This window comes from Streptomyces angustmyceticus (assembly GCF_040701845.1).
Lineage (GTDB): Bacteria > Actinomycetota > Actinomycetes > Streptomycetales > Streptomycetaceae > Streptomyces > Streptomyces angustmyceticus_A.
Map to the genome: position 1 here is coordinate 1 of NZ_JBFBHQ010000026.1, position 57,671 is coordinate 57,671.

44 protein-coding genes, 1 pseudogene and 1 riboswitch (1 of these 46 running past the window's edge) are annotated in these 57,671 nt (G+C 73.6%); of the genes and pseudogenes, 23 read left to right on the top strand and 22 right to left on the bottom strand.

What is annotated here, in order from left to right; genetic code table 11:
• Positions 1 to 397: 397 nt before the first annotated feature.
• On the bottom strand, positions 398 to 1,501 hold the full coding sequence (locus AB0411_RS31710; RefSeq protein ID WP_366420718.1) for a citrate synthase 2: 1,104 nt from the start codon (positions 1,499 to 1,501) through the stop codon (positions 398 to 400).
• A 408-nt stretch (positions 1,502 to 1,909) separates the two neighbouring features.
• Here AB0411_RS31710 and pdxH point away from each other — a divergent pair, with 408 nt between their 5' ends.
• Together pdxH and AB0411_RS31720 are read left to right on the top strand one after the other, a co-directional pair.
• Positions 1,910 to 2,599, top strand: a complete 690-nt coding sequence (gene pdxH / locus AB0411_RS31715) for a pyridoxamine 5'-phosphate oxidase (protein WP_366420719.1) — start codon at positions 1,910 to 1,912, stop codon at positions 2,597 to 2,599.
• A gap of 458 nt (positions 2,600 to 3,057) precedes the next feature.
• Entirely contained in the window at positions 3,058 to 4,923 is a 1,866-nt protein-coding gene (locus AB0411_RS31720) for a PAS domain-containing protein (protein ID WP_366420720.1), read from the top strand.
• 67 nt (positions 4,924 to 4,990) lie between these two features.
• Here AB0411_RS31720 and AB0411_RS31725 read toward each other — a convergent pair whose 3' ends face one another.
• Entirely contained in the window at positions 4,991 to 5,758 is a 768-nt protein-coding gene (locus tag AB0411_RS31725; protein WP_366420721.1) for an SIS domain-containing protein, read from the bottom strand.
• A 194-nt stretch (positions 5,759 to 5,952) separates the two neighbouring features.
• Here AB0411_RS31725 and AB0411_RS31730 point away from each other — a divergent pair, with 194 nt between their 5' ends.
• Together AB0411_RS31730 and AB0411_RS31735 are read left to right on the top strand one after the other, a co-directional pair.
• The gene (locus AB0411_RS31730) at positions 5,953 to 6,645 is read left to right on the top strand and encodes a metal-dependent transcriptional regulator (RefSeq protein ID WP_366420722.1); all 693 of its coding nucleotides are present in this window, start codon (positions 5,953 to 5,955) and stop codon (positions 6,643 to 6,645) included.
• Between the two features lie 495 nt (positions 6,646 to 7,140).
• A complete protein-coding gene (locus tag AB0411_RS31735; protein WP_366420723.1) occupies positions 7,141 to 8,016 on the top strand; it encodes an alpha/beta fold hydrolase in 876 nt (291 codons plus the stop codon).
• 114 nt (positions 8,017 to 8,130) lie between these two features.
• On the opposite strand, the gene AB0411_RS31740 is transcribed toward AB0411_RS31735, so the two are convergent.
• From AB0411_RS31740 to AB0411_RS31750, 3 genes are all read right to left on the bottom strand, one after another.
• The gene (locus AB0411_RS31740; RefSeq protein WP_366420724.1) at positions 8,131 to 9,768 is read right to left on the bottom strand and encodes a transporter; all 1,638 of its coding nucleotides are present in this window, start codon (positions 9,766 to 9,768) and stop codon (positions 8,131 to 8,133) included.
• Positions 9,765 to 10,652, bottom strand: coding sequence for an ABC transporter ATP-binding protein (locus AB0411_RS31745; protein WP_366420725.1), 888 nt, complete (start codon positions 10,650 to 10,652; stop codon positions 9,765 to 9,767). The genes AB0411_RS31740 and AB0411_RS31745 overlap by 4 nt, the downstream gene beginning before the upstream one ends.
• A 127-nt stretch (positions 10,653 to 10,779) precedes the next feature.
• On the bottom strand, positions 10,780 to 11,451 hold the full coding sequence (locus tag AB0411_RS31750; protein ID WP_366420726.1) for a bifunctional DNA primase/polymerase: 672 nt from the start codon (positions 11,449 to 11,451) through the stop codon (positions 10,780 to 10,782).
• 449 nt (positions 11,452 to 11,900) lie between these two features.
• On the opposite strand from AB0411_RS31750, the gene AB0411_RS31755 reads away from it, so the two are divergent.
• Positions 11,901 to 13,295 (top strand): transcriptional regulator, encoded by a 1,395-nt coding sequence (locus AB0411_RS31755; protein ID WP_366420727.1) that lies wholly within the window; start codon positions 11,901 to 11,903, stop codon positions 13,293 to 13,295.
• Positions 13,296 to 13,541: 246 nt separating this feature from the next.
• Entirely contained in the window at positions 13,542 to 15,407 is a 1,866-nt protein-coding gene (locus AB0411_RS31760) for a hypothetical protein (protein WP_437044001.1), read from the top strand.
• A gap of 60 nt (positions 15,408 to 15,467) precedes the next feature.
• On the opposite strand, the gene AB0411_RS31765 is transcribed toward AB0411_RS31760, so the two are convergent.
• Positions 15,468 to 16,820: an ABC transporter substrate-binding protein gene (locus AB0411_RS31765; RefSeq protein WP_366420728.1), complete on the bottom strand. Its 1,353-nt coding sequence runs from the start codon at positions 16,818 to 16,820 to the stop codon at positions 15,468 to 15,470.
• Between the two features lie 117 nt (positions 16,821 to 16,937).
• Here AB0411_RS31765 and AB0411_RS31770 point away from each other — a divergent pair, with 117 nt between their 5' ends.
• Both AB0411_RS31770 and purU read left to right on the top strand, forming a co-directional pair.
• A complete protein-coding gene (locus AB0411_RS31770) occupies positions 16,938 to 17,450 on the top strand; it encodes an SCO4402 family protein (protein WP_366420790.1) in 513 nt (170 codons plus the stop codon).
• Between the two features lie 32 nt (positions 17,451 to 17,482).
• Positions 17,483 to 18,373 (top strand): formyltetrahydrofolate deformylase, encoded by an 891-nt coding sequence (gene purU / locus AB0411_RS31775; protein ID WP_366420729.1) that lies wholly within the window; start codon positions 17,483 to 17,485, stop codon positions 18,371 to 18,373.
• Positions 18,374 to 18,558: 185 nt separating this feature from the next.
• On the opposite strand, the gene AB0411_RS31780 is transcribed toward purU, so the two are convergent.
• Together AB0411_RS31780 and AB0411_RS31785 are read right to left on the bottom strand one after the other, a co-directional pair.
• On the bottom strand, positions 18,559 to 19,896 hold the full coding sequence (locus AB0411_RS31780) for a zf-HC2 domain-containing protein (protein ID WP_366420730.1): 1,338 nt from the start codon (positions 19,894 to 19,896) through the stop codon (positions 18,559 to 18,561).
• Positions 19,893 to 20,600, bottom strand: coding sequence for an RNA polymerase sigma factor (locus tag AB0411_RS31785; protein WP_403146803.1), 708 nt, complete (start codon positions 20,598 to 20,600; stop codon positions 19,893 to 19,895). Before AB0411_RS31785 ends, AB0411_RS31780 begins: the two co-directional genes overlap by 4 nt.
• A gap of 471 nt (positions 20,601 to 21,071) precedes the next feature.
• Between AB0411_RS31785 and AB0411_RS31790 the strand changes: the two genes are divergently transcribed.
• Positions 21,072 to 21,446 carry an STAS domain-containing protein gene (locus tag AB0411_RS31790; RefSeq protein ID WP_030087372.1) on the top strand — a complete coding sequence of 125 codons (375 nt, stop codon included), beginning with the start codon at positions 21,072 to 21,074 and terminating at the stop codon, positions 21,444 to 21,446.
• A gap of 112 nt (positions 21,447 to 21,558) precedes the next feature.
• Here the strand turns inward: AB0411_RS31790 and AB0411_RS31795 are convergent, their stop codons facing one another.
• From AB0411_RS31795 to AB0411_RS31820, 6 genes are all read right to left on the bottom strand, one after another.
• Entirely contained in the window at positions 21,559 to 22,800 is a 1,242-nt protein-coding gene (locus AB0411_RS31795; RefSeq protein WP_403146806.1) for a sensor histidine kinase, read from the bottom strand.
• A gap of 116 nt (positions 22,801 to 22,916) precedes the next feature.
• Positions 22,917 to 23,579, bottom strand: a complete 663-nt coding sequence (locus AB0411_RS31800) for a response regulator transcription factor (RefSeq protein ID WP_366420731.1) — start codon at positions 23,577 to 23,579, stop codon at positions 22,917 to 22,919.
• A 335-nt stretch (positions 23,580 to 23,914) separates the two neighbouring features.
• Entirely contained in the window at positions 23,915 to 24,226 is a 312-nt protein-coding gene (locus tag AB0411_RS31805; protein ID WP_366420732.1) for a hypothetical protein, read from the bottom strand.
• Between the two features lie 225 nt (positions 24,227 to 24,451).
• Positions 24,452 to 25,666, bottom strand: a complete 1,215-nt coding sequence (locus tag AB0411_RS31810) for a helix-turn-helix domain-containing protein (protein ID WP_366420733.1) — start codon at positions 25,664 to 25,666, stop codon at positions 24,452 to 24,454.
• Positions 25,667 to 25,727: 61 nt separating this feature from the next.
• Positions 25,728 to 26,771 (bottom strand): hypothetical protein, encoded by a 1,044-nt coding sequence (locus tag AB0411_RS31815; protein WP_366420734.1) that lies wholly within the window; start codon positions 26,769 to 26,771, stop codon positions 25,728 to 25,730.
• A 133-nt stretch (positions 26,772 to 26,904) separates the two neighbouring features.
• Positions 26,905 to 27,375, bottom strand: coding sequence for a hypothetical protein (locus AB0411_RS31820; RefSeq protein WP_366420735.1), 471 nt, complete (start codon positions 27,373 to 27,375; stop codon positions 26,905 to 26,907).
• Positions 27,376 to 27,549: 174 nt separating this feature from the next.
• Between AB0411_RS31820 and AB0411_RS31825 the strand changes: the two genes are divergently transcribed.
• From AB0411_RS31825 to AB0411_RS31835, 3 genes are all read left to right on the top strand, one after another.
• Positions 27,550 to 29,604 (top strand): serine/threonine-protein kinase, encoded by a 2,055-nt coding sequence (locus tag AB0411_RS31825; RefSeq protein ID WP_366420736.1) that lies wholly within the window; start codon positions 27,550 to 27,552, stop codon positions 29,602 to 29,604.
• 128 nt (positions 29,605 to 29,732) lie between these two features.
• Positions 29,733 to 31,445 carry a succinic semialdehyde dehydrogenase gene (locus AB0411_RS31830; protein WP_366420737.1) on the top strand — a complete coding sequence of 571 codons (1,713 nt, stop codon included), beginning with the start codon at positions 29,733 to 29,735 and terminating at the stop codon, positions 31,443 to 31,445.
• Positions 31,446 to 31,465: 20 nt separating this feature from the next.
• The gene (locus AB0411_RS31835) at positions 31,466 to 33,379 is read left to right on the top strand and encodes a GMC oxidoreductase (protein ID WP_437044013.1); all 1,914 of its coding nucleotides are present in this window, start codon (positions 31,466 to 31,468) and stop codon (positions 33,377 to 33,379) included.
• 71 nt (positions 33,380 to 33,450) lie between these two features.
• Here the strand turns inward: AB0411_RS31835 and AB0411_RS31840 are convergent, their stop codons facing one another.
• Positions 33,451 to 34,560 (bottom strand): LAETG motif-containing sortase-dependent surface protein, encoded by a 1,110-nt coding sequence (locus AB0411_RS31840; RefSeq protein WP_366420738.1) that lies wholly within the window; start codon positions 34,558 to 34,560, stop codon positions 33,451 to 33,453.
• Between the two features lie 958 nt (positions 34,561 to 35,518).
• A complete protein-coding gene (locus AB0411_RS31845) occupies positions 35,519 to 35,809 on the bottom strand; it encodes a chorismate mutase (RefSeq protein ID WP_366420739.1) in 291 nt (96 codons plus the stop codon).
• Between the two features lie 252 nt (positions 35,810 to 36,061).
• Between AB0411_RS31845 and guaA the strand changes: the two genes are divergently transcribed.
• Entirely contained in the window at positions 36,062 to 37,648 is a 1,587-nt protein-coding gene (gene guaA, locus AB0411_RS31850; RefSeq protein WP_366420740.1) for a glutamine-hydrolyzing GMP synthase, read from the top strand.
• Positions 37,649 to 37,873: 225 nt separating this feature from the next.
• Positions 37,874 to 38,665, top strand: a pseudogene (locus tag AB0411_RS31855) (class II aldolase/adducin family protein); the annotation flags it as partial.
• A 142-nt stretch (positions 38,666 to 38,807) separates the two neighbouring features.
• Here AB0411_RS31855 and AB0411_RS31860 read toward each other — a convergent pair.
• Positions 38,808 to 39,566, bottom strand: a complete 759-nt coding sequence (locus tag AB0411_RS31860; protein ID WP_366420741.1) for a hypothetical protein — start codon at positions 39,564 to 39,566, stop codon at positions 38,808 to 38,810.
• On the opposite strand from AB0411_RS31860, the gene AB0411_RS31865 reads away from it, so the two are divergent.
• The 3 genes from AB0411_RS31865 to AB0411_RS31875 all read left to right on the top strand — a co-directional run bounded on the left by AB0411_RS31865 (position 39,565) and on the right by AB0411_RS31875 (position 43,143).
• On the top strand, positions 39,565 to 39,723 hold the full coding sequence (locus AB0411_RS31865; protein ID WP_164992969.1) for a hypothetical protein: 159 nt from the start codon (positions 39,565 to 39,567) through the stop codon (positions 39,721 to 39,723). The two genes, AB0411_RS31860 and AB0411_RS31865, sit on opposite strands and share 2 nt — an antisense overlap.
• A 1,100-nt stretch (positions 39,724 to 40,823) precedes the next feature.
• Positions 40,824 to 42,101 (top strand): hypothetical protein, encoded by a 1,278-nt coding sequence (locus AB0411_RS31870; RefSeq protein WP_366420742.1) that lies wholly within the window; start codon positions 40,824 to 40,826, stop codon positions 42,099 to 42,101.
• A 496-nt stretch (positions 42,102 to 42,597) separates the two neighbouring features.
• Positions 42,598 to 43,143 (top strand): TQO small subunit DoxD, encoded by a 546-nt coding sequence (locus tag AB0411_RS31875; protein ID WP_366420743.1) that lies wholly within the window; start codon positions 42,598 to 42,600, stop codon positions 43,141 to 43,143.
• A 403-nt stretch (positions 43,144 to 43,546) separates the two neighbouring features.
• Here the strand turns inward: AB0411_RS31875 and AB0411_RS31880 are convergent, their stop codons facing one another.
• Both AB0411_RS31880 and AB0411_RS31885 read right to left on the bottom strand, forming a co-directional pair.
• Positions 43,547 to 43,777 (bottom strand): hypothetical protein, encoded by a 231-nt coding sequence (locus tag AB0411_RS31880; protein WP_366420744.1) that lies wholly within the window; start codon positions 43,775 to 43,777, stop codon positions 43,547 to 43,549.
• Positions 43,774 to 45,324 (bottom strand): PspC domain-containing protein, encoded by a 1,551-nt coding sequence (locus AB0411_RS31885; protein WP_366420745.1) that lies wholly within the window; start codon positions 45,322 to 45,324, stop codon positions 43,774 to 43,776. The genes AB0411_RS31880 and AB0411_RS31885 overlap by 4 nt, the downstream gene beginning before the upstream one ends.
• 251 nt (positions 45,325 to 45,575) lie before the next feature.
• Here AB0411_RS31885 and AB0411_RS31890 point away from each other — a divergent pair, with 251 nt between their 5' ends.
• The 4 genes from AB0411_RS31890 to AB0411_RS31905 all read left to right on the top strand — a co-directional run bounded on the left by AB0411_RS31890 (position 45,576) and on the right by AB0411_RS31905 (position 51,023).
• Complete coding sequence (locus AB0411_RS31890; protein ID WP_366420746.1) at positions 45,576 to 47,399, top strand: serine/threonine-protein kinase; 1,824 nt, start codon at positions 45,576 to 45,578, stop codon at positions 47,397 to 47,399.
• Positions 47,400 to 47,573: 174 nt separating this feature from the next.
• Complete coding sequence (locus AB0411_RS31895; protein WP_366420747.1) at positions 47,574 to 48,869, top strand: PspC domain-containing protein; 1,296 nt, start codon at positions 47,574 to 47,576, stop codon at positions 48,867 to 48,869.
• 84 nt (positions 48,870 to 48,953) lie between these two features.
• The gene (locus AB0411_RS31900; protein WP_366420748.1) at positions 48,954 to 49,682 is read left to right on the top strand and encodes a response regulator transcription factor; all 729 of its coding nucleotides are present in this window, start codon (positions 48,954 to 48,956) and stop codon (positions 49,680 to 49,682) included.
• Between the two features lie 186 nt (positions 49,683 to 49,868).
• On the top strand, positions 49,869 to 51,023 hold the full coding sequence (locus AB0411_RS31905; RefSeq protein WP_366420749.1) for an alpha/beta hydrolase: 1,155 nt from the start codon (positions 49,869 to 49,871) through the stop codon (positions 51,021 to 51,023).
• Here AB0411_RS31905 and AB0411_RS31910 read toward each other — a convergent pair.
• Entirely contained in the window at positions 51,020 to 52,144 is a 1,125-nt protein-coding gene (locus AB0411_RS31910; RefSeq protein WP_366420750.1) for a C40 family peptidase, read from the bottom strand. The genes AB0411_RS31905 and AB0411_RS31910 overlap by 4 nt on opposite strands.
• Before the next feature lie 336 nt (positions 52,145 to 52,480).
• Between AB0411_RS31910 and AB0411_RS31915 the strand changes: the two genes are divergently transcribed.
• Positions 52,481 to 52,834 carry a hypothetical protein gene (locus AB0411_RS31915; RefSeq protein WP_366420751.1) on the top strand — a complete coding sequence of 118 codons (354 nt, stop codon included), beginning with the start codon at positions 52,481 to 52,483 and terminating at the stop codon, positions 52,832 to 52,834.
• Between the two features lie 175 nt (positions 52,835 to 53,009).
• Here AB0411_RS31915 and AB0411_RS31920 read toward each other — a convergent pair whose 3' ends face one another.
• Complete coding sequence (locus tag AB0411_RS31920; protein ID WP_366420752.1) at positions 53,010 to 54,146, bottom strand: C40 family peptidase; 1,137 nt, start codon at positions 54,144 to 54,146, stop codon at positions 53,010 to 53,012.
• Positions 54,147 to 54,154: 8 nt separating this feature from the next.
• A riboswitch (cyclic di-AMP (ydaO/yuaA leader) is annotated at positions 54,155 to 54,338 on the bottom strand.
• Positions 54,339 to 54,628: 290 nt separating this feature from the next.
• Here AB0411_RS31920 and pcrA point away from each other — a divergent pair.
• A complete protein-coding gene (gene pcrA / locus AB0411_RS31925) occupies positions 54,629 to 57,085 on the top strand; it encodes a DNA helicase PcrA (protein ID WP_366420753.1) in 2,457 nt (818 codons plus the stop codon).
• Between the two features lie 50 nt (positions 57,086 to 57,135).
• Here the strand turns inward: pcrA and AB0411_RS31930 are convergent, their stop codons facing one another.
• On the bottom strand, positions 57,136 to 57,671 hold the end of the coding sequence (locus AB0411_RS31930) for a M23 family metallopeptidase (RefSeq protein ID WP_366420754.1). Its footprint extends 1,294 nt past the window's final position; the window shows 536 of its 1,830 coding nt (coding positions 1,295–1,830); the start codon falls outside the window, past its right edge; it ends in the stop codon at positions 57,136 to 57,138.

A 57,671-nucleotide genomic window follows, 5' to 3' on the forward strand; every position in this document is an offset into this window, starting at 1 on the left:
CAGCGGCACCGCAGCGGACCCGCCCGCCGCAGGCGAAACCCACCGCACCCGGCCCCGCGCAGCGGCACCGCAGCGGACCTGGCCCGCCGCAGGCGAAACCCACCGCACCAGCCCCGCGCAGCGGCACCGCAGCGGACCTGGCCCGCCGCAGGCGAAACCCACCGCACCAGCCCCGCGCAGCGGCACCGCAGCGGACCCGCCCGCCGCAGGCGAAACCCACCGCACCCGGCCCCGCGCAGCGGCACCGCAGCGGACCTGGCCCGCCGCAGGCGCAACCCACCGCACCCGGCCCCGCGCAGCGGCACCGCAGCGGCACCGCGGACCCCGCCCGCCGCAGGCGCAACGGCGAGCAACCCCCACGGCGGGAAAGCCAAAAACGAAGGCAAAGGGGAAGGGCTCAGCGCGACGCAATGTCGGAGTACCCCGCGATGTCCTGCGGGCTCCGCGCCGGGGGGCCCACGTATCGGGCCGACGGCCGGACCAGTCGGCCCGTCCGCTTCTGTTCGAGGATGTGCGCGCTCCATCCCGCCGTGCGGGCGCAGGTGAACATGGAGGTGAACATGTGCGCCGGGACCTCGGCGAAGTCCAGGACGATGGCGGCCCAGAACTCGACGTTGGTGGCGAGTACCCGGTCGGGGCGGCGGCTGCGGAGTTCGTCCAGGGCGGCCTTCTCCAGTGCCTCGGCGACCTCGAAGCGGGGGGCGTTGAGGTCCCGGGCGGTGCGCCGCAGCACCCGTGCCCGCGGGTCCTCGGCACGGTAGACGCGGTGGCCGAAGCCCATCAGCCGTTCGCCCTTGTCGAGGGCCCGCCGGACGTACGCGGTGGCGTCGCCGGACCGTTCGATCTCCTCGATCATGCCGAGGACGCGGGACGGCGCGCCGCCGTGCAGCGGGCCGGACATCGCGCCGACCGCGCCGGACAGCGCGGCCGCCACGTCCGCGCCGGTGGAGGCGATGGACCGGGCGGTGAAGGTGGAGGGGTTCATGCCGTGCTCGGCGGCCGAGGTCCAGTAGGCGTCGACGGCCTTGACGTGCTGGGGGTCGGGCTCCCCGCGCCAGCGCTTCATGAAGCGCTCGACCACGGTCTCCGCCGTGTCGATCTCCTTCTGCGGCACCATCGGCAGGCCCGGCCCGCGCGCCGACTGGGCGACGTACGACAGGGCCATCACCGCGGCCCGGGCGAGGTTGTCACGGGCCGTCGCCTCGTCGATGTCCAGCAGCGGCTGGAGGCCCCAGACGGGCGCGAGCATGGCGAGCGCGGACTGCACATCGACCCGGATGTCGCCGGAGTGCACGGGGATCGGGAACGGCTCGGCGGGCGGCAGACCGGGGTTGAACGCCCCGTCGACCAGCAGCCCCCAGACATTGCCGAAGGACACCTTCCCGACGAGGTCCTCGATGTCGACCCCGCGGTAGCGGAGCGAGCCGCCCTCCTTATCCGGTTCGGCGATCTCCGTCTCGAACGCGATGATTCCCTCGAGTCCGGGTACGAAGTCGGACATCAGGCAGCTCCTCAAGATGGGGACGGCAAACGGTCCGTGACCGGCTGCCGTGCGGTCGAGTCCTAGGTGTGCGGTGCGCGGCCGGTGCGGTTACGCGGCTGCGCCGGGCAGCTCGCGGTCCGTACCGGTCACGCCGGTGATGCCCCGCCAGGGCGTGGGGCACGCGACGGTCTTGCCCCGCGGCGGGTCGGACCACGGGCGGGCCCGTGGGGTGCGCCCTCCAGGCCGGACGGTCACGATAGCTCTCCCCGTGCGGAGCCCACAGTGGGCCGCCTCCTCATTTTGGCGGGTCCCTCACCTGCGGGGAGGCGTGAGACTCCGCACAGGGGGCGATCTGCCGACGGGAGGGTTACGGCAGGTCGACGAGGGGCAGACTTCCGCCCCGCCCGGCTGACCGCGCCGGAGACGATGTTGCAAGATGAGGCCGTGCACCCCGCCGACGCGCCCCATGCCGAGACCCCCGACCCCTCCTCGATGCGTGCGCACTACCGCGCCGAGGGGCTCGTCGAGTCCGACCTCGCCGCCAGCCCCTACGACCAGTTCGCGCGCTGGTTCAAGGACGCGACGGTGGCCGGGCTGCACGAGCCGAACGCCATGGTCGTCTCCACGGCGGACGCCGCCGGCCGGCCGAGCTCGCGGACCGTGCTCCTCAAGGCGTTCGACGACCGCGGCTTCGTGTTCTTCACCAACTACACCAGCCGCAAGGGCCGGGAACTGGCCGAAAATCCGGCCGTCTCGCTGCTGTTCCCGTGGCACCCGCTCGCCCGCCAGGTCGTGGTGAGCGGTACCGCGGAACGCATCGGCCGGGACGAGACCGCCGCCTACTTCCGCACCCGCCCGCACGGCTCCCAGCTCGGAGCCTGGGCCAGCGACCAGTCCGCCCCCGTCGCCTCGCGCGACGAACTGGAGCAGGCCTACGAGGAATTGGCGGCCCGCTACCCGGAGGGCGAGCAGGTGCCGGCGCCGCCGCACTGGGGCGGCTACCGGATCGCCGCCGAGACGATCGAATTCTGGCAGGGCCGCCTCAACCGGCTGCACGACCGGCTGCGGTACGTCCGCGAGAGCGGGGCGTGGCGGGTGGAGCGCCTGGCGCCCTGACGGCGGACGGCACTCGAAGGGCGCGCATCCGGCCCCGGCGGCGGCCCGTCGTGTGCAGAAGCAGATCATGACGGGCGGGGGGCGGATCACGCAGACGACCCGCGGGCTGCTTCCCCCGCGCTCGTGGCGCAGAGGGCCGGTCGGACGAACCGGCAGCCCGCGGGTCGGGTGACTGCTTGGGATTGGCCGGCTGCGCATCTGCAGTATGCGCTGGTCCGGCGCTGCACTTCGGGTGAAGCGACGGGCCGCTAGCCCGCAGCCACCTCACGCGTCCGGTGCGAAATCATCTGCCGAACCACCTCCCTTCTCGTGTGCTCCACACAGTAGGAAGCTGTCCGGCCGCACACAAGGGAATTTCCCGAGAGCAACGATTTCCGCGAATCGGCTGTGTGGTGTGTCACGTTCCAGTTGAATGTTCCCAGGTGGAGCACGTGCGGCCGCGTTCGTGAGGGGTGCCAGTGACTGCTTCGTCAGCTTCTTCTGCGTCGGCGGCGCGCTGCTCCGCCGACGAGACCGAGGACTCCGGTCTGCTCGCCGCGCTCCTGGACGGCATGGACGCCGCCCTCGTCGCCTTCGCCGCGGACGGCACGGTCACCCACTGGAACCACGAGGCCGAACGCATCCTGGGCTGGACCACCACCGAAGCGGTCGGCCGTGCGGGCCTGGCCGGCTGGGCGGTCCGCAAGGAGGACGCGGACGAGATCGACGCCGCCCTCGCGGCCGCCATGCGCTCCCCGGGCCGCCAGGTGCAGGAGTTCGCCCTGCTGACCAAGGACGGCCACCGCGTCCTGGTCCGCACCCAGGCCTCCGCGGTCCGCGGCCCCGGGGGCCGGGTCGCGGGGGTGTACTGCGCCTTCAGCGAGGTGCACACCCAGATGGACCTGGAGCGGTCCATCGCGCTCAGCGAGGCCCTGTTCGAGGACGCGTCGTGGGGCGTGGTGCTGATCGACGCCGACCTGCGGCCCGCCGTCGTCAACGCGCACGCCGCCCGCGCCCTGGGGGTGGGGCGCACCGCCCTGCTGGGCCGTCCCCTGGGCGAGCTGCTGGGGCAGGGCGTCGAGGAGGTGGAGTGCGCCCTGCAGCACGTCCTCGCCGAGGGCGCGCCGCCGGCCGTCGCCGAGCTGTGGGTCACGCTGCGCTCCGAGGAGGCGGAGCTGCCGCGCCGGTGCTGGCGCAGCGGCTTCGTCCGGCTGGCCTCCCCGCTGGCGGAGGAGCCGGTGCCGCTGGGCGTGGCCTGGCTCTTCCAGGACGTCACGGACACCAAGCGCGCCGAGCAGGACGGTTCCCTGCTGCGCTTCCGCGCCCATCAGCTGCACCGGGCCGGCCGGGCGGCCGCGGAGTGCCCCGACCCGGCCGAGGCCGCCGCGGTCCACCTCGACTTCGCCCTCGCGGGCTTCGCCGACCACGGCCTGGTCGACCTCGCCATGCCCCCCGCCCCGAAGCCGTACGGCACGGTTGCCGGGGACGACGTCTATGAGGACGCGTACGGCGGCGAGGCGTACGGCCCCGGTGGTGGGGATGCGTACGGCTCCGGCTACGACGGCCGAGGGGGCGGCGGGTACGGCGTCGGATACGGCGGTGCGGCCGGAGACGAGGAGGCGGTCGGGGACCAGGCCGCGCAGGGTGCCGAGCCGGGCGGGGTGGACGGGGCGGCGTCCGGCGGGCCCGTCGGGGAAGGCGGGGCGGCGTCCGGCGGGGCGGATGGTGCCCGTGCCCCCGACGGCTCCGACGCGCCCGACGGGGCGGGCACGGAGGGTGCGGGCGACGCGGGCGACGCGGCGGACACGACGCATGCCGGGGAGACGGGGGCCACGGGGAGCGCAGGAGACGCGGGGCATGCCGCGGGCGGCGCCGCGCCGTCGGCCGTCGGCCCGGCGGCCTCCGCCTCCGCCCCGGCCGCCCCGTTAGCCCCGTCCGGCGCGGGGGCCGACCGCCGCCGGCAACGGTCCGTGCCGCGGCTGGTGCGGGCGCTGGCCTCGCCGGCCGGCTCCCCGGGGCCCTCGAAGATGTTGCCGGCGACCGGTATCCCCGCGCCGTACGTGCCGGGGCATCCGGCGATCCAGGCGTACGAGCGGCGCGGCTCGGTGCGCAGCAGCGCCGGTCCGGCCTCGCCCGAGGGCTGGGCGGCCGCCCGCAACTGGCCGGACGGCACCGTCCACGGTCTGTGCGTGGTGCTGCGCAGCCGGGGGCGCACGCTCGGCGTCGCGACCTTTCTGCGGGCGCCCGCGCGCCGTCCCTTCGACCGGGCGGACGCGGACTACGCCGAGGAGGTCGCGGCCCGGATCGCCACGGCCCTCGACCTCGCGGGCGCGGCGTCGCTCTGAGCCGGGCCGCCGCTCCGCGGCGGGCGACCGCGCCGCCCCGGACCTCCGCTCCCGGGCCGGCCGCCGCTCACTGCCGGTAGAAGATCCGGTCCGCGTACGCGCTCATCACCCGGGCGTTCCAGTCGTGCCCGCCGTCGACGTTCCCCGAGCGCAGCAGCGGCGGATCGATGCCCCGCTCGGCGAGGGCGCCGGCGGCCGTCGCCACCACGGCCTGCATGATCGCGCTGGTGACGACCGTGGAGGCGGGGGCGAACGGGGCGTCGATGCCCGGCAGCGTCAACTCGGCGTCGCCGACCGGGATCCGGCTGTCCAGCACCAGGTCGCAGTGGTCCTTGAGGAAGCCGCCCGAGGCGTGCCGGGACGTCGTCGCCTCCGCGTACGCCACCGACGTCACCCCGATGACCTTGATGCCGAGGTCGCGGGCGTGCCTCGCCATCTCGACGGGCAGCGCGTTCCGCCCGGAGAGCGAGATGATCACCAGCACATCGCCCGCCTCCAGCGGGCTGGTGTCCAGGACGGCCCCGGCCAGCCCGTCGACCCGCTCCAGGGCGCTGCCGAGGGTCGCGGGCCGGACGTCCACGCCGACCACGCCGGGGACGGACAGCAGATTCATGATCGCCAGGCCGCCGGCGCGGTAGACCGTGTCCTGCGCGGGGAGCGAGGAGTGCCCGGCGCCGAAGGAGAAGACCCGGCCGCCCGCCGCCACGGTGTCCGCGATCAGGTGCCCGGCCGCGGTGATCCGGTCGCCCTCTTCGTCGCGGACCTGCCGCAGCAGGTCGATCGCGGCGTCGAAGAACTTCCCGGCCGGCCGGTCGCTCCGGTCGCTCTGAGCCATGGACGCGGGCCCCTCTCGTCGGATCAGTCGTATCTCGTCGTATCTGATCAGTGGCGCGGATCACGTTGCGGTCTGGACCTGTGCCCTGTCAATACGGCCGTGAGGGTCGCGCGCACCGACGAGGCGGCTCCGTTGTCGGTGGGATGCGTCAGAATTGAGTCCAGGGCCACCGCACCACACATCTAGGGGCACGCATGTCCGGACTGATCGACACCACGGAGATGTATCTCCGCACCATCCTCGAACTGGAAGAGGAGGGTGTGGTCCCCATGCGCGCCCGCATCGCGGAGCGGCTCGAACAGAGCGGCCCGACGGTGAGCCAGACGGTGGCGCGCATGGAGCGAGACGGGCTGCTGACGGTCGCGGGTGACCGGCATCTGGAGCTGACGGAGGAGGGCCGCCGGCTGGCGACCCGGGTGATGCGCAAGCACCGCCTCGCCGAATGCCTGCTCGTCGACGTCATCGGGCTCGAATGGGAGCAGGTGCACGCCGAGGCCTGTCGCTGGGAGCACGTGATGAGCGAGGCGGTCGAGCGCCGCGTCGTGGAACTGCTGCGGCACCCGACGGAGTCGCCGTACGGCAACCCCATCCCGGGGCTGGAGGAGCTCGGCGAGAAGGCCGGGGGCGACCCGTTCCTGGACGCCGGCATGGTGAGCCTGATGGATCTGGACGCCGGGGCCGACGGCAAGACGGCCGTGGTGCGCCGGATCGGCGAGCCGATCCAGGCGGACGCCCAGCTGATGTACACCCTCCGGCGGGCCGGGGTGCAGCCGGGCGCCGTGGTGAGCGTGACGGAGTCGCCGGCCGGGGTGCTGGTCGGCAGCAGCGGCGAGGCCGCCGAGCTGGACTCCGAGATCGCCGCCCATGTGTTTGTCGCCAAGCGCTGAAAGCAGTTTCAGCCGCATTCTTTTCCGCACGTCCGGCGGAATCCTCCCCACGAGCCCGTTGAGCTGCGCCGATGCGCACCTCGGCGGGCTCGGCAAGTTCTTTCCGGTTGAACGGACTTGTGCGAATCCGTGCGATACGGCCGGTCTCGTGTCACCCTGACGCATGGCCATGCATCGGCCTGTCCTGGCCGGGAGGGGGCTCGGATGCATCCATGCCGTACGGAGACGGTCAGGGCCCCGGCGCTGCGAGCAGCCGGGGCCCTGCCTCCCCATGTCCCCCACCCAAGACCCGGAGCCCCGAGCTCCCAGGGTCTTCCCCCACGGGCCCCCTTCCCGGTAGGGCCCGCCTCCCGGCAGATGTCTCCCCGTGGCGGGCGCGGCCAATCCTTGAGTGAGGTCACTCGAACGAGGGGTATTGCGCGCCGTTCCGGCGCGTTCGAATAGGGGTTCGATAGTGTGGAGCTGCTCAAGGGACGATTGGGGGTGCCAGGGCACATGGTGCAGCGCATCGATGTCACAGGAGTCGGCGGCGTAGGCCTCGCCGCCTGGGAATTCACCGACCCGCCCAAGATCGGCGGCGGGCTGGAGGAGAGCGAGCAGCGACCGGGCGTCCTGCTGCTCCACGGCCTCATGGGCCGCGCCTCGCACTGGGCGGCCACCGCGCGCCGCCTGAGCGCGCGCCACCGCCCCGTCGCGCTGGACCAGCGGGGCCACGGCCGCAGCGAGAAGCCCGCCGACGGGCCGTACGACCGCGAGGCGTATGTCGATGACGCCATCGCGGCCGTCGAGCAGCTCGGTCTCGCCCCGGTCGCCCTCGTCGGGCATGCCATGGGCGCCCTGACGGCGTGGCAGTTAGCGGCCCGAAGACCGGATCTGGTCAGTGCGCTGGTCATCTGCGACATGCGGGCCTCGGCGCTCGGGGCGGCCTCGCAGCGCGAGTGGACCGAGTGGTTCCGGTCCTGGCCGGTGCCGTTCGCCACCCTCGCGGACGTCCGCAAGTGGTTCGGTGAGGACGACCCGACCCTGGAGCGGCCCAGACCCGCCCGCGGGGAGTTCTTCGCCGAGGTGATGGCCGAGCGGTCCGACGGCTGGCGCCCCGTCTTCTCCCGCCGGCAGATGCTCACCGCCCGCGAGACCTGGGTCCACGACGCCCATTGGGAAGAACTCGCCCAGGTGTCGTGCCCGTCCCTCGTCGTCCGCGGCCTCGACGCCGAGCTGGGTCGCGCCGAGGCCATGGAGATGGTCCGGGTGCTGCCGCGCGGCGCCTACGCGGAGATCCCCGACGCCGGTCATCTGCTCCCGTGGGAACAGCCCGACGCCTGGTGCGCGGCCATCGAACCGTTCCTCCGCACGGCCACGATGCCCGGCTGATGTGCCCCGAGGCGAGGCCGCAGCCCGTGCTCCCCGGGGTGGGGAGCACGGCGCGTGGCGACCGGCCGCCGTTCCGGCGCGCGGGCGATGCCGCCGCGCGCCGGCTCCGCCGGTTCAGCCCTTGCTGACCGCCGTCAGGATTTCCGGCAGCCGCCCCGCCACCCGGGGCGCCGCCACCCGCAGGCCCAGCTCCGCCACGCCCGCGCCGTAGACCGCGCCCACCGGCAGCAGCACCCACAACAGGTGGTGCAGACCGGCGACGTGCAGCCAGATGGTCAGTCCCAGCAGCGGCGCGCACAGCACGGCGCCCACCGCCACCCCGCCGAAGAGGCTGAACCAGGCGATCGCGCCCTGTCCCGGCGCGACGTTCTTGTTGCCCTCCGAGGGGATCGAGTAGGGGAACAGCGCCGACGACAGTGCCCCGGTCGCCAGCAGCGCACCCAGCACGGCCAGCGAGAGCCCGTAGACCTCCAGGAAGTCCGACCAGGGCCCGATGACGGCGGCGCTGCCGAGGACGACCAGGGTGACGAACGGGACGGCCACCGACGCCAGCGCCAGGGCGCGCGCCCGCAGTTCCTCGTAGGCGTCCCGCGGGGTGGCGATCGTCGAGGCCACCATCCAGAACGCCGAGGTGTCCTGACCGAACTGGTTGTACATCTGCGCCCCGAGCAGTGCGGACGCCGAGAACGACGTATAGATGCTGCCGTTGCCCTGCGCCGCCGAGACGACCGGCACCAGCAGGCCGACGCCGAGCGCGGTCGCCCACGCCATCTTCGACTTGGGGTCGCGCCATGCGTAGCGCAGCGTACGGAGCGCGACCGTGCCGGTCCGCCCGTCCGGCAGCAGGCGCGCGAGCCCGCGTTCCCCCGCGGCGGCCCCGCGCGCACTGTCCTTCTCCACGGCCTGGAGAGTCGAGGAGTCCGGGGCCGTCATCAACGTGGTCAGGGTGCGCTGCCACCACCACAACAGCAGGACCAGCGCCACCGCCGTGAGCGCCAGGCCGGCCAGCGCCCGCCCGTACGCCCCGTGCCCGGCGTCCTCGACGGCGCCGACCGCCGAGGCCGGCGGCACCCAGCGCAGGACCGTGCCCACCGGCTCCAGTACGGACAGGCCGTCCGGCCGGCCCAGCTTCTGGGCGGCGATGTTGACGCCCTGGGCGCCGATGGCGATGAACAGGCCGCTCAGCACGGCGAGATCACGGCCGCGGCGGCTGGTCAGCAGCCGCACCGAGGCGGTCGCGACCGCGCGCGCCAGCGACACGCACACCAGCGTCACCAGGACGACCGCCACCACGCCCACGGCCGCGGCGGCCGCCCCGTGCGCGACCGCGATCACCGAGCCGGTGACCAGCGCGAGGGTGACGAAAGGACCGATGCCGACGAGCGAGGCCACCAGCAGCGACCCGATCAGCGGCCGCGGCCGCAGCGGCAGCATGACCAGCCGGGTCGGGTCGAGGGTCTCGTCGCCGGTGGGGAAGAACAGCGGCAGCGCCGCCCAGCCCAGGGCGAGGATCCCGGTGAGCAGCACGACCAGCGCGCCGGCGTGCGCGGTCCCGCGCAGCGCGATCAGCCCCAGCACCGCGGCCGCGGCGAACAGCAGACCGACGACGACGGACCCGACGTACGCCAGCGCGCGGCCGGTTGACCGGCGCAGGCCGTTGCGCAGCAGTGACAGCTTCAGCCGGACGAAGACACCGGTCAGGGACGGTGCGGCGCCCTGAGGGGCGGCCGCCGGGGCGGCTTCGGTGCTCATCGGGCGCCGCCACCGCCCAGCCAGTCGAGGTCCGCGCCCGCGCCGCGGCCCCGGGCGCCGACGAGTTCGAGGAACGCGTCCTGCAGCGAGGGCGCCGTGCCGCGCACCTCGGCGAGCGGGCCGTCCGCCCGGATCCGCCCGGCCGCTATCACCGCGACCCAGTCGCACAGCGACTCGACCAGCTCCATCACATGGCTGGAGAAGATCACGGTCGCCCCGGAGGCGGTGTAGCGCTCCAGCACGCCGCGGATGGTCTGTGCGGACACCGGGTCGACGCCCTCGAAGGGCTCGTCGAGGAAGAGGACTTCGGGGTTGTGCAGCAGCGCCGCCGCCAGCCCGATCTTCTTGCGCATACCGGTGGAGTAGTCCACCACCAGCTTGTTCCGGGCGCCGGACAGGTCGAGCACGTCCAGCAGCTGCCCGGCCCGCTTGTCGACCTCGCCGCCCGGCAGACCGCGCAACCGCCCCATGTAGCCGAGGAGTTCGCGTCCCGAGAGCCGCTCGAAGAGCCGCAGCCCCTCGGGGAGCACCCCGATGCGGGACTTGACCGACACCGGGTCCCGCCAGACGTCGTGCCCGCCGATCTCGACCAGCCCGGAGTCCGGCCGCAGCAGGCCCGTCACCATGGAGAGGGTGGTGGTCTTGCCGGCGCCGTTGGGGCCGACGAGCCCGATGAAGCGGCCGGCGGGCAGCGTCAGATCGATGCCGTTGACGGCGATCTGGTCGCCGAACCTCTTCCACAGGCCCTGGACGCGTACGGCGGGCGGCCCCGCGAAGGCGTCCTCGCGGGCCGCCGCGGCCGGGCCGCCCGCAGAAGCGGCCGCGCTGTGCGGCGGCGGCGCCGACTCGTCCCGCCGCTCGATGTCTTCCGGCTCGTTCGCCACCGGTGCTGCCCTCCGACGTCCCCGCAGGAGCCGTCCTGACCCCCGTCCGGCCCCACGATACGACCGGGGGACACGGGGCGCCGGGCGGTCGGCGCCCCCAGGGGCAAGGGGAGCGGACGGGTCCGGGTCAGCGTCCCCGTACCGCGACCGCGTCCCGCGCGCAGGCGTACGCGAGCGGGCTGATCAAGTCCTCGGCGTCCGGCAGCCAGCGGTTGCTGGCGGTGGGGCGGCGCGCCCACTGCACCGAGCCGTGCGCCCCCACCCGGGTCGGCGGCGCGGCGATGTACTCCCCCTCGCCGCGGCAGATCAGATCGAGCGCGGCCGGCGCCCAGCCCAGGCTCCGCACCAGCGCCGGGACCTTCACCGAGGCGCCGGGAAGGACGAGGAAGAGCATCCGGCGGCCGGGGGTGCGGGTCACCGGCCCGAGCGGCAGCGCCATCCGCTCCATACGGGCCAGCGCCAGACAGCCCGCGGTCTCGGGGACGTCCAGCGCCTCGAACGACCGGCCCGTCGGCATCAGGATCGAGGCGTGCGGCTGCGTGCTCCACATGCGGCGGACGGTGGTCGCGCTGCCGGTGGCCTGGCCGGCCCAGTCGGGGACGGTGGGGTGCGCGCCGGGCGCTGCGCAGTCACCGGCGTCGCACGAGCAGCGCGGCGTCCGTCCGTCGTGCTCCAGCCATGCGCCCGGGAACACGTCCCAATGCCGTTCCTCCGCGTAACGCACCGCGGTCTCCAACAGCTGCTCGCCGCGCTGCTGGGGGATCTGCGGGGCTCCTGTGACGGTGATGGTCTCTTCCACGCACAGGACAACTCCCGGTGTCACCAAGGGTTACGGCCCGACGGACGCCCCCCGGCGCATCGTTCTCGCACGTGGGGCGCATGGGTGCACCGGTGGGGGCGCGTGTGCGGGCGGGGCCACAGGAGCGGGTAGCCACCTGCGTGACGGGCGGAGAGGCCGCCCGGCGGCAGCCCGCAGTGCACCCGGGGGGAGCCGGGCACGGCGGCGCCGTGATCCGTGCACGGCACCGCGCACCCGCCCTCCTCGGGAACGAGCGCTTCGCACCGAGGATGCTCCGGACAGAGCCCAAAACGCTCACAACCGAGCATCCGCTGCAAAGTGCGTATCACTCCGATCTCTCCTATCGCGCATATCCCGGATCTCTCGGATATCCGGCATATTCACGGGGAATCGATCACGAGGAACGGCGTTCGCCGGTGAACGCGCCGCGGTACACAGGGGGTACAAGCATGGCCGCCAGGCCACTCGTCGCACGGCAGCCCAACGAACGGCTGCAGTCGCTGATCCAGGAAGCCGCCTGTTCCAACGCGGGGCTCGCCCGCCGCGTCAACATGTGCGGCGCGGAGCACGGTCTCGACCTCCGCTACGACAAGACCTCCGTGGCCAGGTGGCTGCGCGGACAGCAGCCGCGGGGCCGGGCGCCGGCCGTCATCGCGGAGGCGCTGGGGCGCAAGCTGGGGCGCACGGTCACCATCGACGAGATCGGGATGGCCGACGGCAAGAACCTCGCGTCCGGGGTGGGGTTGCAGTTCTCGCCGACCGTCCTCGGGGCGATCGAGCAGGTCTGCGAGCTGTGGCGCAGCGATGTCGGGCGGCGCGACTTCCTCAGCGGCTCGACGGTCGCGGCCTCGGCGCTGGTCGAGCCCAGCCGCGACTGGCTGATCACCGGCGCGGACAGCCAGGTCGCCCGGAACGCCGGCGCCCGGGTCGGGATCTCGGACGTCGAGGCGGTGCGCGCGATGACCACGGCGCTCGGCGAACTCGACCACCGCTTCGGCGCCGGGCACGTCCGGCCGGTCGTCGTGCACTACCTCAACAGCGTGGTCTCGGGGCTGCTGGCCGGCTCGTACCGCGAGTCCGTCGGGCGGGAACTCTTCGCCGCCGTCGCGCGGTTGACCGAGCTCGGCGGCTACATGGCCGTCGACACCGGACAGCCCGGCCTCGCCCAGCGCTACTACATCCAGGCGCTGCGGCTGGCCCAGGCGGCCGGGGACCGCGGCTACGGCGGCTATGTCCTGGCCGCGAGCATGAGCCATCTCGCCGCCTCGCTGGGCAACCCCCGGGAGATCGCCCAGCTCGCGCGCGCCGCCCAGGAGGGCGCCCGCGGCCATGTCACCCCGCGTGCGGAGGCGATGTTCTGCGCGGCGGAGGCGCGCGGACACGCCCTGATGGGCGACGGCCGGGCCTTCCAGGCGGTGGCCGGCCGGGCGGTCGCCGCGATGGAGCGCGCCGACGCGACGGCCGAGTCGGGCGACGACCCGGTCTGGATCGCCCACTTCGACCAGGCCTACCTGGCCGACGAACTCGCCCACTGCCACCGGGACCTGGGGCAGCCGGGGCCCGCGGCCCAGCGTGCGCAGGAGGCGCTGGACGGGCACCCGGAGGGCCGGGCGCGGCGGCGGGCCATCGGGCTGCTGCTGCTGGCCGGCTCCCAGGCGCAGCAACGGGAGGTGGAACAGGCCTGCCACACCGGCACCCAGGCGGTGGAGCTGCTGAGCGGGCTGCGTTCGGACCGGGGCGCGGAGTATCTGGAGGACTTCCAGCTGCGCCTGGAGCCCTTCAGGGACGAACCGGTGGTGCGCGAGTTCAGCGCCCGGCTGGACCTGCGGGCCACGGCGGCCTGAGCCGGCCCGCGGAGGTGTGAACTACGCCTCGGGACGGGGCGCGTGGCGGCGGGGCGGGGGCGGTGGGGGGCTTTGTCGCACGGCGTCGGGTTTGTCGTACGGGGCCGGGCGGGCCGCTGGCAGGGCCCGCCCGGTGCGTTGCGGGGGCGGGCGGGGGTGGTGACCAGGCGACGTGGTCGAACGTTGCTGCGACCCGGTAGCGTGCAGCCGACGATTCCGTAGGTCTGCACGTTGGTAGGAGTCACGGTGACGCAGAGCGGACAGGGTCACGACCCGCAGAATTCTGCGGCCGGTCCCGCGCGAGAGGGCATTGTGCTGCCCGCCAACGGTGAGCCGTGGGTGCCCGAGCAGCAGGCCGCGCCGCCGGCCGGCCAGCCGTGGGGCCAGCCCTGGGGCCCCGGCCAGCAGGCCGCCCCCGCCCCCCAGCCGTACGGCGGGGCGCCCGCCCCGCAGCAGGGCTACGGCCAGGGCCAGGGCTACGGCCAGGACCAGGGCTACGCCCCGGAGCAGGCGCCGCACCACCAGACCCAGGCGTCCCAGGCCGGCGTGCCGCAGCAGCCGCAGGGCGGCCAGGGCTTCCCCGCGTCGCCCCAGGGCCCGCCGCCGGCCCCGCCCGTCCCGCCGTCGGCGCCGCAGCAGGCGTCCCCGCAGCAGGGCGCGCCGCTGCCGCCGGCCGAGTCGGCCGCCGAGGCGACGGCGCTGCTGCCGCACGGCGCGGCCGACGGCCAGGGCTCGCCCGGCGCGCTGCCGCCCGAGGGGCAGCAGTACGCCGACGGCCGGCAGTACGGGAACGGCCAGCAGCCCCCGCAGCAGCCGTACGGCCAGCAGGCCCAGCAGCCTCAGCAGGCCCAGCAGCAGTACGGGCAGCAGCCGCAGGACGCGTCCGGCGCGCTGGTGCGGGCCACCCCGCAGACCGGTGCGCCGCTGCCGCCCGCCGCGAGCGACGCGGAGGCCACCGCGCTCATTCCCCCCTTCGGCGCGCAGCCCGGCGGCCCCGGTGCCGCGCCGCTGCCGCCCGAGGCGGCCTCGCGGCCCGAGACGCCCGACGAGTCCACCACCATGCTGCGCGCGATCAAGCCGAACCAGCAGCGGCCGCAGGGCCAGGCCCAGCCGATGCCGCAGCCGCAGTCCGCGCCGATGCCCGGCGCCCAGGGCGCGGGCGACGCCGACGCCACCCAGCTCATCCCGCCGGTCGGTGCCACCGCACCGCCCCCGCCGCCCGGCGCCCCGTACGGCGTGCGTCCCGGCGCGCCCGGCGACCGTCCCACCCCCGCCGAGTTCGACGGCCTGTTCCGCGACGGGCCGGGTGCGCCCGGCCAGGCCGCCGCCCCGGACTCCACCGCGCAGCTGCCGCGCTTCGAGGACCCGGGCCGCCCGCCGTACGGCCGGCAGGCGCCCGGTCAGCCGGGCCAGCAGTTCCCGCCCGGCGGCGGCTACGACCAGCCGGCCCCGTACGACGGCGACGGCGGCGGCCGCCGCCGGCTCGCCCCGGCCGTGATCGTCGGCATCGTCATCGTGGCGCTCGCGGGGGCCGGCCTCGGCCTCGGCTGGGCGCTGAGCGGCGGCAGCAGCGACGACACGGCGAAGAAGCAGGACGCCGGGTCCGGCACCACGAAGGCGGCCAAGAGCCCGGAGGAGCCCAAGCCCTCCGCCGATCCGGCACAGGAGCAGGCCAAGGGCCTGGACGCGCTGCTGGGCGACAGCAACAACAGCCGCGCCTCGGTGATCGGCGCCGTCAACAGCATCAAGACCTGCAGCAACCTCGGCGGCGCGGCCAAGGACCTGCGGGCCGCGGCCGGCCAGCGCAACGACCTGGTGAAGCGGCTGCAGCAGCTGCCCGTCGACAAGATCCCCCAGCACGCCCAGCTGACCGCCGCGCTGACCAAGGCCTGGCAGTCCTCGGCGGCCGCGGACAACCACTACGCGGCCTGGGCCGGCCAGGTCGGCAGCAAGAAGGGCTGCCACAAGGGCAAGGCCCGGCTCAGCAGGCAGACCGCGCAGGGCAACGCGGCCAGCGGCCAGGCCACCACCGCCAAGAGGCAGGCGGCGCAGCTCTGGAACCCGCTCGCCAAGAAGTACGGGCTGACCGAGCGCCGCCCCGAACAGCTCTGAGCAGCCATCGGGGCGGGCGCCACCCGGCCGCCCGCCCCGCCCGCCCGCCGTCCGTGCGGGTCAGCCGTCGTCGGTGCGCCGCCGCTCCAGCGTCTTGGTGACGTTCACGAAGCCGTCCCGGGCGGCGGTCAACTCGCCGTCCCTGACGACCTGGTAGGTCACCATCCCGTTCACGATGCGGGGGAAGTCCTGGACGGCGAGCAGGTCGTCGTCCCGCCAGCGCAGCTTCGGGGTCAGCCCGCCGGTGTCGATGGCCCGGTCGCCGCGGTCCAGCGTCGTCTGCAGGGCGTGCGGGGTGATGTCGTCGACGCCCGCGTCGTCGAGCTGCCCGATCAGGGCGCGCAGCACGGTGTAGGCGATCCAGGTGGTCTGGACGCCCTGGTCGGCCGGGTCGATGCGGTTGTCGTCGAAGGCGAAGTCGTTGATCACCTTGCGCATCGGCTGCCAGCGCGGATCGTGCGCGACCGGGTACCAGCCGGTGATGTCCGCGTCCTCCAGCGGCCCGGCGCTGCCGCCCGTACGGTTCAGCAGCGACTGGCCGACGCTGCCCAGGACGGAGGCGACCCGCACCTTGGGGCTGTCCTCCTGCAGGCGCCGGAACGAGTCGAAGAACGCGTCCGTGTGATCGCCGAGCGAGGCCGTCACACAGGAGCCGGGCGCCTTGCCGCCGTTCGCCGAGGTGCCGTGGACGGCCGGGTCGGCGCCCACGCCGTCCAGCGCGCGGTTCACCGCGGACGAGTAGTCGGTGCCGTCCTCGGGCGCCTTGATGTCCTTGGCCGGGTGCCGACTGCCGCTCTGCAGACCGGAGTTGAGCAGCGACGGCATCTGGTCGCCCTGGATGCTGTCCGGCCGGACCAGCGCCACCCGGCTGCAGTCGCGCGCCAGCTGCCGGCCGTTCCCGGCGAGCAGCGAGGCCTGCCCGCCGTTGACGGGGTAGGACAGCGGGCTCTCGAACTCCTCGTCCGAGGCGCCGTAGCCGCCGATGAAGGGGATGCCCTTGACCTCCAGCGGCGACATGAACGAGCGGCCGAACTGGCTGTACGAGCCAACGACCGCGACGGCGCCCTCGTCCACCGCGCGCTGGGCGCAGTGCGCGGCGGTCACCGAGTCGTTGTGCTCGTTGCAGGTCAGCACCTTCAGGTGATGGCCCCGGATGCCGCCCCGGGAATTGACCCAGCGGGCGTAGGCCTGAGCCATGGCCGGCATACCCGGCATATTGGTCGCCTTGGTGCCGTCGGGGGCCCAGGTCATCACCGTGACCGGGGCCTTGCCCCCGGAGTCCGCCGCTCCGGCGAGCGAGCCGCAGCCCGAGAGCAGGGACGCGAGGACCGCCGTACACACCGCCGCCGAAGCGGCCGGGACCACGGGGGCGGAGGAAAGGGGGCGGGGGAGGGAGCGACGCCGTCCGGTCATGGCACAGCAGCCTTCCGTCCTGCCCGGAACGGGCTGGTGACGAGGAGGCAATGGATGGTGACGCAGAGGTGAACTCCAGGGGGCCGCTTGAGATCATTGGTGAAGAACGTACGATCGATTGCTGTGCAAGGTTCGGAGAAGTCTTCCCGTCGCGGCCGCCGCTCGACCACCATGGGCGGTATGCCACTCAACGACATGCCGTGGTGGCGCTGGCGCAGCAATGTGCGCTCCGCGCTGCACATGCTCTCCGACCCCGCCTTCCAGCAGGAGGCCTGGCTGGCCGGCGTGCCCGGGTACGGGGACGTCACCGACGCCGTCTACCGGCTCGTCGAGGACACCTGGCTGGACAACTGGTCCGCCGAGAAGTACGTCGGCACGATCTTCCGGGACTCCCAGGAGGCCCAGCTCGTCGATGCCGCCGTGCTGCGGGTGCTGAGGATCATGCACCAGGTCGGCGCGGACGCTCCGGTGACCGCGTATATGGAGCACCAGGGCTGGCCGGAGGCCGTACACGCGGCCCGGGAGGCCCATGTGCACCTGGCGACGGCCGACGGCGAGGACCCCGACGCCGCGCCGCGCTCGCTGGAGGTGCTGGCCATCATGACCGGTCAGGCGGACGCCCCGGCCTGACCTGCCCGGCGGGTGTGCGACCCTATGAGGTCATGAGCGAGTCGCAGCCCACCCAGCCCGGTCAGCACGATCGGAACGATCAGTACGTCCTCACCCTGTCGTGCCCGGACAAGCAGGGGATCGTGCACGCCGTCTCCAGCTATCTCTTCATCACCGGCTGCAACATCGAGGACAGCCAGCAGTTCGGCGACCACGACACCGGGCTGTTCTTCATGCGGGTCCACTTCAGCGCGGACGCCTCGGTGAGCGTCGACAAGCTGCGGGCCAGCTTCGCGGCGGTGGGCGATTCCTTCGGCATGGAGTGGCAGATCCACCGGGCCGACGAGAAGATGCGGATCGTCCTGATGGTGTCCAAGTTCGGGCACTGCCTCAACGACCTGCTCTTCCGCTCCCGGATCGGCGCCCTGCCGGTCGAGATCGCGGCCGTGGTCTCCAACCACACGGACTTCGCCGAACTGGTCGGCTCGTACGACATCCCCTTCCACCACATCCCGGTCACCCGCGACACCAAGGCCGAGGCCGAGGCGCAGCTGCTGGAGCTGGTGCGGGCGGAGAACGTCGAGCTGGTGGTGCTCGCCCGCTACATGCAGGTGCTCTCCGACGATCTGTGCAAGGCGCTGTCCGGCCGGATCATCAACATCCACCACTCCTTCCTCCCGAGCTTCAAGGGCGCCAAGCCGTACCACCAGGCGCACGCCCGTGGTGTGAAGCTCATCGGCGCCACCGCGCACTACGTCACCGCGGACCTCGACGAGGGCCCGATCATCGAGCAGGAGGTCGAGCGCGTGGGGCACGACGTCACGCCGGACCAGCTCGTGGCGATCGGCCGGGACGTCGAGTGCCAGGCGCTGGCCCGGGCGGTGAAGTGGCACAGCGAGCGCCGGGTGCTGCTCAACGGCAGCCGGACGGTCGTCTTCGCGTAGGCGCATCGCCCTGCCGCGGCGGAGGGCTTTCCGCCGCGGAATGCCTCCGCCGCGGAATACCCTCCGCACCTCTCGTGTTGTGGCCCCGAGGGGGCGCTCGGACCCCCTACGGGACACGTTCGACCGCCCCCTACTGGCGGGCCTGCCCCCCCCAGAACCCCGCCCCGCCCCGGATCCGTAGAGCCCTAGAGCCGGGACAGCGACGCCGTCGCGAAGAGCACATCACGGATCGCGTCGCGTTCGCCGTTCTGTCCGGCCGCGGCCTCCTCGGGGGAGATGTGGCCCGCGGCCAGCTGGCAGAACTCGGCACTGTCCAGGGCGATATGGGCGACCGTGCGCTCCGGGGTGCCGAGCGCGGCCGGCGAGTCCAGCGCTATGTACCAGTGGCCGCCGCCGTTGCCCTCGACCTCCAGGTGGAGCGTCCGGCCCGGGGCGCCCGCCTCGACCAGCCGCTGCGGCGGCGCGGCCAGCCCGGCCCGCCGGCGGTCGGCCAGCGCACTGGGCAGCAGCCGGGCGGCGAGGTCGACCATCTGGTGGAGGTGCCCGGAAGCCGGGGGCTCGTACGGATAGTCCACCGCCTCCGCGATGTCCCCGGCGTGCACCCAGCACTCGAAGGCGCGGTCCAGGAACGAGTCGCGCAGCGCCAGCCGGAACTCCCCGTACGGCACGGCGAGTTCGGCGACCTTGTCACCGGCGAACGACACCTGTCGTATCAGTGCGTAGCTCTGGTCGCGCCACGGTGCGCGGAGGGCGAGCGGGCTGGGCTCGCCGTCCGGCGTCCGCCAGAACGTTTCCGTACGGATGAGGGGGTCGGGGGTGCCCGGCGGGGCGGCCGTGCCGAGCGGGTCGGGCAGCCCGAGGGCCGTGGCGACCAGGCCGTCCACCGCCATCAGATGCCCCATGACGCCGGCGACGGTGGTCGCCCGCTCGACCGGGCGCTCGCCCTCGAACCAGCGCAGCCGCACCGGTGCGCGCCACTCCGCCTCGCCCATGTCGCGCAGCAGCGCATCCAGCTTGGCGGTCTCCGCGTCGTACGGCGTCGCCCACTCGGGCACCGGGATACGGGCCGGACGGCGGCCGAGGCAGCCCTCCAGCACACGGGAGCGCAGCAGCGGGTCGAGGTCGAGGCTGTCGGCGGGGTGCAGCAGCCCGACGGCATCGCGCAGCCGCAGTGCTTCGTCCGCGCACGAGGCGCAGTCGGTCAGATGGGCCTCGACCGCGGCCGTCTCCTCGGCGGAGCAGGCCGACAGGGCCCAGGCGCCGAGCAGCGACTTGAGGACCTTGTGCGGCGGGGCGGGCGCCGACGAGGGGAGGGGTACGGGCGCGGGCAGCTCGGTCACGGGCTCGGCTTCCGGTTCGCGGGGGCCGCCGCCGGTGTCCTGCACCGGGTCGCGGACGGGGGCCGGCTGGGCGTCCGGGAGCGGGCCGAGGTCCTCGGCCGCGGTGCGCGGTGACGGTATGCGCGGGCGTTCGCCGGGGCTGCTGGGGAGTTCGTGGTCGTCCCACTCGTCCGGGCCGTTCACCGCGACCACCCATGGCCCGGGCCGCCGGGCGGTGCGGAGGTCCCCTGGCCGGTGTGCTGGGTGTGCGACGGGCGCGGCCCGCGGGGAGTGTGCGGCGCACGGGGCGCGCCGGGGGCGGAGCGCGGGGCGGGTGCCGTGCGGTGGGCGGGCGGCAGGGCCTGGTGGTTGTGGGCGGTGGACAGCAGCTGCAGGCCCAGGCGGAGCCGGCGCCGGGCCTCGTCCTCCGTGACGCCGAGGTCGGCGGCGGTCTGGCGGTAGTCCCGGCGCTGGAAGTACGCCAGCTCCAGGGCGGCCCGCAGGGGCGCGGGCATGGACGTGACGATGAAGTCGGCGCGGGCGGCGGTGGACGCCTCGCGGATCTTCTCCTCTATTTCGGCGGGCGCGGGGGCGTCGGGTCCGCAGTCGCGGGCCGAGGCCGCCTCCGTCTGGCGCAGTCGCTGGACGGCCTGGTGGCGGGTGATGCCGGCGACCCAGGAGCGCAGCGGGCCCTGCTTGGGGTCGTAGGAATCCGGGTGTTCCCAGATGTAGCCGAACACCTCGCGGGTGACGCGGTCGGCGGCGTCCTCGTCGTCCAGGACGCGGTAGGCGAGGCTGTGCACGAGGGAGGCGAAGCGGTCGTAGAGCTCGCCCAGCGCCGCCGCCTCGCCGTGGGCGAGCCGCTGCTGCATCCGCCTGTCCCACCGCGGTGGGGCGTCGTGTCCCATCGGATCCCCATCCCTGCCCGTCGCCTCCGGGCGCACACCTCGGCCGTCACTCCTGCACCTGCACCTGCACCTGTCCGGGCCTGTGTGCACTCTCACAGACCCGCCGTGCCCTCGAATGTAATGCGAGGGTCCGACAACGCACGCGCCTTTGCGGCAAACCGATCCCCGCGGGGTACGGGGATGGTAAAGCCCTGACGGGCCGGTGCCCGCGCTTTGTGGCGATAATGCCCGATCGCAGTGGATCGATGCGGATCGTTCCTGCTCACATAGGGCCATGTGTTATCCGTGTGTGACCGGATGTCGGCCAAGAGCTGAGCCCGCCGGGGCATAGCCTTAGGCGGACGGCCTGTTGTGCCAAGGATTCGGAAGAGTTTCAGGGGAGAGGGGCCGGGCAGTCGAGGCGGGGAAGGGTGAGTTCCGGATACCGCCGCGGTTCATCCGGTACGAAAGCGAGCGAAAGGCTTCGAGCGCGTGTCGTTGAAGGTGGCAGAGGACGAAAAGGGCCCATGGGCCGTGCTCCAGGTGTCCGGTGAGATGGACCTGGTCACCTCACCTGCGGTGCGCCAGCACGTGCACGACGCGGTGGCGGACGGCCGGAGATCTCTGGTGCTCGACCTCTCCGAGGTGCGGTTCTGCGATTCCAGCGGCGTCGGCGTGCTGATCGCCGCCCGCCGGCTCATGCGCTCCTGTCAGGGGCGGCTGCGGCTGATCCTCCCCGCCCAGGGCGCCGTGGACGGCTCGCACGTCAACCGTGTGCTGGCCGCGCTGGGCGTACGCCGGCTCTTCGAGGTCTACCCGGACCTGCGCACCGCCGTCGACGAGGCCGCCGCACCGCTCTCCGCCTGACACTTCCGGGACCCGCCCTCCGGGACACCCCCGCCGGGACCTGCCTCCGGCCAGGCTCCCCGGGGCCGGACCCGCCCCTGCCGGGACACCCCGGCCTTCCGGCCCGCTCGCCTCACCCCGCCCCGTAGGGGAACTCCGCCCGTACGACGAAGCCGCCGTCGGAGGTGCGCCGCGCCTCCAGCGTCCCGCCGAGGCTCTGGGCGCGCTCGCGCAGCCCCACCAGCCCGTGTCCGCCTCCGGGAAGCGCGGGGACCGGAGCCGTCGCGTCCGGCGGTCCGTTGCGTATCTCCACCCGCAGCCCGTGCGCCGCACGGCCCTCCTCGGCCGCCTCCACGCCGTTCGCACCGTCCGGCCCCTCCGCACCGTGGATTCCGTCCGCACCCCGGACCGTGTCCACCGGGTCCACCCGCACCCGGACCCGCGCCCCCGGCGCATGCTTGCGGATGTTGGTGAGCGCCTCCTGGACCGTGCGGAAGGCCGCCCGCTCCACCGTCTTCGCGCCGTTCGCCCCGCCGCCGGCCACCGCGCCGCGCTCGTACGTCACATCCAGCGCGCTCATCTCGATCAGCCGCGGCAGCTCCTCCAAGTCCGGCTGGGGTGCCAGGTCGCGGGCCTCCGCCTCGCCGCCGTCCGCCCGCAGCACGCCCACCATGTGCCGCAGCTCCTCCAGTGTCCGCACGGACAGTTCCCGGATCGTCCTGGCGCCCGCTCGCGCCTCCGCGTCGTCGGTGCTGACCTGCACCGCCCCCGCCTGCAGGCTGATCAGGCTGACCTGATGGGCCACCACGTCGTGCATCTCACGGGCGAGCCGGGCGCGTTCGGTGGTCTTGACCCGGTCCGCGAGCAGCCGGTCCTCCCGGCGCAGACTGCGGGTCAGGTCCGCGACCCGGGAGGCCAGTTCCCTGCGGGTGCGCACCAGCAGGCCCAGGGCGATGGGCGCGGCCGAGGTGACGCTGGCGTCGATCAGCACCAGGGTGTTCTCCCGGTACGCGGTGAGTTCGAAGTCGGAGATCGGATACGGCAGGAAGTGCGCGGCGATCAGCAGCAGCGCACAGCCGACGAGCCGCGCCCGGCCGGGCCGGCGGGCGGCCAGGGTGTAGAGCGCGATCATCGGCGCGAACCAGATGTAGCCGATGTAGAGCCCGGGAAGGGTGAAGAGGAAGACGAGGAGGGGGAAGCGCCGGCGCACCAGCAGGGCGGCCGCGGCCCCCATCGAGACGCCCACTTCGAGGTCGAGGTCGACGCCGTTGACCAGCATCGCGTCGGCGATCGCGAGCAGCACCGGGACCGCCAGCGGGGCGACCTTGTACCGCAGCCACCGCACCCACGCCGCGCGCGCCGGCGTCCGCCGCACCCCGGCGCCGCGCGCCGTCGCGCCCCCGGCGGGCGTCCGTGGGCCGCGTCGTCCGCCGTCCCCGCCGCCGGCAGGCGTCCGCGGGTCGCCCCGTCTGCCGCCCCCGCCGCCGGCGCTCACCACGCCCCCCGCGGGTCGCCCGTCACCAGGCCCGCACGGTCGGCGACGATGGCCGCCTGGATGCGGTTGATCCCGCCCAACTTCCCCAGCAGGGCGCGCACATGGTCCTTGACCGTACTGGGGGCGAGTCCCATCCGGTCGGCTATCTGGGCGTTGCCCAGTCCCTCCCCGAGCAGGGCGAGCACCTGCGACTCCCGCGGGGTCAGCCCGTTCACCGCCCGGTTCGCGGAGGCCTGGTCCTCGGCGGTCAGATAGCCCCCGATCACCGCACGGGTGACACCGGGGTCGAGCACGCTGCCGCCCGCCGCCAGCGTCCGCACGGCCCGTACGAGCTGTTCCGGATCGGAGTCCTTGAGCAGGAACCCGGCCGCCCCCTCGCGCAGCGCCGCCGTCAGGTACTCCTGGGCGTCGAAGGTGGTCAGCATCGCCACCGCGGGCGGTTCCGGGGCGGCACGCAGCCGGCGCAGTACGGTCAGCCCGTCCACGTCCGGCATCCGGATGTCCAGCAGCACGACGTCGGCCGCACAGCGCAGCACGGTCTCCACGGCATCGGCGCCGCTGCAGTCCGCGACCATCTCGATGTCCGGGGCGGTCCCCAGGATCATCCGCAGTCCGGACCTGACCAGCCGCTCGTCGTCCACCACAGCGACACGGATCACCGGCCGCCCCTTTCTCCTTCGCACCACCCGAGCTTGCGGAACCGCCCTGCGCCGCGCGATTCCGTTTCCCTGTCACCCGGGACCGCCCTGCGGCGGACCCACACCCCCGCCGAGCGGCGGGGGTGAGCCCGCGACCTCTGGAGGATGCCGCGGGGAAGTCCCCACGGGCAGAGTTGTTCACATGCTGCACCACTGAAGAGGCCACAAGCCCAGGACGCGTTGCAGTTCACATCGGCGGCCGCCGCGACCCCCACACGCGGCGGCCGCTTCGCGCGTGCGGGGGCGGTTCGGAGGGGGATCTCCCCCGCACGCGGCGGAAGCCACCTGGCGTCCCCTCAAAAGCCCTGGTCAGACGGCTCTTCGCCGCATCCGGGGCGCGCGCCACGGCTCTGTGCGACGCGCAGCACGTCGCGCAGCGCCGCACTGAGCTGGGCCGACAAAAACCGCAACTGCCGCGAGTCCACCGACGGATCGTCGATCAGAACCCGGGCGTGCTCCAGTAGCCCGGCGCCCATCCTGAGTTGCAGCGCCTCGACCTGATCGGCCCGCTCCGAAAGAAGGCTGTCGTCCCGGTCCGTGAGGAGATAGCAGGGTTTGCCGTCCGGACCGGCCCAGGGGAGCAGCCGCGGGGTGGGGGGTGTGCTCATCGGGCGGCCTCCGCTTGTGCGTTCCGCGGGGGCGTGCGGAGGGGACCGCGGACGGGGGGAACGTCGGGCACGTGGACCTGCTTTCGCGGGGTGGCGCGGCCCCGGCCCGCTCGCGGTGGCTGCCGGGGGCCGTCGTTTCTGACGGCGCGGCCACGCTAGGGAAGGGCCCGCGCCCCCGACAGTGACGCGCTGTGCCACTTTCCGCCCCTGCTGGGACGCCCTGTCCTACCCGTCGAGATCGAGGCGGTCGGCCAGTTCCGTGAGGGGCGAGGCGCGCCGTCGTTCGCGGTGGCGGAGGTCGGCCACCAGGCGTCGGCTCGTGGAGTGGTAGCGCATCCACTCCGGGGCGGTGCGCTCGGCGGTCAGCAGTGCCTGGAGCGCGCCGTCGTCCTTGTGCAGGTCGGCGAAGGCCAGGGCCCGGTCGACGTGGAAGCGCGCACGCCATGTCGGGGGCAGCGCGTGCAGCTCGGGCACGGTGCGCGCGGTGCGCAGTGCCCCGGCGCTGTCCTCCATCTCCACCAGGAAGTTGACCCTGGCCACGCCGACGTTCGTGGGGCCGAACGGCGTCGCGTAGTCGAGCCGGTCCGTGCCGATGCCGGCCGCGGCCGCGCTCGCCATCGCGAGCAGGTCCCGTACGGTGTCGCGCCGCTCCAGACGGACCGCGGCCGTTGCCGCACGCAGCAGCAGGACGCCCCACAGGGCCAGTTCGAGCGGTGGGGAGCGGAACCCGGGCTCGATGCGTTCGGCGGCGCTCAGCGCGACGCGTTCGGCGTCGGCCAGCCGCCCCTGCTTGGTCAGCACCCAGGCAAGGCTGGAGAAGCCGACGGTCTCCAGGTGGGGGTCGTCCCCCTTGGCCGCCGCGGCCATCGACCGTTCCAGGGCGGTGAAGGCGGCGTCCTCCTTGCCCAGCGCCGTCAGCGTCGTGGCGGCGACCTGGTAGGCCTCGGCCAGCACCGAGTGGGCCGCGGCGGCCTCGGCGCCGGTGGTGGCGCGGGCGGCGGCCTTGGCGTCCCTGATCAACTGCGGTAGCAGCGCGCCGATTTCGGCCATCCGCCCGTCACGGCGGATGCGTTCCGTCGACCGCAGGGAGGCTCGCAGCGCCGCGATGCCCGGCGGATCCTCGGGGTCCGGATCGTCGCCCAGTAGGTCGGACACCGGCGAGACGGCCTGGCGCAGCGCCAGGACGGAGGGCTGCTCGCCCTCGGTGCGCGCCTCGAAGGTGGCGGGCTGCCCGACGAGGGCGGACGGCTCCACGTCCAGGGCTCTGGCCAGCGCGTTGAGCGTGGTCAGCCGCGCCGTGCGGCGTACGCCCTGTTCGAGCTTGCGGACGATGTCGACGCACAGGCCCGCCCGTTCGGCGAGGGCCTCCTGCGTCAGCTTCCGGCGTGCGCGCAGCCGCGCGATGCGCTCACCGATGCCGGGTTCCTCGGACAACTCCATGGCCACCCCCGCGAGAAGGACGTAGCGACCACGCTACGCCCGTGCGCCACGGCCCCGCCCCCTACAACCCCCCGCCCCGCCCCACCGCCGCCGCCCGGGCCCCCTCCGTGCGGAGGCCGGTGTACGGGGCGGAGCCGCGGGTGGTGGTCAGGACGACGACCGAGGTCATGGCTGCCAGGGCGTAGGCGGTCGTGACCAGGGACAGGGCGCCCTCGGGGGTCTCGAAGGAGCGGTTGAAGAAGTCCGTGACGGTCAGCATGACGACCGTCCGCACCGTCATGTAGAGCTCCAGCGCGGCGAACACCATGAGCGCCCCGCGCACGTCCCGTCGGCCGCGGAAGGCCAGTACGCCCAGGATCAGGAGCACGAGCACCGATCCGACGGTGGTGAACTCGCCGGGCGCGGCCAGATCGAGGGTGCCGAGGAGCGAACCGTCGACGACCCCGCGCAGATAGCGGCCCGCGTCGACCTCGGGGGCCGTCACGGTGAGGACCGTCCAGCCGATGCGCGCCAGGCTCATCAGCAGGAACAGCACCCCGCAGATCCGGGACGAGCGGAGCCGCCAGCCGTCCGGGCCGGCCGTCCCGGGGGCGGACCGGTGCCCGCCCCGGCGCTCGGTGGCCGGGAAGAGCGCGAAGAGGACGACCAGCGCCACCACCAGCCCCAGTCCGCGGGTGGCGAGCACCCACCCGCCCAGCGGGTCGTGGCTGTACTGGGCGCGGTAGGCGGCGTCGAAGAGGCCCACGCCCTCCCGGAGGGAGACGGTGAGCAGGACGAATCCGGTCAGCAGCGCCGCGGAGCGCGCCACCCGGCGCCGGGCCAGCGCCAGCCCGGCGATCACCAGGAACCCGACGGCGAAGGCCCATTCGTACGGGCCGAGGATCTGGGTCGCGGGGGAGGCGCCCGGGTTGAACAGGCCCTCCAGGAAGTCCCAGACGCTGCCGTCCCCTTGGGCGAGGCCGTAGAGCGTCCAGGCGACCAGGACGCCGGAGTAGAGGGCCAGGGACAGCGCGGTCGCGAGGTAGGCGCCGCCGTGTTCCGCGGCGGCCCGGCCGGGATCGGCGTCCGGGCGGACGTCCACCGTTCCACCGTCCTGCATCACCATGACCGACCCCCGATCCGCCTCTCGTAGCCGCCGTACCGGTCGTTCCCGTACGACAGCCTCACTGTGTCAAGGACGGTGGGGGAGCAGGTGGAGGTTCCACCCCGTGTGTCGTGCGGTCCGGGTTCCGGGCGGGTCAGCGCACCTGCCGGGCGGTGGTCGCGATGAAGTCGCGGATGCTCTGGCGGGTGGTGGCCCGCAGCGCGGTGAGGGCCTCCCGGTCGGGCGCCCAGTGCAGCTCGGTGGTCTCCGCCATCACCTGCTCGCTGCGTTCGAGTATCCGGGGGTCGTCGGTCACCATCTGGGCCCGGAACATGGCCTCTTGGGCGGTGTAGCGGGTCTTGTACACCTCCTCGCGCAGCTCGGGGGAGTCCTCGTCGCAGCGGTCCTCCTCGTGGAGGACGAACCAGCGGTGGACGAGGACCCGCCGGTAGTCCAGCAGCGCCCCCGCGTACGCGCAGTACGCATCGATACGTTCCTGCCGCAGCCGCTCGGCGCGGGCGAACTGCTCGCTGCGCTCGGCCGCCCGGCTCTGGAAGAAGTGGGTGACGCCGGAACCCAGCAGGGTGCCGACGACGGCCACCACGCTCGCAACAACTGCCTCCATGGGGGCAGTGGATCACGGCGGCCCGGCCGGGCGGCAGGGGGGAGCGGTCGGGGCCGCACCCGGTGGCAGGGGAGGAGCGGCCCCGGCCGGTCCCGGCGGCAGGGGCGGTGCGGCCGTGGCCGGTCCTGAGATGCCGCCCTTCCGGAGGGCGGCCGGTGCCGCAAAGATGGGCACATGGGGATCTTCGGGGGCGAGGGCCGGCTGATCGGTGGCCGGTACCGCCTGGAAGCACGGCTGGGCCGCGGCGGCATGGGGACGGTCTGGCGCGCCACCGACGAGCTGCTGGGCCGCCAAGTCGCCGTCAAGGAACTGCACGTGGACGACGACGCCGACGAGGAGCCGGCCGGGCCCGGACCGCGGGTGCAGCGCGAGCGGGCGATGCGGGAGGCGCGGACGGTCGCCGGCATCAAGCACCCGAATGTGATCGTCGTGCACGACGTGGTCGAGCAGGACGGGCGGCCGTGGATCGTGATGGAGCTGGTGGAGGGGCCGTCGCTGGACCACCGGCTGCGCAGCGGCGGACCGGTCGCGCCGCGCGAGGCCGCCCGGATCGGGATCGCGCTGCTCGGCGCGCTGCGGGCCGCGCACACCCGCGGGGTGCTGCACCGCGACCTCAAACCCGCCAATGTCCTGATGGAGTCGGGCACCGGCCGGGTCGTGCTCACCGACTTCGGGATCGCCCAGGTCCCCGGCGTCCCCACGCTGACCGACACGGGCGGCTTCGTCGGCTCGCCCGAATACACCGCGCCGGAACGGATGTCCGGCCGCGGCACGGGGCCCGAGGCCGACCTCTGGTCGCTCGGGGTGCTGCTGTGCGCCGCGCTCAGCGGCGCCTCGCCGTTCCACCGCGACTCGCTGGGCGGGGTGCTGCACGCCGTCGTCTACGAGGACATCGCCTTCCCGGAGGCCGCACGGGCGTTGCACGCCGTCGTGGAGGGGCTGCTGGAGCGCGATCCGGAGCGCCGGCTGGGGATCGCCGAGACGGAGCGGCTGTTGCGCGGCTATCTGCGGTCGGGGCGAGCCCCGGAGCGGGGGCACCAGCGGGGGCCCGCGGCGGGGGAGGCGGAGGCGGCGGCGGTGGCGGGTGCGAGCGGACCGGGCGGGCCCGGGGGACCTGGCGGATCCGGGGGACCTGGTGGTCCTGGAGGCGCGGGCGGACCGGGGAGACCGGGCGGGCCCGGCGGCCCCCGCCCCGGCGCCGGACCGCACCACCCCCCGCGCCACCCCGCCCCCGACGTCCACGACTCCCCGCACGACGGCCCCGGCGACGACCTGCCCAGCGAACACCCGCCGAGCGAAACCCCGTCCGGCGAACACCCGCCGAGCACACCCCCGCCCGGCGGCCTCCGGCCGGGCGACCCTCCGCCGGGCGAACCCTCGCCCCAGGAGGACCCGTCGGCCTTCGGCACCCCGCCCGCGGCCCCCGCCGGACCCGGCCGGGCCGCCCCCGCCGAAAACGGCGGCGGGGGGCCGGGCGGGCGCGCGGGCGGCCGGGCCCCCGGCCTGCCGATCCCGGCGGCGCTCGACAACCGGGCGCTGGCCGCGGCCGCCCGCCCGCACACCGGCCGCCTCCGCACCGCCGTGCTGGTGGCGCTCGCCGCGGTGGTGATCGGTGGCGCGGGCGTGGCCGTCCTGCTGACGCACCGCGACGGGGCCGGCGACGGCACCGGCGGCCCCTCCCCGCGGGCCTCCGGCGGGGGGACGGCGCAGCGCCCCGCTCCCGGCAGTGCGCGGCCCACCGCCGCGGTCACCCCGCCGCCCGCCCCGGGAGCCACCGCCGAGCTCCCCGCCGGTCACCGCCTCGTCCACGACCCCGTCGGCTTCGTGCTCGCCGTACCGGACGGCTTCTCCCGCTCCTACGAGAACGACCGCGTCTACTACACCTCCCGGGGCAGGCGGTTCCGGATCGGCGTCCAGGTGCAGAAGCGGTTGCCGGAGGGCCCGTTGGGGGCGATGCGCGCGGCGGACGCACAGGGGCCCGCCCACTACCGCGGCTACCGCCGGGGGCGGGTCACCGAGACCACCCACAACGGGCTGCGGGCCGGGCGCTGGGAGTTCGTCTGGGACGGCGGTGCGACGGACGGCGGCCCCCGGTACACCGACGACCTCAGCTGGGACGAGGGCGGCCGGACGATCGACGTGTGGATCTCCTCCCCGGTCGGCTCGCGCACCGAGGCCGCACGCCACTTCGACGCCGCGCTCGACGCGTTCCGGCTGACCGGGACGTGACCCGGGGCGCCGGTCGCCCCAGACCAGCCCCCTTGCGGCCAGCGGACGCTGGCACGATTGTGCGTACGGCGTGAAAACTCATTACTGCCGGGTACACAAAGCGTCCGGGGAGGCATACGCTCGCCGACATGACGGACTCGCAGGACACCGGAACAGCCGCCTCCACTGCCGCCCAGGCCCCCGCCGACGCACCCGTCGAGGCCCCCGCCGACGCCCCCGCAGCCACCGCCCCCGCCGAGGCCGCCGGGGCGCCCGCGGGCGGCAACCCGGTCGCCCCCGCGCCGGCGGGCGCCCGGACCGCCGCCGACGTGGTCACCCCCGAGGTCGCCGCCCGGCTCACCCGAGGCGTGGTCGGCACCGGCCGCACCGCCAACCACACCCCGTTCACCGGGGAGAAGCTGGCCGACCTGCCCGAGTCCACCCCCGAGGACGTCGCCACCGCCTTCGAGCGGGCCCGCGCCGCCCAGGAGCGCTGGGCCAAGGTCCCCGTCAAGCAGCGCGCCGCGGTCCTGCTCCGCTTCCACGACCTGGTGCTGCGCCGGCAGGCCGAGGTGCTCGACCTGATCCAGCTGGAGACCGGCAAGGCGCGGCTGCACGCCCACGAGGAGGTGCAGGCGGTCACCGTCACCGCCCGCCACTACGGCCGCCGGGCCCACGCCTACCTCAAGCCCAAGGCGCGCACCGGCGTCGTACCGACCCTCACCAAGGTCACCGAACTCCGCCAGCCCCGGGGCGTCGTGGGGCAGATCGCCCCCTGGAACTACCCGTTCGAGCTGTCCGTGGGCGACGCCCTGCCGGCCTTCGTCGCGGGCAACGCCGTCGTCATGAAGCCCGACACGGAGACCGCGCTGACCGCGCTGTGGGCCCGTGAGCAGCTCATCGAGGCCGGGCTGCCGGAGGACGTCTGGCAGGTCGTGCTCGGCGAGGGGCCGGTCGTCGGTCCCGCCGTCGTCGAGCACGCCGACTACGTCTCCTTCACCGGCTCGACCCGTACGGGCCGTGAGGTCGCCCAGGGCGCCGCCGCCCGGCTGGTCGGCGTCTCGCTCGAACTCGGCGGCAAGAACGCCATGTTGGTGCTGCGGGACGCCGATGTGGAGAAGGCCGCCGCCGGCGCCGTCCGCGGCTGCTTCTCCTCCGCCGGCCAGCTGTGCATCTCCATCGAGCGGCTCTACGTCCACGAGTCCATCGCCGACGACTTCCTCCAGCGGTTCGCCGCCCGTACGAAGGCGATGCGGCTGGGCAGCGCCCTCGCCTACGGCGCCGACATGGGCTCGCTGGTCGGCGAGCGCCAGCTGGAGACCGTCACCCGCCATGTCGAGGAGGCCGTCGCCAAGGGCGCCGAGCTGGTCGCCGGCGGCCGCCCCCGCCCGGACATCGGCCCGCTCTTCTACGAGCCGACCATCCTCGACGGCGTCCAGGCCCCGATGGCGGTCTGCGGCGAGGAGACCTTCGGCCCGGTCGTCTCGATCTACCGCTTCCGCGACGAGGACGAGGCGGTGGCGCTCGCCAACGCCACCCCGTACGGGCTGAATTCCAGCGTCTGGACCAAGGACGGCCGCCGCGGCCGCGCGGTCGCCGCCCGGCTGCGCACCGGCACCGTCAACGTCAACGAGTCCTACGCGGCCGGCTACGGCAGTGTGCAGGCGCCGATGGGCGGCATGGGGGACTCGGGCCTGGGCCGCCGGCACGGCTCCGAGGGCATCCTCAAGTACACCGAGGCGCAGACCGTCGCCCAGCAGCGCCTGATGCCGCTGGCGCCGTCCTTCGGGATGACCGACGAGAAGTACGCCCAGTTCATGACCCGCAGCCTGCGCGCGATGAAGGCGTTCCGACTCCGCTAACACTTCAGCAGGGAGAGCCAGTGCCCCAGGAGAACTCTGCCCGGAACCAGGACGCGAACGGCGGCCGGGACGCCCACGACACCACCGGCACCCGGGACGCCCCCGGCACCCGGGACGCCCCGGAGCCGCGGGACGCCCGCGCCGACGGGTACGACTACGACGTGCTCGTGGTCGGCTCCGGCTTCGGCGGCTCGGTCTCCGCCCTCCGGCTGACCGAGAAGGGCTACCGCGTCGGTGTCCTCGAAGCCGGCCGCCGCTTCACCCGCGAGACGCTCCCGAAGAACTCCTGGGACCTCAAAAACTATCTGTGGGCCCCCGCCCTCGGCCTCTACGGCATCCAGCGCATCCACCTGCTGGGGAATGTCATGGTCCTGGCGGGTGCCGGGGTCGGCGGAGGCTCGCTGAACTACGCCAACACCCTCTACGTACCGCCCAAGCCGTTCTTCGACGACCCGCAGTGGAAGCACATCACCGACTGGCAGGAGGAGTTGAAGCCGTACTACGACCAGGCCCAGCGGATGCTGGGCGTACGCCTCAACCCCACGATGACGCCGTCCGATGTGCATCTGAAGGCGACCGCGCAGGCCATGGGCGTCGGCGACTCCTTCCACATGGCGCCGGTCGGCGTCTTCTTCGGGGACGGCCGGGACGCCGTCGGCGAGGAGGGGGCCGAAGCCGCGAAGGCGGCGCCCGGGGAAGAGGTCGCGGACCCGTACTTCGGCGGCGCGGGCCCCTCCCGCACGGCGTGCACCGAGTGCGGCGAGTGCATGACGGGCTGCCGCCACGGCGCGAAGAACACCCTCAACGAGAACTACCTCTACCTCGCCGAACGGGCGGGCGCCGTCATCCACCCGATGACCTCCGTCGTCGCGCTCACCGAGGACTCCCGCGGCGGCTTCGCCGTCGGCACGCTGCCGACCGACAACAAGAAGAAGGGCGCGGGCCGTACGTTCACGGCCCGGCGCGTGATCGTCGCGGCCGGCACCTACGGCACCCAGAGCCTGCTGCACCGCATGAAGGACAGCGGGCGGCTCCCGCACATCTCCGGCCGGCTCGGCTCGCTGACCCGTACCAACTCCGAGGCGCTGGTGGGCGCGCAGACCGACAACCGCCGCTACCGCAAGCGGCACGGCGCTCCGATGGCCGACTTCACCAAGGGCGTGGCGATCACGTCGTCGATCCACCCCGACGAGAACACCCACATCGAACCGGTGCGCTACGGCAAGGGCTCCAACGCGATGGGGGGCATGACGATCCTCCAGGTCCCCTACCGGCCCGCCGGACGCGTCGCGGGCTGGCTGGGCAACGTGGCCCGCCACCCCTGGCTGGCGCTCCGCTCCCTCTCCAACCGCCGCTGGTCGGAGCGGACCATCATCGGCCTGGTCATGCAGTCCCTCGACAACTCCCTGACGACGTACCGGAAGCCGAAGGGGCTGGGCAAGGGTCTGCTCACCGCACGCCAGGGGCACGGGGCCCCGAACCCGAACCAGATCCCCGAGGCCACCCGGGCGGCGACGCTGCTGTCCGAGGAGATCAACGGCTTCGCGGGCTCCAACATCGGTGAACTGATGGGCACTCCGCTCACCGCGCACTTCCTCGGGGGCTGCCCGATCGGCGACTCGGGCGACTCCGGCGTCATCGACCCCTACCACCGCCTCTACGGCCACCCGGGCATCTCGGTCGTCGACGGCGCCGCGGTCTCCGCCAACCTCGGCGTCAACCCGTCCCTGACCATCACCGCACAGGCCGAGCGCGCGATGTCGCTGTGGCCCAACAAGGGCGAGGCGGACCCGCGCCCCGCCCAGGGGCAGGCCTACCGGCGGCTGGCGCCCGTCGAGCCGGTGAACCCCGCCGTCCCCGCAAAGGCCTTCGGAGCGCTGAACCTCCCGTTCCTGGCCGTCCCCACGGTGCCGCCGAAGAAGTCCCTGACCTAGGCCCTGGTGCGGGTGGTACGAAGAAGGGCCGCACCGTCCCCGGGTGCGGCCCTTCAGCTCTGTGCCCGCCGTTACGCGGCGGCGCCACCGTCCGCCTTGCGCCGGCGGACGACGAAGACGGCGCCCGCGCCGACGGCCACGGCGGCGGCGCCCACCAGGCCGAGGACCGGCAGGGCGGAGGACGCACCGGTCTCGGCGAGGTTGCCGGTCACCGGCAGCTTGTCCATGCCGTCCTTCGGCTCGGTGGCGCGCACGGGCTTCCCGCCGCCCTGCGGGCGGGGCTTGTTGCCGGGCTTGCCGGGCCCGGCCGGCGGGATCTTCCCCGGCTTGCTGCCGGCGGGCAGGACCGTGAAGTCGTACCAGTGCTCCTCGGACCAGCCGCAGGAGCCGTCCTCGTTCTGGTAGTCGCCCGCCACCAGGGCGAAGCCGTCACCGGCCGTGGCGCCCTTGTCGGCGCGGATGCGCAGCTCGAGCTCGGCGGTCTGGTGCGCGTCGAGCCGGAACCAGCCGAAGTACCCGCCGTCGGTCCACTCGTCGAACGAGGTCCAGGTGCCGGTGTCGGGGTTCTGGTACTCCAGGTCGAGCTGCGACGCGGGGTGGTCGATGTTCCCGGTCGGCACCGCGTAGACGACCGGGTAGACCTCGTCCAGCGTGCGGTCCGTGGTGTTGGCCAGGTGCACGCGGAAGTCCTGCCAGCCGCCGCCTGCGACGAGCTTGGAGGGCAGGCCGGCGACGGTGACCTTGATGGCGGCGTCGTCGACCGTGCAGTCGGCGTCCCCGGGCCCGGCCGGCTCGGTGGGCTCGCCCGGGGCCGGGGGCTCGGTGGCGTCGCCGGGCTCGGTGGCATCGCCCGGGCCGGCGGACCCGGTGCCGTCACCGTCCCCGGTCTCCTCGCCGGTCCCGGTCCCGGTCCCGTCGCCCGTCCCGGTCTCCTCGCCGGTCGTGGTGCCGTCGCCGGTCGTGTCGTCGCCCGGCGTGCTCTCCTCACCGGCACCGGGGGTCGGCGGCTGCGCCGTGGTGTCGTCGGAGTGCTCCGGGCCGGGGGTGCCGGGGGTCGGCTCGGCGCTCGCGCTCGTCCCGGCGTCGGGGCCGGTCGCGAACGCGGCGGGGGCCGCCAGCAGGGCGGCAGGGGCTATGACGGCCGTCGCGGCGGCAGCCGTCAGGGCACGGCGAAGCTTCATCGAGAAGACCTCTCGGGGTCCAAAGTGCCGTGGGGCGGCACAAGTGGGCAGCGGGCCGTCGCGGTGGGGCGCGGTAGGGCCGTGCGATTGCAGGTACATGACCAGCCCTGGCCGAAAAAGGTTGCCTGCTCAACAAGAAAGCCTGCCGTGATGCCGATCACACCCGTCACAGGGGTCTCACAGCTTCCGCACAGAAAGCCGCGGCGGCAGGGCGTGGGACGGCCCCCGCGAGGGTGGTGCGCCGGGCGCACCACCCCATAGCGAAGGGCCCCGGACGCCGTCCGCGAGGGGGGTTTGCGGACGGCCACGGGGCCCTTTGCTTTCGGTGCCGGCGTCAGGGCAGCGCCGGCACCGAGGGGCGGCGCTGGGGGGGGGGGTAGCGCCGCTGGCTCTCGGGTGGTGCATGGGGGTGCGAATGCCCGCGTGGGTCGGACCCGTGGTCGTGCCCGGGTCCGTACCGGAAGCGGTAGGTCGTTCGTCAAGCATCGTCCTGGATGCGCCTCACCTGGCGCAACCGTTTCGACCGGATGCGGTCGGTCCCGGGCGTCCCCAGGACCGACCACCCCATCGGATGTGACCGGGCTGCTGTCCCCTGCTGACCGGTCACGGCACCGGAGCGAGGTCCCACGACGCGGGCCGCGGCTGGCGGCCGGCGTCTCATCGCTCCGGGGTTCCGCCCGTGAGGCGGCGTCTACGCGTAGTCCTGCAGGCCGCGCCTGGCTGGCGTGGCACCGGGAACAACGAAGCCTCGCAGCGGCCGGTCACGCGCCGTACGGGTGAGTCGGCAACCGAACGCAGATCCGGCAGCTGCGCCGGGGCGCACGCGCCGCACCACGCGCCCTGGCGACCCTGGAAACCGACCGGATACCGTCCAGAACCAGCCACGAGGCGGCCCCGACGGGGGCGGCGGACAGCCGGCCCGCACCCCGCCCGCCCCCGGACCCGCGCCCCGCCCGCCTCAGATCTGGCCCCGGGACAGCTCCAGCAGCGTCATCGCCAGCGCGGTGCCCGGCTTGCCGAGCTGGTCGCGGTAGTGGGCGAGGATCTCCATCTCGCGGGAGAGGTTCACCCGGCGGCCGCCGGAGGAGAGGCGCTCGCGCTGGATGACGGCCGAGACGGCCATCCGTTCCTGCACGAGGCCGATGATCCGGCCGTCGAGATCATCGATCCGCTGCCGTGCGTCATGGATGATCCCCGCGGCTTCCGGGGTGCGGGCGCCGGTGGAGGGGGTGGTGGTCTGCGGGCTCATGTCCGTGTCTCCTGGGGTGTGAGGGCCCCGGAGCCGATGATCGGTCCCGACAGACGCAGACGCCCCGGACCTTGTCGGCCCGGGGCGCCTGGGAAGTTGCTCGTCAGTGGATCAAGCAGCACGACCATGGCAGCCGGACGGGCCGGTGCCATAGGTAAAGACGAAGGTCAGCTGCTTGGACATGGGGCTCAGTATGAGCCCGTTAGAATCGAAAGTCCAACCCCTGCTCCACACCGCCGGAAGGCCGCCGAAGTGCCATCAGCGCCCCCTGCCGCTGCCCCGGACGTCGTCCTCGTAGTCGACTTCGGCGCACAGTACGCCCAGCTCATCGCCCGCCGAGTCCGTGAGGCCCGGGTCTACAGCGAGATCGTGCCGTCCACCATGCCGGTGGCGGAGATGCTCGCGAAGAACCCGAAGGCGATCATCCTCTCCGGCGGCCCGTCGTCGGTCTACGCCGACGGCGCCCCCAGCCTGGACCGTTCGCTGTTCGAGGCCGGTGTCCCGGTCTTCGGCATGTGCTACGGCTTCCAGCTCATGGCGACCGCCCTCGGCGGCACCGTCGACAACACCGGAGCGCGCGAGTACGGCCGCACCCCGCTGACCGTCTCCCGCCCCGGATCCACCCTCTTCGAGGGCACCCCCGCCGAGCAGCCGGTGTGGATGTCCCACGGCGACGCCTGCTCCGCGGCCCCCGAGGGCTTCACGGTCACCGCGTCCACGGACGTGGTGCCCGTCGCCGCCTTCGAGAACGACGAGAAGAAGCTCTACGGCGTCCAGTACCACCCCGAGGTCATGCACTCCACGCACGGCCAGCAGGTCCTGGAGCACTTCCTCTACCGCGGTGCGGGCATCGAGCCCAGCTGGACCACCACCAGCGTGGTCGAGGAGCAGGTCGCCGCGATCCGCGCCCAGGTCGGCACCAAGCGCGCCATCTGCGCGCTGTCCGGCGGTGTGGACTCCTCGGTGGCCGCCGCCATCGTGCAGAAGGCCATCGGCGACCAGCTGACCTGCGTCTACGTCGACCACGGCCTCCAGCGCAAGGGCGAGTCCGAGCAGGTCGAGAAGGACTTCGTGGCCGCCACCGGCGTCCAGCTGAAGGTCGTCGACGCCGAGGAGCGCTTCCTGACCGCGCTGGCCGGGGTCAGCGACCCCGAGCAGAAGCGGAAGATCATCGGGCGCGAGTTCATCCGCGTCTTCGAGCAGGCCCAGGCCGAGCTGGTCGCCGAGGCCGGCGCCGAGGGCGAGGAAGTCGCCTTCCTGGTCCAGGGCACGCTCTACCCGGACATCGTCGAGTCCGGCGGCGGCACGGGCACCGCCAACATCAAGTCGCACCACAACGTCGGCGGGCTCCCCGACGACATCGAGTTCCAGCTCGTCGAGCCGCTGCGCCAGCTGTTCAAGGACGAGGTCCGGATGGTCGGCTCGGAGCTCGGTCTGCCGGACGAGATCGTCCACCGCCAGCCGTTCCCCGGCCCCGGCCTGGGCATCCGCATCGTCGGCGAGGTCACCAAGGAGCGCCTGGACCTGCTGCGCGAGGCCGACGCCATCGCCCGCGAGGAGCTGACCGCGGCCGGCCTGGACCGCGAGATCTGGCAGTGCCCCGTGGTCCTGCTCGCCGACGTCCGCTCGGTCGGCGTCCAGGGCGACGGCCGCACCTACGGCCACCCGATCGTGCTGCGCCCGGTGTCCTCCGAGGACGCGATGACCGCGGACTGGACGCGGATGCCGTACGACGTGCTGGCGCGGATCTCGACCCGCATCACCAACGAGGTCGCCGACGTCAACCGCGTCGTCCTCGACGTCACGAGCAAGCCGCCGGGCACCATCGAGTGGGAGTGATCCCGCCCGTCGGGTGATCCCGTAGGTCGGGTGATCCCGTGGGTCGTGGGGGAGCGATCCCGTTCGACCGCCTGATGAAGCCGCCGTCCGGACCGACCGGGCGGCGGCTTCGTCGTGTCCTCGTCCGGCAGCCGGGGCATTCCATCGGCCCCGGCCCTGGTTACCTGCGGTAGTGGAAGGTAGCTTCCGCATCGAGCATCAAGAGCCGTACGTGCCAGGAGGAGAGCCGCGATGCCCGAGCCGACCCCCATACCCACCGACCAGCTGCAGTTCGCGATGCCGCCGACGCATCAGACCCTGGAGGCCGAGCGGCGCCATCGCAAGGAACGCCTGGTCGCGGCGCTGCGCCTCTTCGGGCACTACGGCTTCGAGGAGGGCGTCGCGGGCCACATCACCGCGCGCGACCCGGAGTTCCCGCACTGCTTCTGGGTCAACCCCTTCGGCATGTCGTTCCGGCACGTCACGGTCAGCGACCTGCTGCTGGTGAACGCGGAGGGCAAGGTCGTCGAGGGCCGCTACCACGTCAACCAGGCGGCGTTCGCCATCCACGCCCAGGTCCACCGGGCCCGTCCCGACGTCGTCGCGGCGGCCCATAGCCACTCCACGTACGGCAGGGCGCTCTCCGCGCTGGGCGAGCTGCTGGACCCGATCACCCAGGACGTCTGTGCGTTCTACGAGGACCACGCGCTCTTCGACGACTACACGGGCGTGGTGGTGGACGAGGCGGAGGGCCGGCGGATCGCCGCCGCCCTCGGCCCGCACAAGGCCGTGATCCTGCGCAACCACGGCCTGTTGACGGTCGGCGACTCGGTGGACGCGGCGGCGTGGTGGTTCCTCACGATGGAACGTTCCTGCCAGGTCCAGCTCACCGCGAAGGCCGCCGGCAAGCCGGTCCTGATCGACCACGACGACGCCGTCCGCACCCGCGAACAGCTGGGCAACGACCTGGTGGCCTGGATCAACTACCAGCCGCTGTACCAGCAGATCGCCCGCAGCGAGCCGGATCTCTTCGGCTAGGGACCGCTCGGCTAGGGTCCGCGCCCTCCGGGCGGGCCCGGGCGGCACCTCCTGGGCGGGCCCGGGCGGCACCCCTTGGGGGGGCCCGGGGCCCGGCCGGGCCCCGGAGGACGGACGGCCGTCCCGCAGGGCCCGGCGCGTTTCACGGATGCGGGAACAGGTCGAGGAACGGTGAGGCGGTCGCGGCGATGCCCCGGCTGAAGGGCGCGTCGAAGTCCCAGACCAGGAACAGCAGAAAGGCGATCAACGCGCTGAAGAGCCCGGCCATCAGCAACTCCCGCCCCGAGCGCCGGATCTGCAGGGTGAACATGACGCCGATCGAAATGGCGCCACCGATGATCAGCCCGAACCACACCACGCCCGGCAGCGTCGAATCGGCCGCGTCCGCACGGGCGGAGCGGGCGCCGTCGGCCACCGCGACCTGGTCGACGAGGGGCTGGTAGGACTGCCCCTCGAAGTCGTTGCGCGGGTGGTAGTCGGTGACGTCCGCCCGGACCTGCGTCAGCAGTGCGGTGCCGCGGTCGGTCAGTTCGCCCTTCTCTGCCATGACCGGCCATTCCTTGTGCACGACGTAGGACACATACGCGTCGACGTCCGAGCGGATGCGGTCCCGCGCCGGCGCGGGGTAGGCCCGCGCCCGCGCGCTGACCTCGTGCAGCGCCTGGGCCTCGGTCCGTACGGTGTCCTCGGCCGCGCTCCTGGCCTCCCACACACCGGCGATGGCCAGGCCCAGCACGATCGCGTAGACCACCCCCACCATCATCGTCAGGTACTCGATCACATCGGGTGTTTCGGTCGGGTCGTCGTCCTCACTGATCCGGCGCTCCTTGAGGACGGTGATGGTCAGGACGACGCCACAGGCGACGACCATGGCGAGAGTCAGCACCAGCCATTGCGACATGGAGACCTCCTACGAGGAACGGCGCCCGGCGGAACCGGACGAGGAGCTCGAACGGGGACGGAGGGCGGCACCGGCCAGCACGGCCGGCGCGGTGATCAGCAGGGTCGTGGTCACCACGGAGCGCCCGGCGCGCGGTTTGTGGGACACCGGCGCATAGCTGCGGGGCAGGGCGGGCGGAGGTGACGGGCGGCGGACGGAGGGGGTGGGCCGGGGCTTCGGGTCGGGCGGCGGGGCCGCCGGGCGGATACGGGGAGCGGGGGGCGGAGGAGGCGGGGGCGGTGGGGGCGGTGGTGTCGGCTTGGGTCTGGGGGCGGGGGGTGGCGGTGGTGGTGGTGGTGGTGCGGGTTTCGGGCTCCGTGGGGGAGGTGCCGGCGTGTGGGACGGCGGGGGTTTCTTCCCGGTGCAGGGGAAGTGCCAGTGGCGGGGCATGGGGAAGCCCGTCGGCACGTCCACGGGGGGCGCGGTCCCGGCATAGGCGCAGTTGTCGCCGTCCGGCGTACGGCGGTACCGGTCATGGGCGGTCGCCGTCGGCGCGCCGACGAGCAGCGCGGCGATCCCGCTCAGGAGCAGGAGAGCGGCGGCCGCCAGCAGTCCGGCCCCCAGGCGCCGGAGGCCGGTGCGGGGACGCGGGGGACGGGCTCGGCGCCGGGCCGCCCGGTGCCGGCGGAGACGGGCGCGGACCTGGGGTCCGCCGGGGCCGTGGAGTGCCTCGGGTTGGTGGGATGCACGGGGGTCGTTGAGCGCATGGGGTTCATGGAGCGCGTGGCGTTCGTGGCGCGTGTGGGGTCCTTCGAGTGCGTGGGGTCCGTCGAGCGCGTGGGGTCCGTCGGGTTCGTGGCATCCGTGCGGTTGCGCCCGGCTGTCCGGGGCCGGTGGTTCGTCAAGGTCAACGCGGCGGTGGCAGCCGTGAATTCGGTGTATTTGGCACACGGCGAGAGCTTGCGCAGCGCGCGGACCGCTCAGCCGTCGCCGTGCCCCGGTTCGCCCGAATAGGGGACGCGCCGGGTTTTCCTGGTCGCCGGCCGATCAGATGTGCGGAACCCGGCGTACATCGGTACGTATCCAGTGGGGCGCGTGTGACGGCCGTGGCTGCCGCTTCGCGTACGTCAACGCGCCGATGCGCCCACCACCCGCCACCAACAGGACGTTTGATATCCGACCTGGCCATCTGGGGCACAATTCGCCTCTGTACTCCACAAGTTGGCGGCGAGCGGTGGCGGGGCGGTAACGGACGTGTCGGTTGAGGTGACGGGCAGGATGGCCGGAGCGGGCGAGCCGGGGGACGGCGCGGAGCGCGCCGCCGGCGGCGAGTGCCGGTGCGGACGGTGCCCGCACGGGGCGCGTGCGGGGCACCGGGAGGCGGTCGCCGCGTTCATAGCGCTGCGCGAGGACTTCGCCGCCGGGCACGGGGTGCCGGCCGGACTCGCCCGTTCCGCCGGCGCGGCCCGGCAGTGGGTCTCCGACGAACTGACGCTGTCCGCCCGGGAGGTGGCCAAGCGGGGCGCCGCCGAGGGAACCGCCTGGCTGACGTCCGTACGCAGGCGCACCCTGCTGGTCGTCTGGGGCGCGGTGATCGCCCTGCTGCTCGGGCAGGCGCTGACCGCCCTCGGCGGCGGCTGGACGGTGACCCGTACGGCGGGGCTGCTCGCGGCCGTCGTGCTCGCGCTGCTGCTGTCGGCGGCGGCCTGGTGGCACCGCGCGCACGGCGGGGTGCTGGCGCCGCTGATCGGTGAGGACGGGCGGCTGTCCACCTCGCGGACGGTGGCGACGGGCTGGGCGGCCGCGGTGCTGTACATCGTGCTGACGACGGTCGTGCAGCTGGCGGCGACCACCGCGCCGGACGGGCGGAGCGCCCTGCTCCGGGACCTGGAACTCGCCCGGTCCGGGTCCCTGTTGGCGGTGCTCGCCATCGGGTGCGGGGTGGCCGTGGTGGCGTACGGGCTGGTGGCGTCGCGGGTGCGGTCGGGGCGGCTGCAGAAGGTTCCCGCCGGGCGGCCGCGGGCCGCCGACCTGCTGGCGGACGACGCGGGCCGGGGCAGCCTCCTGGACGTGCAGTACGTCCTGGTGAACGCGGCCGTGCTGGTGTATGCCCTGGTGCGGCTGACCGGGCAGCCGGGGCATGTGCCGCCACTGCCCTGGGGCCTGGTGGTGCTCCTGGCGCTCTCCGGGGCGACCTATCTGTGGGGGAAGGCGGTGGTGGGCGGGCGGCCGGTGATCCTCTCGGTCGTCCGCTCCCGTGAGCTGGGCGATCTTGCCGCGCCGGTCCGTACCGGCGATGACATCGAGATCCGCGGCGCCGGCTTCGTCCCGCCGGGCGCCGGCACCCCCGACGGGCTCGCCCGGACCGTGGTGCGGATCGGCGATGTCCATGTCCCCGTCCCCCTGGTGCCGGTGGCCGGCGGCTTCGCCAATCCGGCGGACGGGGTGCTGACCGTGCCGGTGCCGGTCGACGTCGAGCCGGGCCGGGTCACGGTCCGGGTGATCACGGCGGCGGGTGTGGAGTCGAACGGTTACCCCGTCGACGTCCTGGATTGAGGGCGGCGGCCGGCGGGGCGGCAGTGCCGCGGTCGGGGTCGTGGGCGCGGCGGTCGGGAGGGCGCTCCGGCCGGGGTCGTGGGGCGCGCCGGGCTCGGGGCGAGCACCGCTGTGGTCGGGATGTGGGGCGGGCGGTGGGTCCGGGGTGAGGGGCGCTGTGGTCGGGATGTGGGGCGGGCGGTGGGCCTGGGGGAGGGGCGCTGTGGTGGGGACGTGGTGTGTGCAGCGGTCTCGGGGCGAGGGTCGCTGTGGTCGGGATGTGGGGCGCGGTGGTCGGGGCGTCCGTGCGCGCGGCGGGCTCGGGGTGAGGGCTGCGGGCAGGACACGGGGGGCTCTGGACCCCGTCGGCCGCCTCCTCGTGACGAATGTGTGTGCCCCAGCCGCCGGAAGTGCGTTGCTTCGTTGAACCTCTCGCGCACGTGCGTACGTATCTCCCCAGGAGGCGTGGCCGGGGGCACAATCGTCTGCGCCCGGAGGCAACGGAGAGGCGGACGTCATGGTTCACGCGAATCGCACGATCGGTGCCGAACTGGGAGGGGTGGCCGTCGAGGGCTCCGGTGCCGGGGCACGGGGGCGGCTGGGGCGCCATGCACTGCTCCCGTTGCGGCTGTTCCTGGGCGCCACGTTCCTCTACGCGGGCATCGACAAGCTGCTGGACCCGGCGTTCCTGGCGCCCAGCGGCTCCGGGTCGATCGGCGACATGCTGGGCCAGGTCCATGACACGGCGGCGCTGCCCCAGCTCGTGGACCTCGCGCAGAAGAGCCCGGTGGGCTTCGGTTATGCCATCGCGGCCGGTGAACTGGCCGTGGGCCTCGGGACGCTCGTGGGCCTGCTGGGGCGGCTGGCGGCCCTGGGCGGTGCGCTGATCTCGCTGTCGCTGTGGCTCACCGTGAGCTGGGCGACCACGCCGTACTACTACGGCAACGACCTCGCCTATCTGATGGCCTGGGTCCCGCTCGTCCTGGCCGGCACGCCGATGCTCTCCCTCGACGCGGCCTGGGCCCACCGCCGCAGGCGGCACGGGACACAGCTGTTCGGCTAGGGGCGGGTGTCCCTTCGACCAGGCGCAGGCTCCTTTCGGCACTTCCCGGGCGCGGCCGCCGCCGGGTGCGGCTGCCGCCGGGTGCGGCTGCCGCCGGCTCGGCGACTCCTGGCTCTGCCACGCCGGGCTCTGTGACCCCGGGCTTTGCCATGCCGGGCTCTGCGGCCCTGGCTTTGCCGTGCCGGGCTTTGTGATCCCAGGCTTTGCCATGCCGGGCTCTGCGGCCCTGGCTTTGCCGTGCCGGGCTTTGTGATCCCGGGCTTTGCGGGCCCGGGCTCTGCCACGCCCGCGGGTCCCGGGATCCTTCCGGCGTGGTCGTCCCGCCGGTCAGGGGTGCGCCAGGGTGCGCGTCAAGGGTGTGGCATCGGGGGGCGGGTCGGCGCGTCCGGGCGCGTCCGGGCCGTCAGATGTGTGACGCGGGCGGCGGTTCGGTGGGCGGGGATGTGCCCCGACGGGTCGTGGCCCGGACGGCGGCGGTGAGGCCCGAGAGGAACAGGCCGGCGGGCAGGGCGAGGAAGAGCCAGAGCCCGGGCGCCTGCCAGAGTCCGAGGGCGTCGAGGCCGTAGCCCGTGCCGAGGGTGAGGGCGGTGAGGCCCGAGATCAGGCGGGCCGGTTCGAAGCGGTGGCGCTTCACTCGGGGGCTCCCTCGGGGGTCGGGGCGGCCGGCAGCGCGGGAACCGCCGGGCCGGGCGTCGGCGGGGTGGGGGGCGCCGCGACGGGTATCGCCGGTGTGGGTGTTGCCGGGCCGGGCGCCGCGGGGGTGGGCGTCGAGGCGGCGGGCGGCCTGGGGGCGGCGGGCGGCGTCGGGCGCTCGATGGCGACCTGGCCCGCGCCGATGTGGAGGTCGAGTACCAGCGAACCGCGTGGCTTCTCGCCCTTCTTGAGGCCGTCGGCGGGCAGCGTCAGGGTCTTCTCGCCACCCGCCGAGAGGTCCACGTCGTGCGGTGATTCGCCGGGCAGTTGGACGTCGCCGAGGCCGAGCGAGATGTGCAGGCGGGTGGTGACGCCGTGCGGCAGCGTCACCTGGAGGCGGCCGAAGCCCACGTCGGCGCTGGTGTGGACCGTACGGCCGCCCTTGAGGGGAAGGCCGGAGAGGTCCAACGTCCCTTCCCCGGAGCCGACCTCGTAATGCGGCCGGACGGCGGCGAGGGTGGTGGGGGACCAGGTGCTCTTCCGCCAGTCGGTGGTGAGGTTGTCGGGCACCGCCGTCGCGGCCGCCAGCAGCAGGGCCGTCAGCACCACCATGAAGACCGTGCCGCCGCCCGTCCGTCCGCACCAGGCGCTGAGTACGAGTCCCAGGCCGAAGACGACCAGCGCGGCTGCCAGTCCTGCCTGGAGGGAGGGGGCGAATCCCTCTTGGTGGAACACGGTCAGTGCGGTGGCGCCGCCGACGAGCAGGGCGAGGAGGAACGTCCAGCCGCCGATCGGGCGGCCGCTACGACGAGTTGCACGCGGGGAGAGGGCGGAGGAGGTGCCGTCGGGGGACGGGCCGGGCGGGCCGCCGGCATCGGACCAGAGGCGGGGCCGGCCGTCCGCCGGCGCACCCGCGCCGTGCTCGTGGCGGTAGGTGATGTCCAGCGGGAGCGGGGTGTTCTCGGGCCCCCACAAATAGGCCGGACCGCCCTTGGAGTGCTGGTTGCGCCACCAGGACGGTCCGGTGGGCACCGGGGGAGCCATGGTCTCGGGCGGGGCGTCGGCGACGGCCTGGGCGGTGGCGGAGTCCACCGACTCCGGGCCCTTGGCCTCGACTTCCCGGCGCCGCCGCGACCAGTAGGCGGAACCGGCCGCCGCCAGCGTCAGCATGATGGCGAACGACAGCATGCTGCCCTTGGCCAGGGTCGTCAGGAACAGTCCGCAGCCGACGAGCGCGAAGAGCAGGGCCGTCAGCGCGGAGCCCTCGACGCGGCCGGAGAGCAGCCTGCGGGCCTCGTTCTCGTCCTCGCCGTCGAGGGGGATGAGCAGCCAGGCGAAGCCGTAGGCGATGAGGCCGAGACCGCCGACGGAGAGCACGGCGAGCACGATCCGGAAGATCACCGGGTCGAGATCCCACTGGCGGCCGAGCCCGCCGCACACGCCGCCGATCACCTTGTGGCGCCGGCTGCGGCGCAGCGGGGCGTGCGGCGGGGTGGGGCCGGCGGGGTCGGCGGGCGCCGGCTCCTCGACGGGGGCTGCATCGTTCATGGACCCATGGTGACCTGGGCCGGCGAGGCGGGGCATCCGTGGAAACCCTGGCAGATCCCTGAGATTCCCCGACGGCGTCCCCGATATGCCCCAGGGGGGTCCCGAAACCCCTCGTGGCTTCGCATATGCCCCCGCCCCTTGGGTCCCGGCCGGAACACGGGTGCCGACGGGCGGTGGGGGGAGGGCTTTCCACCGGCACGGGCGACTATCGTTGCGCCCTGGATACGTACGGGTTTCCGGAGGGGCGTGCGGTGACGGAGGCGGCGTCGGTGGACGAGGGGCGACTGGTCGCCGGGCGGTATCGCCTGGTTGAGCGGATAGGCCAGGGCGGTATGGGCACCGTCTGGCGTGCCCGGGACGAAGTCCTAGCGCGTCAGGTCGCGGTCAAGCGCTTGCATGTGGCGCCGCATCTCGATGCGGACGAACTGGCGAGGCGTTATGAGCGCACCACCCGTGAGGCACAGGCCGCGGCGCGCATCAACCACCCCAATGTGGTGGGGGTGCACGACGTCGTGGACGACGCCGGGATGCCGTGCATCGTGATGGAGTACGTCCCCTCGACGACCCTCGGGGACCTCATCAAGGAAGCGGCCCGGCAGGACAGTTCGGTTACTCCGCGGGAAGCCGCCCGTATCGGACGCGGCATGGTGGCGGCACTGCGCGCCGCACACTCCGCCGGTGTGCTGCACCGTGATGTCAAGCCGGGCAATGTGCTGCTCGGCGAGGACGGCCGGGTGGTGCTCACCGACTTCGGCATCGCGGTCGCCAGCGGTACCTCCACGCTCACCAAGACGGGCGAGCTGGTCGGCTCCATCGACTACTTGGCGCCCGAGCGGGTCAGGAGCGGCAGCCCGGGGCCCGCCTCCGACCTGTGGGCGCTGGGCGCGACGCTCTATCAGGCGGTGGAGGGGAGGCCCCCGTTCCGGAAGGACACCGCGGTCGAGACGGCGTACGCGATCGCCATGGACCCGCTGGAGGGGCCGCGCAACGCCGGTTCGCTGAGTCCGCTGATCGAGGCGCTGCTCGCCAAGGAGCCGGCCGAGCGCCCGACGGCCGAGGTCGTCGAGCAGGCCCTGCGGGCCGTCGAGGCCGAGGCGGAAACGGCGCTGCTCGGCTGGCGGACGCTGCCCCTGGGCACGATCGGCCGCGAGGGCCAGGAAGCGACCGGGACGAGCGGGCAGGCCGGGCAGACGGAGGCGCCGACCCGTGCGGTGCCGCACGGATCGGGAACCGCGTCGGGCCGGACTTGGACGGGCACGGGTACCGGGACCGGTGCCGGAAGTGCCGCGGGCACGGACTCCGACACGGGCTCGGGCACGGGCTCGGGTACGGCGACGGGTGTCGGCGGCGCCGTGACCGGCCCCCTGCCCTTCTCGGACACGGCCGGTACGGAGGCCCAGGCCGGGACCACGTCCCGTGGGCGGCGTGTGGTGCGGGTCATGGTCTGGAGCGTCGCCGGGATGCTGTTCGCCGGCGGCGGTGCCGGCGCGGCCTGGTACCTGATGCACCTCGATGCCGGCAGCGGGTCCCAGCAGGCCTCCGGCAAGGGCGCCCCGGTTCCCAACAACCGCCCCGCCAGCAGCATCGGACCGCCGCCGCCGCTCCCTGACGGCTACCGGAGGGTGAAGGAGCCCGCGCTCGGCGTGACCCTCCCGGTACCCAAGGGGTGGAGGCGCATTGTCAAGGACAGCGGTCGGCAAATCGTCTGGGCCTCGGGGGCCAGCGAGGCGGAGGACACCGAGCGCGCCCAGCTGACCCTGAGCGCTCTGGACTTCTCCTCGCCCGATCAGGTGGAGCACTTCAAGGCCGTCGAGGTGGCCTTCAAGAAGATGTACCCCGTCTATAAGCAGTTGCGGATGCAGCCCACGACCTACCAGGGCGATCCCGCCGCGATCTGGGAGTTCACCTTCGGAGGCCGGGCCCGCACGTTCCGGGGGATCGACCTCGGGTTCGGCCGTGAGGGCGCGAAGGAGTACGCGCTCTATGTCTCCGCGCCGGAAGCCGACTGGGCCAAGTTCGAGAAGGTCTTCGCGGTGGTGAAGGACGGCTTCCGCCGCACCGACCCGAAGAGCTGAGCCGGCGGAACCCGGCGGCTGGCGGGAGCCGCCATGGCCGGAGCCGCCACCGGCCGGAGCCGGGACGAACAGGGCCCGGCGGCCGCCCGCTGTCGGCCCGCCCCCGAAACGTCAGGGACGCACTCAGGGTCGACCCTGATGTCCCGGGCCCCGGCGCCGTGTGACGATCGGGGCATGACCACCGCTCCGCGCCGCGCCGAGACGACCTACGCCCCGGCGCCGGACCCCGACGAGCCGCCCGTGCGCAAGCTGTACCGCAGCGCCGACGGGCGGTTGCTCGGCGGCGTCGCGCGCGGTCTGGCGGGGCATCTCGGGCTGCCGGTCTCCTGGGTGCGGATCGTGTTCGTCGCCCTGTTCCTGGCCGACGGCATGGGCGCGCTGCTGTACGCCGCGTTCTGGTTCTTCGTCCCGCTGGGCGTCGGCGGCGTGGACCACCGGCACCCCGCCGCGACCGGCGGCAAGCGGCTGCGGCGGCACAAGCCCGACAAGGGCCAGGTCTTCGCGCTGATCGCGCTGCTCATCGGCGCCGCGATCGTCGCCTCCAGATTCCAGGTGGGCCAGGCCAGGGGCTACGTCTGGCCGGTGCTGCTGATCGGCGCCGGTGTCGCGCTGGTGTGGCGCCAGGCCGACAACTCCCGCCGTGCGCAGTGGCTGGAACTCGGCCGCCGCAAGGGCGTGCTGCCGGTGCTGCGCGGCGCGGCCGGTGTGCTGCTGGTCGGCGTCGGGGTGACCGGCATCGTCGTGCTGCAGGGGTCGGTGCGCCATCTCGGCTCGGTGCTGCAGGCCTCGCTGGCCGTCGTCGTCGGCATCGCGCTGCTGGCGGGCCCGTATCTCGTGCGGATCACCCAGGACCTCTCCGAGGAACGGCTGATGCGCATCCGCGCCCAGGAACGCGCCGAAGTGGCCGCCCATGTCCATGACTCCGTGCTGCACACCCTCACCCTGATCCAGCGCAACGCCGAGGACCCCAGGGAGGTGGCGCGGCTGGCCCGCGCCCAGGAGCGGGAGTTGCGCGCCTGGCTCTACAAACCCGAGGGCCGCGGCAAGGACGAGGACGAGGAACCGGCCACCCTCGCCGAGGCGGTCCGCGCCTCCGCGGCCGAGGTGGAGGACCATCACGGCGTCCCCATCGAGGTCGTGGTCGTCGGCGACTGTCCGCTGGACGAGGCGCTGGGCGCCCAGATACAGGCCGCTCGCGAGGCGATGGTCAACGCCGCCAAGTACGGTGGCGAGGGCGGCGCGGTGCAGGTGTACGCCGAGGTCGAGGGCCGTACGGTCTTCGTCTCGGTGCGTGACCGGGGCCCCGGGTTCGACCTGGACGCGGTCCCCGAGGACCGGATGGGCGTACGGGAGTCCATCATCGGCCGCATGGAGCGCAACGGCGGCACGGCCCGGCTGCGTTCCGCCCCCGAGGGCGGCACGGTCGTCGAGCTGGAGATGGAACGCCCGGCCGCGGAGAGCGGCACCTGACCGGGCGGGCGCCGGCCGGTGGCGACACCGCGGAGGGGAGCACGGGATGATGACGGGGCAGACACCGAGGGACGGGCGGAAGAGATGAGCAGCGAGGGCGCACAGCAGGACCGGGCCGGCGACGAAGCGGCCGCCGGCGACGCGGCCGGGGGCCGGACCGTACGGGTCGTGCTGGTCGACGACCACCGGATGTTCCGTACGGGCGTCCAGGCCGAGATCGGCGAGACCGCGCGCACCGGCGTCGAGGTGGTCGGCGAGGCGGCCGACGTCGACCAGGCGCTCACGGTCATCACGGCCACCCGCCCCGAGGTCGTCCTGCTGGACGTCCATCTCCCCGGCGGCGGCGGCGTCGAGGTGCTGCGCCGCAGCGCCGCGATGATGGGCGACACGGAGCGCCCGGTCCGTTTTCTGGCGCTCTCCGTCTCGGACGCGGCCGAGGACGTCATCGGGGTCATCCGCGGCGGCGCCCGCGGCTATGTCACCAAGACGATCACGGGCACGGACCTGGTGAACGCGGTCTTCCGGGTCGCCGACGGCGACGCGGTGTTCTCCCCGCGGCTGGCCGGCTTCGTGCTGGACGCCTTCGCCTCGACGGACGCCCCGCCGGTCGACGAGGACCTGGACCGCCTCACCCAGCGCGAGCGCGAGGTCCTGCGGCTGATCGCCCGCGGCTATGCGTACAAGGAGATCGCCAAGCAGCTGTTCATCTCCGTGAAGACCGTGGAGTCCCATGTCTCCGCGGTGCTGCGCAAGCTCCAGCTCTCCAACCGCCATGAGCTGACCCGCTGGGCCGCCGCCCGGCGGCTGGTCTGACCTGGACAAGCCGTCCGGTGGCCGGATGAGGCGGCTGCCGCGGGGCGGAACGTAAAGAACGGCTGAAGACGGGCAACCAGGACCACGCGGATCACCATCTAAGGGCGCGGAGAGGCTCACTGCCGAAGGCGGGGCCGGAACCATCCCCACGTCCTTCGCGTAGTTTGTCCTGGAAGCGAGATCCCGATGAGCCTGACGGGCACGCCCTTCTTCCTCACCTCGGTCACGCTGTTGATCGTCGCCTTCGTGCTGCCGCTCGCCCTGTGGGGCCGAATAGCCGGGCCGCCCCTGCTGCGCGGCCTCGCCCGGCTGCTGATGCTGCTGTTCGCCCAGATCACGGCCATCACCGTGGTCTTCGTCCTGGTCAACAACGCGAACAACCTCTACGACACCTGGGACGACCTGCTCGGCACCGGCAGCCATGTCGAGGCGGCCCGGGACCTCGGCCCCGACGGCATGGGCGGGCAGCAGATCAAGAACGAGCCCAAGCAGCTCCAGCGTTTCCGCCCGGCCGACGACCCCCAGGTGGGCCCGGGGGTCCAGATGACCGACCTCCGGGGCCGGATCTCGGGCGTGGCGGGTGAGGTGTACGTATGGCTGCCGCCGCAGTACAACGACCCGGCCTACCGGAACAAGAGGTTCCCGGTGGTCGAGCTGCTGCCCGGCTACCCGGGGTCGGCGAAGTCCTGGATGGGGTCGCTGCGGGTGGCCGAGCAGCTCCAGCCGCTGATGCAGGGCGGCCAGATCAGGCCGGTCATCCTGGTGGCGCCGCGGACCAACCTGCTGCCCGGCGCGGACACCGGCTGCGTCAACCTCCCCGGGAAGGTCAACGCCGACAGCTGGCTGACCGTCGATGTCCGCAAGATGATCGTCGACAACTTCCGGGCGGGCGACAAGCCCGACTCCTGGGCCCTGGCCGGCTACTCGGCGGGCGCCCACTGCGCCACCAAGCTCGCCCTGTCCCACCCGGACCGCTACCGCGCCGCGGTCTCCCTGTCCGGCTACAACGACCCGGCCCTCGAACGCGACTCCCTGGCCGGCAAGGACCCCAAGCTGCGCATCGAGTCCAACCCGCTGCACCTCCTGAAGTCCGCCAACGCGATGGGGCGGCCGCCGCGCACGGCCCTGTACGTGACCGGCGCGGCGGGCGACGGCTACCAGGCCGGTCTCGGCCTGCGGCAGCTGGCGCGGTTCCCGACGACGGTGAACGTCCAGCAGATCTCGGGCGCCGGAGGCCACACCACGGCGGTGTGGAAGCAGCAGGTGCCGCGGGTCTTCCAGTGGCTGGGGACGCAGCTCAGGGCTGAGCCTCAGGGCCTGAGCGACCGGCGCGGCAGCTAGGCGGGCCGGGTCGCCGCCGCGAACGGCATCTGGTCGACCGGCGCGATCCGCACCGGCGCCCCCGGGTGCGGCGCGTGGATCATCTTGCCGTCCCCGACGTAGATCCCCACATGGCTGATGCCGGAGTAGAAGAACACCAGGTCGCCGGGGGCGAGTTGGGACCTGTCGACCCGCGGTCCGGAGCTGATCTGGGTGTAGGTCGTACGGGGCAGTGACACCCCGCCCGACTTCCAGGCGGCCTGGGTCAGCCCCGAGCAGTCGTACGCGGAGGGGCCCGTCGCGCCCCAGACGTACGGCTTGCCGAGGGCGGCGTAGGCGAAGGCGACGGCCCGCGCGGCCCGGGAGTCGGGTGCCTGCGCCGCCGCCGCGGCGGCTCCCGCGCCGGTGCGGGCCGCGTCGGCGAGACCGTCCCCGTGTCCCGCGGCGCGGTCCGCGCGGCGCGCGCCACCGGCGTGCGCGCCGCCCCGGGCCGCCATCCGCTGCCGCTGCTCCGCGGTCAGGCGGCTCAGCAACTGCTCGGCGGCGCCCAGCTTGTGGACGATGGTGACCCGGTGCTTCTTCAGCGCGGCCTCGGTCTCCGCCAGCCGCTGCGCGGTGTCCTGGGCGCGCCGCTGGACCTGCCGTACGCTGCCGAGCCGGCGCGCGTAGCCGGCCACCGCGGTCGCCTGGTGGCTGCCCGCCCGCTCCAGCACCGCGGCGCCGTCCAGATAGCGCTGCGGATCGGCGGAGAGCAGCAGCCGTACGGTCGGGTCGACGCCGCCGGAGCGGTACTGGCTCGCGGCCATGGTGCCCAGTTCGGTGCGGGCGGCGTTCAGTCGCGCGGTCCTGCGGGCGGCCTCGTCCTGCAGCCTGCCGAGCTCCTCGCGTGCGGTGCCGGCGGCTTCCTTCGCGCCGTCGTAGCTCTGTGTGGCCACCTCTGCCTCCTGGTACAGCGCGTCGACCCGGTCCTTGACCTGGGCGGGGGTGAGCTGGGGCGCGGCCTGGCCGGTGCCGTCGAAGCCGGCGGCGGTGGCCGCGCCGGCCAGGGCCAGGGTGGCGGCCGTGCGGGCGGTGCGTGCGCTGCGTGAGCCGCCGGTGAGCGCGGCGAGCGGATGCTGCCGGGGCTTGCGGTGCGAGGCCACGGTGGCCGTCCCTTCCTTCCCTACGAGCCGTGGGCCCGGCGGCGGTCCGTAACGAGGGAACGGACCGCCGCCGCACCTCTCGGCGGGGCGGCCGACAGGACGCCGGTGGGAGCCCGGCGAGGGCGGAGAGTCGGCCGCCTGGAGGAGGACGCTAAGCCTGTGGGTCGCGGCGATGAGTCCCCTTGCCCGGGATTGTTCGCTTTCGACCGTGGGTGGTGCCCGGTTGACCATGGCGCCGCGGTACCCCGGCCGGGAGCAGGTCCGGCCTGATCGAAGCGTCGATTGCGGGCGCCCTGCCGGAAGGGCCGTGCTATGCGGCGGCTACGATCCGACACTATGGACGTAGTAATCAATATCTTCGTCGGCCTGCACATCATCGGCATCGCCTCGCTGCTGGGCGGCTTCCTGACCCAGATGAAGGCGATGGGCGCGGGCACCGCCCGCTTCGTACCGGCGATGCTGCACGGCGCGCTGACGATGCTGGTCACCGGCATCGTGCTGGTCGGCCTCAACCAGGCCGAGGGCCACAGCCTCAACACCGTCAAGCTCGGCATCAAGATGGCCGTCCTGGTGGTCATCCTGGCGCTGGTCTACGTCAAGCGGGACGAGGAGAAGGTCGCGGCCCCGCTCTTCGGCGCGGTCGGCGGGCTGACGGTGGCCAACATCTTCATCGCCGTGCTCTGGACCTGAGCGCGGCGGCGGGCGGCCGGGAACCGGGTTCCGCACGCCGGGAGGGCGCCCCTCCACAGCACACCGCGCGGTCCTCGCCCTCCTCGTCGGATGGGCGGGGCCGCGCGGTGGCGTGTGGGGGGTGGCCGTGGGGGGTGGCCGTGGGGGGTGGTCCGGAGGGGCGCGGGGCCGGGGCTCAGCCCGGGCGGACGCTCCCGTAGATCGGCATGTAGTAGATCGACTCCTCCCGGACGTTGGCGCCCGGGTGCGGGGCGTGGATCATCTTGCCGCCGCCTATGTACATGCCGACGTGGCTGATGTCGTCGTAGAAGAAGACCAGGTCACCGGGCTTGAGGTCCTTGGTGGCGACCCGCTGGCCGACCTTGACCTGGTCCCAGGTGGTCCGCGGCAGGCTGACGCCGGCGGCCTTCCACGCGGCCTGGGTCAGCCCCGAGCAGTCGTAGGAGCTGGGCCCGGTCGCGCCCCAGACGTACGGCTTGCCCATCTGGGCGCGGGCGAAGGCGAGCGCCTTCTCGGCCTGGTTCGACGACGGTCCGGCGGACGAGCCGCCGTCGGTGCCGCCACCGCTCTGCCCGCCCCCGTCGTGCTGCTGCTGCCGCTCGCGCTCCTGCTGCTTGCGGGCCTCCTCCTCGGCCTTGCGCTTGGCCGCGGCCTCCTTCCGGCGCTCCAGCTCCGCCAGCCGCGCCTTCTCCTGGGCGGTCAGCCGGGACAGCAGCTGCCGGGCCTCGGCCAGCTTCGCCTGGACGGACTGCTTGGACTCCTTGAGGGAGGCCTGCGAGGTCTGCAGCCGCTCCAGGCTGCGGGTCGCCTCCGCCCGCTGCCGGGCTGCCGCCGCCTGCTGCTCCTGGTAGTCGGAGACGGCCTGCTTCTGCCGGCCGGTCAGCCGCTCCATGAGGTGGCTGCGGTCGAAGAACTGCTGCGGGTCCTTGGCGAGCATCAGCTGCGCCGTCGGGTTCATGCCGCCGGTGCGGTACTGCGCCGAGGCGAAGGTGCCCAGCCGCCGCCGGGACTCGTTCATCGCCTCGGCCCGCTTGGCGGCGCCGTCGAGCAGCTTGTCGACGGTGTGGCGCTGGGTCTCGGCGTGCTCCTTGGCGGCGTTGTACTTCTGGGTGGCCACCTCGGCCTGGCGGTAGAGGCCGTCGACCTTCTGCTTGACCTCTTCGATGGTGGGCTTGGGCGCCCGGGGGGCGGCGTCGGCGGACTGCGAGAGCAGCGTGGCCGAGGCGAGGGCGGCGGTGGTGAGCCCGACCGCCGTTCGTCGTCCTCCGGGCGAGGTGAGAATGCTGGTGCGCGGCTTGCGATGCGACGCCAAGGCCGGCGACTCCTTCCGTGGACCGCCTACCGGGTTAGCTGTCGGGTTCGGGCGGTGTCGCTGACGGAAGGCTTGCCCTACGGTCCGGATGTCCGCTGGCGACGGCTGTCCGGATCGATTCACCCCGGTGGTGCTGGTGGGTCCCCGGCTCCGGGTGCCTGTGGGCAGCGCCGGACTCGGCGTGGGCGGCCCGTGCGGACGCTGTCGTCCACGGGGAGGCGGGCTGCCTGAGCGAGGACGTTAGCCAACTCGTGTGGCTCCTGTGAAGGCTGATGTTCGATATGCCCGAAACCTTTTCGTGACCTGAACGCGATGCGGGGGTTGTTGTGGCAGATGTCGGTTTCGGGTAGACGAGCCGCCGACCGGTCCGCGCTCCTCCCGGCCGCCTGACCTGCCGCGGTGCCACGGCCCGTCCCCGAAGCGGCCGGCAATGGGCGACTCAGCGGCGGGCTGTCAGTGCGGCGGCCTAGACTCGGTGGGCGATGAGCAGCCTCTTTGACGACAGCTTCCTGGCGGACCTCGGCCACAAGGACGAGGGGGAGCACCCGCCGCCCCCCGAGGACGAGCACGGCCCGGCCCCGGAGGAGATCCCCGCCGACCTCTTCGGCGGGAGGTTCGACGCGCCCCCGCCCAGAGAGGCGTACTACCGCGACGGCGCCGCCCGCCCCGCCATCGACCCGGCGGCGCTGCTGGAGGGGCTCAACGACGAGCAGAAGGCCGCCGTGGTGCACACCGGCGGCCCGCTGCTGATCGTCGCCGGCGCCGGCTCCGGCAAGACCCGGGTGCTCACCCACCGCATCGCTCATCTGCTGGCCGAGCGCCATGTCCACCCCGGCCAGATCCTCGCGATCACGTTCACGAACAAGGCCGCGGGCGAGATGAAGGAGCGCGTCGAGGAGCTCGTCGGCCCGCGCGCCAACGCCATGTGGGTCTCCACCTTCCACAGCGCCTGCGTCCGCATCCTGCGCCGCGAATCCAAGAAGCTGGGCTTCACCTCCTCCTTCTCGATCTACGACGCCGCCGACTCCAAGCGCCTGATGGCCCTGGTCTGCCGCGACCTCGACCTGGACCCCAAGCGCTACCCGCCCAAGTCCTTCAGCGCGAAGATCTCCAACCTCAAGAACGAGCTCATCGACGAGGAGACCTTCGCGGGTACCGCCGCCGACGGTTTCGAGAAGACGCTCGCCGAGGCGTATGCGATGTACCAGGCCCGGCTGCGCGAGGCCAACGCCCTGGACTTCGACGACATCATCATGACCACGGTCAATCTGCTCCAGGCCTTCCCGGACGTCTCCGAGCACTACCGCCGCCGCTTCCGCCACGTCCTCGTCGACGAGTACCAGGACACCAACCACGCCCAGTACACCCTCGTCCGCGAGCTGGTCGGCCCCGCCGAATCCGCCGCCGAGCTGTGCGTCGTCGGCGACGCCGACCAGTCGATCTACGCCTTCCGCGGCGCCACGATCCGCAACATCCTCCAGTTCGAGGAGGACTACCCGGACGCGACGACGATCCTGCTGGAGCAGAACTACCGCTCCTCGCAGACGATCCTGTCCGCCGCCAACGCCGTCATCGAGCGCAACGAGAACCGCCGCCCCAAGAACCTCTGGACGGAAGCCGGCGCCGGCCCCAGGATCACCGGCTATGTCGCCGACACCGAGCACGACGAGGCGCAGTTCGTCGCAGACGAGATCGACCGGCTGACGGACGCCGGCGACGCCAAGGCCGGCGACGTCGCGGTCTTCTACCGCACCAACGCCCAGTCCCGTGTCTTCGAAGAGATCTTCATCCGGGTCGGGCTGCCCTACAAGGTCGTCGGCGGGGTGCGCTTCTACGAGCGCAAGGAGGTCCGCGACGTCCTCGCCTACCTCCGGGTGCTCGCCAACCCCGAGGACACCGTCCCGCTCCGCCGCATCCTGAACGTCCCCAAGCGCGGCATCGGCGACCGTGCCGAGGCGATGATCGACGCCCTGTCGGCGCGCGAGAAGATCACCTTCCCGCAGGCGCTGCGCCGGGTCGACGAGGCGTACGGCATGGCGGCCCGCTCCGCCAACGCCGTCAAGCGCTTCAACGTCCTCATGGAGGAGCTGCGCACCATCGTCGAGTCCGGCGCCGGCCCCGCCACGATCCTGGAAGCCGTCCTGGAGCGCACGGGCTACCTCGCCGAACTCCAGGCCTCCACCGACCCGCAGGACGAGACCCGGATCGAGAACCTCCAGGAACTCGCCGCCGTGGCCCTGGAGTTCGAGCAGGACCGCGGGGAGGAGAATCCGGGCACCCTCTCCGACTTCCTGGAGCAGGTCGCGCTGGTCGCCGACTCCGACCAGATCCCGGACGAGGACGAGGAGGGCAGCGGCGTGATCACGCTGATGACGCTGCACACCGCCAAGGGCCTGGAGTTCCCCGTCGTCTTCCTGACCGGCCTGGAGGACGGCGTCTTCCCGCACATGCGCTCGCTGGGCCAGACCAAGGAGCTGGAGGAGGAGCGCCGGCTCGCCTATGTGGGCATCACCCGCGCCCGCGAGCGGCTCTACGTCACCCGCTCGACGATGCGCAGCGCCTGGGGCCAGCCCTCGTACAACCCGCCCTCCCGCTTCCTGGAGGAGATCCCGGCCGACTACGTGGAGTGGAAGCGCACGGGCCAGGCGACGCCCTCCGCGTCCATGGGCGGCCTGTCGGCGGGCGGCGGAGGCGGCGGCTTCGGCTCCGCCCTGTCGTCGTCGCGCGCCAAAGGACCGAGCGGCTTCGCGACCCGCCGCGCCGGCGACCGCCAGGTGGTCTCCCTGGCCGTCGGCGACCGCGTCACCCACGACAGCTTCGGGCTGGGCACGGTCGTCGGCGTCAAGGGCAGCGGCGACAACGCCGAGGCGACGATCGACTTCGGCGGCGAGAAGCCGAAGCGGCTACTGCTGCGGTACGCGCCGGTGGAGAAGCTGTAACGGCCGCGCGGGCCGGGTGACGGGCTCCGTCACCCGGCGGGCGGCGGCGGTCAGTTCGGGTTGAGGCCGTGGTCGCGCAGCCAGGGCTGCGGGTCGACCGCCGCGCCGCCGCCGGGGCGCACCTCGAAGTGGAGGTGCGGTCCCGTGGAGTTGCCGGAGTTGCCCGAATAGGCGATCTGGTCCCCGGCCTTGACCGACCCGGAACGGATCTTGGTGCTGCTCAGGTGGCAGTACCAGGTCTCGGTGCCGTCGGGCGCCGTCACGATCGCCATGTTCCCGTAGGCGGAGTTCCACTGGGTGCGGATGGTGCCGTCGGTGGCGGACATGACCGGAGTGCCGTAGCTGACCGGGAAGTCGATGCCGGTGTGCACGGACATCCAGTTCACCCCGGCCTGGCCGAAGGTGGCGCTCAGCCCGTGCTGGGTGACCGGCAGCACGAACTTGGGGCGGGCGGCCTCCTTGCGGGCCGCCTCCTCCGCCTTGCGCTTGCGCTCCAGCGCCTGGCGCTGCTTGAGGTCGATCCGCTCCTGGGTGCGGCTGGCGCGGTCGCGGAAGTCGTCGGCGCTGGCGCTGAGTCCGGCGAGCT

Coding starts and splice junctions, on each gene's coding strand:
- AB0411_RS31710 (WP_366420718.1), bottom strand. CDS start 1,501: ATGTCCGACTTCGTACCCGGACTCGAGGGAATCATCGCGTTCGAGACG.
- pdxH (WP_366420719.1), top strand. CDS start 1,910: ATGTTGCAAGATGAGGCCGTGCACCCCGCCGACGCGCCCCATGCCGAG.
- AB0411_RS31725 (WP_366420721.1), bottom strand. CDS start 5,758: ATGGCTCAGAGCGACCGGAGCGACCGGCCGGCCGGGAAGTTCTTCGAC.
- AB0411_RS31730 (WP_366420722.1), top strand. CDS start 5,953: ATGTCCGGACTGATCGACACCACGGAGATGTATCTCCGCACCATCCTC.
- AB0411_RS31735 (WP_366420723.1), top strand. CDS start 7,141: ATGGTGCAGCGCATCGATGTCACAGGAGTCGGCGGCGTAGGCCTCGCC.
- AB0411_RS31740 (WP_366420724.1), bottom strand. CDS start 9,768: ATGAGCACCGAAGCCGCCCCGGCGGCCGCCCCTCAGGGCGCCGCACCG.
- AB0411_RS31755 (WP_366420727.1), top strand. CDS start 11,901: ATGGCCGCCAGGCCACTCGTCGCACGGCAGCCCAACGAACGGCTGCAG.
- AB0411_RS31765 (WP_366420728.1), bottom strand. CDS start 16,820: ATGACCGGACGGCGTCGCTCCCTCCCCCGCCCCCTTTCCTCCGCCCCC.
- purU (WP_366420729.1), top strand. CDS start 17,483: ATGAGCGAGTCGCAGCCCACCCAGCCCGGTCAGCACGATCGGAACGAT.
- AB0411_RS31785 (WP_403146803.1), bottom strand. CDS start 20,600: ATGGGACACGACGCCCCACCGCGGTGGGACAGGCGGATGCAGCAGCGG.
- AB0411_RS31805 (WP_366420732.1), bottom strand. CDS start 24,226: ATGAGCACACCCCCCACCCCGCGGCTGCTCCCCTGGGCCGGTCCGGAC.
- AB0411_RS31810 (WP_366420733.1), bottom strand. CDS start 25,666: ATGGAGTTGTCCGAGGAACCCGGCATCGGTGAGCGCATCGCGCGGCTG.
- AB0411_RS31815 (WP_366420734.1), bottom strand. CDS start 26,771: ATGGTGATGCAGGACGGTGGAACGGTGGACGTCCGCCCGGACGCCGAT.
- AB0411_RS31820 (WP_366420735.1), bottom strand. CDS start 27,375: ATGGAGGCAGTTGTTGCGAGCGTGGTGGCCGTCGTCGGCACCCTGCTG.
- AB0411_RS31825 (WP_366420736.1), top strand. CDS start 27,550: ATGGGGATCTTCGGGGGCGAGGGCCGGCTGATCGGTGGCCGGTACCGC.
- AB0411_RS31830 (WP_366420737.1), top strand. CDS start 29,733: ATGACGGACTCGCAGGACACCGGAACAGCCGCCTCCACTGCCGCCCAG.
- AB0411_RS31840 (WP_366420738.1), bottom strand. CDS start 34,560: ATGAAGCTTCGCCGTGCCCTGACGGCTGCCGCCGCGACGGCCGTCATA.
- AB0411_RS31845 (WP_366420739.1), bottom strand. CDS start 35,809: ATGAGCCCGCAGACCACCACCCCCTCCACCGGCGCCCGCACCCCGGAA.
- AB0411_RS31865 (WP_164992969.1), top strand. CDS start 39,565: ATGGAGACCTCCTACGAGGAACGGCGCCCGGCGGAACCGGACGAGGAG.
- AB0411_RS31860 (WP_366420741.1), bottom strand. CDS start 39,566: ATGTCGCAATGGCTGGTGCTGACTCTCGCCATGGTCGTCGCCTGTGGC.
- AB0411_RS31870 (WP_366420742.1), top strand. CDS start 40,824: ATGGCCGGAGCGGGCGAGCCGGGGGACGGCGCGGAGCGCGCCGCCGGC.
- AB0411_RS31875 (WP_366420743.1), top strand. CDS start 42,598: ATGGTTCACGCGAATCGCACGATCGGTGCCGAACTGGGAGGGGTGGCC.
- AB0411_RS31885 (WP_366420745.1), bottom strand. CDS start 45,324: ATGAACGATGCAGCCCCCGTCGAGGAGCCGGCGCCCGCCGACCCCGCC.
- AB0411_RS31895 (WP_366420747.1), top strand. CDS start 47,574: ATGACCACCGCTCCGCGCCGCGCCGAGACGACCTACGCCCCGGCGCCG.
- AB0411_RS31900 (WP_366420748.1), top strand. CDS start 48,954: ATGAGCAGCGAGGGCGCACAGCAGGACCGGGCCGGCGACGAAGCGGCC.
- AB0411_RS31905 (WP_366420749.1), top strand. CDS start 49,869: ATGAGCCTGACGGGCACGCCCTTCTTCCTCACCTCGGTCACGCTGTTG.
- AB0411_RS31915 (WP_366420751.1), top strand. CDS start 52,481: ATGGACGTAGTAATCAATATCTTCGTCGGCCTGCACATCATCGGCATC.
- pcrA (WP_366420753.1), top strand. CDS start 54,629: ATGAGCAGCCTCTTTGACGACAGCTTCCTGGCGGACCTCGGCCACAAG.